Source organism: Streptomyces sp. NPDC026246 (assembly GCF_055567995.1).
On the sequence record NZ_JBVHPJ010000004.1, the window covers coordinates 55478 to 109765 of the forward strand.

Consider the following 54288-nt stretch of genomic DNA (forward strand, 5'->3'; position numbering starts at 1 on the left):
TGGCCCTCCGTGGACGTGCGGCACGAGATGTTCGAGGAGGCCGTGGAGATCATCCGCGCCCTCTTCCAGGGCGGTCACGTCAACCACCGCGGCACGCACTTCGACGTGGAGTCCGCGCGCCTGTGGGACCTGCCGGAGCAGGCGCCGCCCATCGGCATCGCCGTCTCGGGCGAGCGGTCGTGCGAACTCGCGGGCCGGCTCGGCGACCTGGTCATCGCCACCGAGCCCAAGGCGGGCCTGCTGGAGGCGTTCGACCGGCACGGTGGCGAGGGCAAGCCGCGCGTGGGCCAGCTGCCCGTCTGCTACGACCCGGACCGGGACGCGGCCGTCGAGCGCGCCCACTCCCAGTTCCGCTGGTTCGGCAGCGGCTGGAAGGTCAACGCGGAACTGCCCCACCCGGACTCCTTCGAGGCGGCGACCCAGTTCGTCACCCCGGACGACGTGGCCGAGTCCATCCCGTGCGGCGACGACCCGGAGGCGTTCGTCGAGGCCGTCCGGCCCTATGTGGAGGCCGGGTTCACCGAGGTCGCCCTGGTCCAGATCGGCGGCGAGTCGCAGCCCGCGTACCTGGACTGGTCGGAGAAGACCCTTCTGCCGGCGCTGCGCGACGCGTTCGCCTGAGGTCCCGCGCCGGCCTCCGCACGGCCTGTCCTCGGACGAGTCGAGCCCTCCGCTCCGGGGGGCTCTTCCTCGTGTGCGTTTCCATCCGCCGCGGCGGGTGCCGATAGGCTTCCGTCCCGCATTCTAGCGCCGCCCCCACCCAGGAGAGTCGTCCGTGACCGTCGCCCTCACCCCGCCCGACACCTCCTCCGCGACCTCCCCCGCGTCCCCCGGGCCCGTGTCCGACCTCGTCGCGCGCGACGCGCGCGAGTTCGGCGCGTACGCCCGGACCGGGGGGTGGGCCTTCGGGCTGAAGGTGGCGCAGTGTGCGGCCCGGCGGGCAGGCGGCGGGCGACACGCCGAAGGTGTCGGCGAAGGAGTTCGCCGAGCTGGCCGGGTGCTCCCCGGAGCGGGTCATGCGGTACTACAAGGCGTGGGACCGGGCGGCCGACGACGGACTGGTGCCGCACTTCGAGGCCCTGACGCCCGGCGAGGAGGTCGAGCTTCCCGACGCGGACGTGTGGCCGGACTACTACGTCTCCCGCAGCAACGCCGGTTCTCAGCGCGGCACCGCCATCACGGAGGCCGCCGCGGCCGAGGGCATCCGGCCCACGAAGGCCCTGGAGGTCGCGGAGAACCCCACCGCGCTGCGCGCCGCGATCCTCGCCGACCCCTCCACCGCCCGCGCGGCCCGCCAGGCCCTGCTGGACCGTGTCCGCGAGGACCCGGAACTGCAGTCGGAGCTGGCCCGTGACGTGGTGCGCACCGATGAGCTGAAGAAGGCCGTCGCCGGGGAGAGCAGGGCGGCCGACCGCATCGGCTACGTGCGCCAGATCGCCGAGTCGGGGCAGATCAAGACACCCGCCGGCCAGACGGTCCAGGCGCCCGCCGAGCTGCGCCAGGAGGCCGAGCGGCATCTGTCGCTCCTCGACGAGCTGGACGAGGGCGAGGACGCCGGCGAGTGGGCCGCGGAGGCCTACGGCACCATGAAGTCGCTGGTCGTCGAGGCCGTTGAGGCCGATCCCGGGCTGCGGGTGCAGGAGCGGCGCACCAGGTTCTACAGCAGTCTGGAGAAGGCGACCAAGGTGTTCGAGGAGCTCACCTTCGACGACGCCGGTGAGTTCTACGAGGACGACATGGTGCAGCGTCTGGAGGAGCTCCAGCGGGCCGTTGCCGTATGCATCGACTCGCTCCGCGGTGCTCGCGGGAATCACCCGTTGAGCTGAGCATCACTGCCGATTCGGGGGTACAAGAGGGCTCTACATCGGTATTCCGGAGGCCCTCTCGTGAACTCGTTCGTCCACAAGACCGTGGTGGTGCAGCTGCAGGCGGGTGACACGGACCGCTTCTCCGTGCTCGCCCACCTCGGCTACGACGCGGCGGACCCGTTCGCCGTCACCGTCGTCTTCAGCCACGACGGCCGGGTTCTGGCCCGGTGGCAGCTGGACCGGGAGATGCTCGGGGAGGCGCTGCGGCGCCCGGTGGGGATCGGTGACGTGCGGATGCGCCCCGAGTCGCGGGGCATGTGGCGGGAGCTGCGCATGGAGTTCCTCGGTGACGTCCGGTCCGACGGCGGCCGTCACCACGCGATCGTGTTCGCCTGGGCCCCGGCGTTGGCGGCGTTTCTGCGGGAGACGCACGAGGTGGTCCCGCCGGGCCAGGAGGAGGTCTGCATCGACGACTTCCTGGCGGACATCCTGGCGGGCAGCTGAGCGGCGGCCGGCTGGGCCGGGACCCCGGCCGACCCGGGTCGAACCACCGGTGCCGGGCTGAGTAGCCGTACTCATGGCACCGCGCACCCGGCGCCGGGACGATGGGCTGCCACGAGAGGAGCCCGCCATGTCCGCGCTGTCCGAGGTGCGTTCGCGTCCGCGCCCGTCCCTGCCCGCCGCGCTCGCCCTGGGCGTGGTCGCGGTGCTGGCGCTGTCCGCCTGGAATCCGCACGACCGCACGACCTGGTTCCTGGAGACGGTGTGGGTCCTCGTGGGCCTGCCGCTGCTGGTGCTGGTGTGGCGGCGCTTCCCGCTCACGCAGCTGCTGTGCTGCCTGCTCGCCGCGCACGCGGTGGTGCTGATGGTGGGCGGTCACTACACGTACGCCGAGGTCCCGCTCGGCGACTGGGCCCGGGACACCTTCGGCCTGGACCGCAACCCGTACGACCGGCTGGGCCATCTGATGCAGGGCTTCGTCCCGGCCGTGCTGGTGCGTGAGCTGCTGGTGCGCACCTCACCGCTGCGGGGCAGCCGCTGGCTGGCACCGCTCACGGTGTGCGCGTGCCTGGCCTTCAGCGCCGTCTTCGAGATGCTGGAATGGGCGGCCGCGGTGGCCGGCGGGCACGCGGCGGACGCCTTCCTGGCGACCCAGGGCGACGTGTGGGACACCCAATGGGACATGTTCTGCGCGCTGATCGGCGCGACCGTCTCCCTGCTGCTGCTCGGCCGGGTGCACGACCGGCAGCTCGCGGCGCGGTGGCCGTCACCGGGCGGTGTAGCGGTGGCGGGTCCACAGGGGCAGGACGAACCAGCACAGCAGGTACCAGCCGACCACCCCGGCGACCAGGTAGGGCACGAAGCCGTTGTGCGTCGCCACGCGCAGGATGAGCAGCAGTGAGGCGGTCGTCGTGGCGAGCAGCAGCAGCAGGCCGAGGAGGGTCAACCGGGAGGCCACCCGCACGGCCTGGGCCTTGATGCGCCGCCCGGCGACCAGGCGGTGCAGGGACACCGGCCCGATGAGCGCCCCGGTGGCGCAGGCGCCCAGGACGACCGTGACCAGGTAGATCGTCTGGTCGGTGGCGGACAGGTCGTCGTACTTGTCGGTGAAGACCACGGTGAGCAGGAAGCCGAACAGGATCTGCACGCCCATCTGCGCGACGCGGACCTCCTGGATGAGCTCCTGCCACATCCGGTCGGCGCGCTCCTCCTCGGTCTCGTTGCGCCCGCGGCGCGCGGCTCCGCCCTCGGACGTCTCCGGCACGGTTCCTCCCGGTGCTCGACGCGGCCTTCCCTCCCCGTGTGCCCCGTAACGCGCCGTCGTCCCCGGTCGGCGCCGGTTTGAACCACCGGTGGACGGTTACACGGACGGCTCGAACGCAGCACATCCCGAGGAGGTCGTGGACGCATGTCCGGTACGCAGCTCACCGTGACGCTCAGCGGCGGAGGCGCCGACGACGCGCGCACGGTCGTCCGGGCCCTGGAGGGCACCTTCGGGGCGCCCGACGAACGCCCGGCCGACGGCAACGCGACGGTGCACACCGCGACTTTCGACGGCGAGACGGACGCGGGTGCCGCCGACGGCGGCGGACAGGACGCGGGACGTCTGTCCGCGCCGGTCACCGTCACCGTGCAGGGCAGCCCCGAGGCCGTGCGCCGGGCGAGCGAGACGCTCACCCGGGTCTTCACGGCCCGCGACGAGGGTGCCGCCTCCGGCGACCAGGAGCAGGAGAGGGAGCTGCACCTGGAGCCGTGACCGCGGGCCCGGCGGCCGGGCAGCCAAGCTGCCCGGCCGCCCGGTCGGCGCTACCAGCGGTGTTCGACCTGGTCCTTGATGCGCCGGTCGTACAGGTCCCGGATGGCGTCCAGTGTCGCGGCGGGCAGCTCCGGCAGCCGGGCCGCGGCCGCGTTGGCACGGGCCTGCTCGGGTGAGCGGGCGCCGGGGATGACGCTGGTGACGCCGGGCTGCTCGATGATCCAGCGCAGGGCCAGCTGGGCCGGGGTGCAGCCCTCGGGAGCGAGCGCGGAGAACTCGGCGGCGGCCTGGACACCGCTGGTGTAGTCGACGCCGGAGAAGGTCTCGCCCACGTCGAAGGCCTCGCCGTGCCGGTTGTAGGCACGGTGGTCGTTCTCCGGGAAGACGGTCTCCTCGGTGTACTTGCCCGACAGCAGTCCGGAGGCCAGCGGGACGCGGGCGATGATGCCGACGCCCGCCGCACGGGCGGCGGGAAGCACCTCGCGCAGGGGCTTCATCCGGAACGGGTTGAGGATGATCTGCACACTGGCCACGTTCGGCCGCGCGATGGCGGTCAGCGCCTCGGCGCAGGTCTCCACGCTGACGCCGTAGGAGGCGATCCGCTCCTCCTCGACCAGGGTGTCGAGCGCGTCGAAGACCTCGTCCGTGGAGTACACGGGTGTCGGCGGGCAGTGCAGCTGCACCAGGTCGATCCGGTCGACGCCGAGGTTGCGGCGGGAACGGTCGTTCCAGGCGCGGAAGTTGTCGAGGACGTAGTTCTCGGGGATCTGCTCGACGCGGCGGCCCATCTTGGTGGCCACCATGACGTGCAGGTCCGGGCGTCCGCTGAGGAACGCGGCGATGGTCTGTTCGCTGCGGCCGTCGCCGTACACGTCGGCGGTGTCGAAGAAGGTCACCCCGGCCTCGGCCGCCGCCTCCAGCACGGCGAGGGCTTCCTTGTCGTCGACGTCTCCCCAGTCGGCACCCAGCTGCCATGTGCCGAGACCGATCACGGAGGCGTGCCGGCCCGACCTGTCGAATGTGCGCTCGTCCATGGGCGTCAGTCTGTCATCTGTCCCCGCCGGGCGCGGAGACGGAGTGCTCCGGTCCGCCCGCCCGGGCCTCCTCGTCCGGCCGGGTCCGGGGAGCGAGGCGTCAGTCGCGGGTGGTGAGCGTCCGGGCCTGTACCGTGCGGGCCACCTTGGGCCCCAGCCAGCGTTTGAAGCGCCGCAGCGACTCCAGTTGCCCGGCCGCCCGGTCGAGCCGGTAGTAGACCTGCGGGGGGATGTGCGGCAGCAGGGGCGAATGGCGCTGGCCCAGCAGGGCGAACATGCGCTCCGGCGGCAGGTGGATGTAGCGCGGGAGGTTCTCGTACCACTGGGCGCTGTAGCGTGCGGCGCTCTGCACGGGGAGCAGGGCCGCCTTGCGTTCGGCTTCGTAGCGGGCCAGCGCCTGGGGCAGGGCGCTGTGCTCGCGCAGCGCGGTGGCCAGGGCGATCGCGTCCTCCAGGGCGAGGGTGGTGCCGGCGCCGATCGAGTAGTGCGTGGTGTGGGCGGCGTCGCCGAGCAGGACGAGGTTGCCGTGGTGCCAGGTGCGGTTGGTCAGGGTGCGGAAGGTCTGCCACGGGCTGCCGCCGGGCCGGCCGAGCAGGGGGTGGCCGTCCAGGACGGTGGCGAAGAGCCTCTCCAGCAGGGCCCGTCCGTCGGCCTCGCTCGCCCGGTCCAGGCCGAGGCCGGTCCAGGTCTCGGGGGCGCACTCGATGACGCAGGTGCTGCGGTCGGCGCCGTATCCGTACCCGTAGCACCAGATCCAGCCGTGCCCGGTGTCGACGAAGGCGAAGGTGAAGGCGTCGAAGACCTTGGTGGTGCCGAGCCAGACGTAGTGGTTGCGCCCGGCCGTGAGCCGGGTGCCGAAGTGCGCGGCGTGCCGTTCGCGCAGAGTGCTGCGGACACCGTCGGCCGCCACGACCAGGTCGGCGTCGGCGGGCAGGTCGGCGGCCGTGACCTCGCGGGCGTACTCCAGCCGGACGCCGAGTGCGCGGGCGCGGGCGGCGAGGACCTCCAGCAGGCGGTGGCGGCCGATGCCGTGGCCCTCGTCGCCGCGGTGCCGGGTCGTCAGGTCGCCGACGTGGGCGACGCCGTCGCGCCAGCGGACGGAGCCGGCGTCCAGGGCCCGGGCCGACTCGGGGTCCTCCTTGTGGAGGCGGTCGAGCAGTCCGCGCCAGTAGGTCACACCCCAGCCGTAGGTGGAGCCCTCCGGGTCGCGTTCGTGGACGGTGATGTCGTGGGACGGGTCCTGCCGCTTGAGCAGGATCGAGAGATACAGACCGGCGGGCCCGCCGCCGACGCAGGCGACCTTCACGCACACCCCTGGGATCACTGAGAGCTGTCGATTGCGGACGCAGAGTAGCAGCAGGGGGCAGTGGTGACCGGGCGGCCGGATCGCGCCAGGTTGACGGCGTGACGCGCACCACGGGCCGCGCGGGACGTGGGGAGAAACCTTCGGCACGGCACCCGTCGCGGGTGGAATTTCCTCTTCCGCACGCCGGGCCACCCACCTCCGCAGCAAGATCATCTTCGTTCAACCTTGCAGGACATAAGGGGAATTGCCCGGATCGCAGCCAACCGGCTCGTGGGGATTTCTCCCGCTCGCGCACGGCCCGGTAGGCATGCGGGGTCACCAGCCGAACCGATCAAGGAGATCCGCATGCCGGAACTCAGCCGTCGCCGCGCGCTCACCGCCGCGGCCGCTCTCGCCACCGTCACGGCGGCGGCGACCCTGCCGGCCGCCGGGCCGGCGCAGGCCGCCGGGCACCACGCCGACCCCGGCGCCTTCGACGAGGTCTACAAGGGCCGCCGGATACAGGGCCGTCCGGGCGGCGGGTCCGGGCACCACCATCACGGCGCCGGCTACGCGGTGTTCGTGGACGGCGTCGAGCTGCACGTGATGCGCAACGCCGACGGCAGCTGGATCAGCGTCGTCAGCCACTACGCCCCGGTGCCGACGCCGCGCGCCGCCGCCCGGGCCGCGGTGGACGAACTGCAGGGCGCACCGCTGCTGCCCTTCCCCGCCAACTGACCCACCCCCGCACGGCACCTGGAGCACCCGCACATGGCAGTCCGCAAGAACCAGTCCGCCCTGACCCCCGACGAGAAGCGGCGTTTCGTCGCCGCGCTGATCCAGCTCAAGCGCAGCGGCCGCTACGACGAGTTCGTCACGACGCACAACGCGTTCATCGTGTCCGACACCGACAACGGCGAGCGGACGGGGCACCGTTCACCGTCGTTCCTGCCCTGGCACCGAAGATTCCTGCTGGAGTTCGAGCGGGCCCTGCAGGCGGTGGACGCGTCGGTGTCCCTGCCCTACTGGGACTGGACCGTCGACCGCACTCCGCGCGCCTCGCTGTGGGCGCCGGACTTCCTCGGAGGCACCGGCCGGGAACGGGACGGCCGGGTGACGGACGGGCCGTTCTCCGCGTCGGGCGGCGACTGGCCGATCAACGTGCGCGTCGACGGCCGCACGTTCCTGCGGCGCACGCTCGGCGCCGGGGTGCGCGAGCTGCCGACCCGTGCCGAGGTCGAGTCGGTGCTGGCGATGCCCACCTACGACATGGCGCCCTGGAACAGCGGCTCGGACGGCTTCCGCAACCACCTCGAAGGGTGGCGCGGGGTCAACCTGCACAACCGGGTCCACGTGTGGGTGGGCGGCCACATGGCCACCGGGGCCTCCCCCAACGACCCGGTGTTCTGGCTGCACCACGCGTACATAGACAAGCTGTGGGCCGACTGGCAGCGCCGGCACCCCGGCTCCGGGTACCTGCCGGTCTCGGGGACGCCGAACGTCGTCGACCTGAACGAGACGATGCGGCCGTGGCACGACATGAGCCCGGCGGACCTGCTGGACCACACGCGGCACTACACCTTCGACGTCTGATCAGACGCCGGCGCCCGCCCGGCACTCCGGGTGGCCCCAGCCACTGTCGTTCTTGGCGATCTGCTCCCCGGCCGCGTACGTGCGCCCGCACTGGCAGCGGCCGGGGAACTTGGCCTTGAGGGTGCGCGAGGAACCGCTCTTCGCGGTGGAGCCCTTCCCCGCGGAGGACCTGCCCTGGCGGGACGAGCCGCCCCGGGGGCGCGGCGTCTTGACCGGGGTGTCCGGGGAGGGCGGCGGCTCGGGCGAGCCGAGGCCGCTGCCCGCCGGCTCCTGGACGGTGGCGGCCTGGCTGGCGGCGCGGTCGGCGAAGTCGTTGAGCCGGTCGCCGTCGACCTGGTGGGCCGGGACGTAGCGGAACTCGACCGAGCGGCCGTCGAGGAGCTCGTCGATGCGGACGACGAGTTCCTGGTTGGCGACGGGCTTGCCGGCGGCGGTCTTCCAGCCGTTGCGCTTCCAGCCGGGCAGCCACGTGGTCACGGCCTTCATGGCGTACTGCGAGTCCATGCGGATCTCCAGCGGCACGGCCGGGTCGGTCGCCGCCAGGAGGCGTTCGAGCGCCGTGAGTTCGGCGACGTTGTTGGTCGCCCTGCCGAGGGGCCCCGCCTCCCACCGCTGCGGCGCCTCGGACGCGTCGGCGACGACCCAGGCCCAGCCGGCGGGTCCGGGGTTTCCCTTCGAAGCGCCGTCGCACGCGGCCACCACACGTTCACGCATGGCCCGATCATGCCATGGCCGCGCGGGCCGTCCGGCCGGGAGGGCCCGGCTTCAGGACACGTCGGTCAGCGCGGGCATCTCGCCCTCGACCGTGCCGGTGTCGATCACGGAGAAGGTCGCGCCCTGAGGGTCACCGATCGCCGCGAACCGGCCGAACGGTGTGGTCATCGGGCCGAAGCGCACCACGCCGCCGAGCTTCACGGCCCGCGCCACGGCCTCGTCGCAGTCCCGCACTCCGAAGTACACGTTGATGTACGGCCGGACCTCGGGCGGGAACTCCTTCCCCATCTCCATCCGGCCCAGCACGGTCTGCTCGCCGAGGTCGTAGATCCGGAAGTTCCCCCCTTCGTCCTCCATGTCCCGCTGCCGGTAGGAGAAGACGGAGGAGAAGAACGCGTCCGACCCGGCGGGGTCGCGGGTGAAGACCTCCGCCCAGGTGTACGCGCCCGGCTCGGCCATGGTCTGGAAGCCTTCGTGGGTGCCGGACTGCCAGACGCCGAAGACGACCCCACCGGGATCGCGCGCCAGGCACATGCTGCCGAAGTCGCCGACCCGCATGGGTCCCATCAGGATCTCGCCGCCGTGGGCGCGGATCCGCTCGGCGGTGGCGGCGGCGTCCTCGGCCGCGAAGTACAGGCACCACTGCGACTGCCCTTCCTGCCCCGGCATGGGCGGGACGACGGCGGCGACCGCACGTCCGTCGACGTAGGCCTCCGTGTAGTCGCCGAACTCGCTCGACGCCTGGGCGAAGGTCCAGCCGAGGACCTCGCCGTAGAAGCGCTTGGCCCCCTCGAGGTCGCCGAACATCGCGTCGGCCCAGCAAGGGGCTCCCTCAGGTTGCACGGCCATGGCTGCGGCCCTCTCCGGCAGGACGGATCCTCCGCTTTCCCACGCTAGCCACCCGGGGACGGTCTCGCGCGCCGGACGGCGGCCCGGGCCCTCCCCCCTCCGGCCTGCGGGCCCGGACGTTTCGGAGTTCGCCCTACTCCAGCGACCGGGCTGTGCTTGCCTGAGGGCCGTCGGGGAAGCCGGGGGCGGGAGTCGCCGCCTGCGGATCGCCCGGGCGATCACGGAAACCGTTCGACAGGACGCGACCCGGCCGCTGCAATAGAGCGCCATGGGCGCCTTACGCATGCACGTGGACGAACGGGACATCGACACCGCGCTCGTCGGCCGGCTGATCGCCCGGCGGTTCCCGCGGTGGGCCGGTCTGCCGCTGAGGCGCCTGTCGTCCTCCGGCACGGAGAACGCGATGTTCCGCCTCGGCACGGACAAGGTCGTACGGCTCCCCCGGCATCCGCGGGCCGTCGACGCGATCACGCACGAACGGCGCTGGCTGCCACGGCTGGGCCCCGGACTGCCCGCCGCCTCGCCCGAACCCCTGGGCGAGGGGGAGCCGGACGAGGACTTCCCGTGGCCCTGGTCGGTCTACGGCTGGCTGGAGGGCCGCAACCCCGAGCCGGGCCGGCTGGAGGACCCGGAGCTGCTCGCGGAGGACCTCGCGGCCTACGTCACGGCCCTGCGCGGCGTCGACGCCTCGGGCGGTCCGCCCGGCCGGGGTGTCCCGCTGGCGGCCCGTGACGCCGACGTCCGCGAGGCGCTCGCCCGGCTGACCGGCCGGGTCGACACCGGGGCGGTCACGGCCCGGTGGGAGGAGGCACTGGGCGCCCCGCCGCACGCCGGGCCGCCGGTCTGGGCCCACGGCGACCTGATGGCCGGGAACCTCCTGGTCAGGGACGGACGGCTGAGCGCCGTGATCGACTTCGGCACGGTCGGGGTGGGTGATCCGGCCGTGGACCTGATCGGCGCCTGGTGCGTGCTCCCCGCCCGGGCCCGCGGCGTCTTCCGCGAGGCGGTGGGCGCCGGCGCAGGCGAGTGGGCGCGGGGCAGGGGCTGGGCCCTGTCGATCGCGGTGATCGCGCTGCCCTACTACTGGGACACCAACCCGCCGGTCGCCGAGAACTCCCGGCACGTGATCCGGGAGATCCTGGCCGAGCCGGCGTAGCGGCGCGGTGGAGGCTCCCCGTGGGGAGCCGGTCCCGCCCCGGGCGCCGCGTCACTCGCCGGCGTACGCCCGGTCCAGCGCGGCGAGGTCGAACTTGCTCATCGCCATGAACGCCTGGGTCACCCGGGCCGCCTTCGCCGGGTCCGGGTCGGTGATCATCGACTGGAGGCGGTCCGGGACGACCTGCCACGACACCCCGAAGCGGTCCTTGAGCCAGCCGCAGGGGCCGGGCTCGCCGCCGTCGGCGGTGAGCCGGGTCCAGTAGTGGTCGATCTCCTCCTGGTTCTCGCAGAAGATCATGAAGGAGACCGCCTCGCTGAAGGTGAACTGCGGTCCGCCATTGAGCGCGAGGAACCGCTGGCCGTTGGCCGTGAACTCGACGGTCATGACGCCGCCGGCCGGCTGCGGCGCCCCCTCGGGGTAGCGGGCCACCTGGCCGATGGCGGAATTCTTGAAGACCGACACGTAGAAGTGCGCGGCCTCCTCGGCGCGGCCGTCGAACCAGAGACACGTGGTGAAGCCGTCGGATGCCATGGGGTCCTCCCGGGAGCGTTCGTCGCTGTCACCCATGTCGACCGGTCCCGGCCGCGAAACTCATCGCCGGTCCCGGCCGGATCCACCGGCAGCGGATCTGCCGGCAGCGGATCTGCCCAGGGCAGAGAAGCGGTCTGCGAGCGGTCCGCGGGGCCGACAGTGGACCCGACGGCACGTCCGCGGCAGGCCCGCGGCCCTCTCGCCACGACGAGGAGAACCGATGACTCCACGCACGACCCTCGCCCCGCGGGCGGAGGAGGGGGACACCCCTCCCACCCGCTTCGACGACCATCTGGCCGCCCAGCTGCTCACCCAGCGCATCGTGCTGCTCGGCACCCAGGTCGACGAGGTCTCCGCCAACCGGGTCTGCGCCCAGCTGCTGATCCTGTCCGCCGAGGACCCGCGCACCGACATCAGCCTGTACATCAACAGCCCCGGCGGCTCGGTGCACGCGGGGCTCGCCATCTACGACACGATGCGGCTCATCCCGAACGACGTCGCCACCCTCGCGATGGGCTTCGCCGCCAGCATGGGCCAGTTCCTGCTGAGCGTCGGCACGCCGGGCAAGCGCTACGCCCTGCCCCACGCGCGGATCATGATGCACCAGCCCTCCGCGGGCATCGGGGGCACCACCGCCGACATCGAGATCCAGGCGGAGAACCTGGAGTTCACCAAGCGCACCATCGAGCGGATCACCGCCGAGCACACCGGCCAGAGCCCGGAGACCATCTCCCGGGACGGCGACCGGGACCGCTGGTTCACGGCCGAGGAGGCCAGGGAGTACGGCATGGTGGACCGGGTCGTCCAGTCCCTCGCCGACGTCCGCCCGGCCACGACGCGACGCAGGATGGGGCTGCAGTGATGGGGAGCTACACGATTCCGAACGTCGTCGAGCGGACCCCGCAGGGCGAGCGGTCCTTCGACGTCTTCAGCCGGCTGCTCAACGAGCGGATCATCTTCCTGGGGACCGAGATCGACGACGGCGTGGCCAACGTCGTCATCGCCCAGCTCCTGCACCTGGAGTCGTCGGCGCCGGAGAGCGAGATCTCGGTGTACATCAACTCCCCCGGCGGCTCGTTCACCTCGCTGATGGCCATCTACGACACGATGTCCTACGTGCGGGCGCCGATCTCCACGTGCTGCGTCGGGCAGGCGGCTTCCACCGCCGCCGTGCTGCTCGCCGGCGGCGACCCGGGCCGGCGGTTCGTCCTGGAGCACGCGCGCGTGCTGCTCGGCCAGCCGGCCTCGGGCGGGCAGCGCGGCATGGTCTCCGATCTGGCGCTGCAGGCCAAGGAGATGGTACGGATCCGCAGCCAGGTGGAGGAGGTGCTGGCGCGCCACACCCACCACGACGTCACCACGCTGCGGGCGGACATGGACCGCGACAAGGTGTTCACCGCCGCGGAGGCGGTGGCGTACGGGCTGGCCGACGAGGTGCTGAGCCGGCGCCTCGTGACGGTGTGAGGCGCCGGCCGGCCCGGCTCAGGCGGCCAGGCACATCCCGTCGTACGAGGCCGGCTGCGCCCCGCGGCGTCCGCCGCCCGCGTAGCGGGAGGTGACGCGCACCAGTTCGCCGTGGGCCCGGGCGAGCAGGTCCCCCAGGCCCATGCCGAGGGCCTGGGCGGCGGCCGCGAGGACCTCCGAGGAGGCCTCCTTGCGGCCGCGCTCCACCTCCGACAGGTACGGCATGGAGATGCGCGCCGCGTCGGCGACGTCCTTCAGCGTGCGCTCCTGCGCGAGCCGTTCCCGGCGCAGGACGTCCCCCACCAGGTCACGCCAGAGCGGCTCCTTCGCGGCGGGGGCCGGGGGCCCCTGGCGCGGCGGGGCCGCGGGACGGCCGGCGGGCGGGCGCAGCGGGACGACACGGGTGTTGTTCGGCAGTCGGTGGCTCACCGTCCCAGCCTAGGAATCCCGGCCGCCCGGGCAAGGCTGCGGCGTTCCGCCCTGAGGGGAATGAGCGGGAAGCGGGATTCCGGAAAATCAGGGGGCATGGTGCACGCCTTAGCGGGTACCCGCAACCCGGGACTTCCCACGCACAGCACAGCCGCGACGTTCGGGAGAAGGTAATGGAGACCGCCGTGATCCGGTCGAAGGCAGAGGTCGTCGCAGAGAGCGCCGAGGTCGGCACGGGTGACGGGGCACTGCCGGGGCTCGCGGACCCGCGGTCGGTCGCCCCGCGGGACGCCCGCGCGCTGTCCCGCCAGTTCTTCCGGCGTCTGACGGAGCTCGAAGAGGGCACGCACGAGTACCAGTACGCGCGCAACACCCTCATCGAGATGAACATGTCGCTCGTGCGGTTCGCGGCGGGCCGGTTCCGGGGCCGGGGCGACGACATGGAGGACATCGTCCAGACCGGCATGATCGGTCTGATCAAGGCGATCGACCGCTTCGAGCTGTCGCGCGAGGTCGAGTTCACCTCCTTTGCGCTGCCGTACATCGTCGGCGAGATCAAGCGCTTCTTCCGGGACACGACGTGGGCCGTGCACGTCCCGCGGCGGCTGCAGGAGCTGCGCGTGGAGCTGGCCAAGGCGCGTGAGGAGCTGGCCAGCCGCCTGGACCGCGAGCCCACGGTCGCCGAGCTGGCCACCCTGATGAACATCTCCGAGAAGGAGGTCGTCGAGGGCCAGATCGCGGCGAACGGGTACAACTCGTCCTCGCTGGACGCCGCGCTCACCGGGGACGGCACGGAGAGCGGCGAGGCCGTCCTGGCCGACTTCATCGGCGTCGAGGAGGAGGGCCTGCGCCTCGTCGAGGACTTCCACTCGCTCGCCCCGCTGATGGCGGAGCTCAGCGAGCGCGACCGGCAGATCATCCACATGCGGTTCGTGGAGGAGGCCACCCAGGCGGAGATCGGTGAGCGGCTCGGCTGCTCCCAGATGCACGTCTCCCGGCTGATCAAGCGCATCATCACCCGGCTGCGCGAGGGCATGCTGGGCGAGCTGGGCTGCGCCTGACGCGATGACCTGACCTGCGGGTGCCGTCCCCCGAGCGGGAGTGGGGCGGCACCCGTCACCATGTCCGCGCGCTCCGGCCGCACGGCCCCCGGCAGCCGGCTTCTCGCGGAGGGCCCGCGAACGACTGAGAGCCGCCCGGTGTCAGGGCGGCTCCGATGCCTTTCTACGTTCGTAGTGTGTCGGGCCCTTGTGGTGTGCCGGGCCTGTGCAGTGGCTCGGTAACGCCCCCTCGGGGCCGCCCGCCGTCGGTGAACCCGCGTCCCTGCGGCGGTTCACGCGCCGGTCAGCGGCAGCACGGCACGCACCCGCTTGCCCACCGGCACCCGCTCCACGGTGACCTGGTCCGCGAGAGCGTGGACGATCTCCAGGCCGTGCCGGCCGATGCGCTCGGGGTTGCGGGGGAAAATGCGCGGCAGGGCGGAGCTGCTGTCGTAGACCGACACCGTCACCGCGCTGTCCGTGCCCGTGAGCTCCAGGATGTAGGGGCCGTTGCTGTGCCGGTCGGCGTTGGTGACCAGCTCGCTCACGACCAGCAGCACCGCGCCGTCGATCCGCTCGTCGACGCGTGCGCACCACTCGGTCCGCAGCTGCTCGAGGAAGAGCGCGGCGAAGGACCGCGCCTCGGCGATGCAGCCCTGCTCGCCTGTGTAGTGTGCAGCCCGCCTCAGCGGCTCCACGGGCACGTCGAAACCAGTCGGTATCACTGCCCCGTCCAGGTGATCGATCATACTTTTCTTTCTGGGAAGCCGGACTGGCCGGACGCTCTGCAGAGTGCTCGTACCCCGAGTCGGTCTTCACAGTCCTCACGATTTCCGGCCCTTGTGAGGCCCCGGGCATTGTCCCCCTTCGACGGGGCACCCGGAGGACACCGGGGCCGGTCGAGGGGCGACCGGACCGGATCACCGGAGGTGCGCGGTGGCCTGGTGGACATGGCTGATCGTGGTGATCGCGGCGCTCGCCGCCCTCGCCGTGGTGACGCTCGCGGTGCAGGCGGGCAGGCGGTCGGGCACGGTCATCGCGGTGCGCCGCAGGCCGGGCGGAAAGGGCGTGCGATGAACGAGCTGCTGGCCGCGCGGAGCCTGACGACCCTGCCCGTGGTCACCCTGGGCGGGGACGCGGTGGCCCAGGTCAAGGACACCGTGTTCGACGCCGCGGCCGGCCGCGTCACCGGCTTCACCCTGAGCGGACGCGGGCTGCTGTCGGGCCCGCTGAAGCAGAGCCTGCCCTGGTCGGCGGTGCACGCACTGGGCCCGCACGCGGTCATGGTCCGCGACGCGCACGCCCTGCAGGACACGTCCGTCGTGGTGGCACGGCGCGAGGCCCAGCAGGGGCGGGTGCTGCACGCGAAGGTGCTGACCGACGAGGGAGCGGAGGTCGGCACGGTGCTCGACGTGGTGGTCGAGGGCGGCGGCAGCGGCCGCGTGGTGGGCTTCCGGATCGCCGCGGACAAGGCGCTGGTGCCCGGGTCGCGGCGCAAGAGGCAGCGGGTGTACGTGCCGCGCGGTGAGACGCTCGCCGTGTCCGGCCGGGCCCTGGTCATACCGGCGGACGCCACCCGGTACGTCGCCGACGACCTCGCTGCCTTCACCGCCCGGGTCGGCGCCTTCCGGCAGGAGCACCGGGGGGCACCGTCATGATGCTGTTCTCGCAGGCCCGGGGACTGCCCGTGCTGACACTGGACGACGCCGAGGAGATCGGCGTCCTGAAGTCGCTCACGGTCGACGCCGCGTCCGGCGTGGTGACGCACGTCCGGGTGGGCGGCAAGCACTCCCGCAAGGAGACCGCACTGCCCTGGGGCGCCCTGCACGCCGTCGGCCCGGACGCCGTCCTGGTCCGCACGACCGCCGCCCCGGCCGCCGCGCCGCCCCACCACGAACTCCAGGGCCTTCGGATCCTCACCGACGCGGGCGACGCCCTCGGCACGGTGCAGGACGTCGCCTTCGAGCCGGAGACGGGCCGGGTGGAGTCGGTGGTCACCGCCCGGGGCGAGCTGCCGGCGGACCGCCTGCTCGGACTCGGCGACTACGCCCTGGTGGTCCGGGCCGGCTGAGCCCCTTCCTCAGGGCCCGGTGGCCCGGGCCCCTTCCGTGCGCCGTCAGGAGGCGGGGGGCTGCTCGGTCGCGCCGCCGCCGCTGTCCGAGCCGGATCCCGGGTCCGAGCCCGAGCCGCCGCTGTCGCTGTCCGGCGGGGGCGGCTGCTCCGACGACGGGGGTGCTGGTCCGTCGCTGCTGGGCGGCTCCGAGGAGGACCCGCTGTCCGAACTCGGCGGTTCGCCGGTCGACGGTCCCTCGGACGTCGTGTCCCCGGGTGACGAGGGGGTCGTCACGCTGGTCGACGGGGTGGGCTCGTCCGGCTTCTCGGTCTTGTGGTCCTTCTTGCCCGTGTCGCCCTGGTGCCGCTCGAACCACTGGCCGTCGGGTTCGCACATCACGAAGACGTCGACCGGCTTCGGCGCGGGCTTGATCACCACGAGCTTGGAGGGCGAGTAGCCCGGCCACGCCTCACCGGTGGTCTTGGCGTTCTTCTGGGCGACCGGCGGATCCAGCGGGTTGCCGCAGGCGCAGCGCACCCGGGGCACTCCGCGGTCGTCGACGAGGACGGCGGTGCCGGCCTGCAGCACCGCCTGGTAGGTGGTGGGGGTGCCGCCGTTGTAGCCGTGGTTGGTGACGCGGGTGTCCATCCGCAGTTGCACGGGGGTGAGCGAGCGCAGGTAGGCGGGCACGTCGGACGGCTCCTTGTGCACGACCGAGGCGAACGCCCGCTCCTTGTCCGGGTCCTGCTCGAAGAAGGTGATCTGCTTCTCCACGTTGCAGGCGGCGACGTTGCGGGTACCGCCGTACAGCCCCGGTGCGTCGCCCTTCACCCCCTGGAGGGTGTTCTGCCCCGCCGACTCGCTGGCCCGGGTGGGCGGCACGGGCGAGGCCGAGCTCTTCTCGTCCGCCGTGGAGTCGGTGAAGGGGTCCGGGCCGGTGTCCGCCGCGGGTTCGAGGAAGACCTCGCCGCTGGACGTGCTCGTACCGGCGTCGGAGGCGCCCGTGCTGCCGCCGTCGGGCCGGGACAGCACGACGGCCAGGATCACGGCGGCCACGACGGCCGTGGCGACGATCGCGACACGGGGTACGGAGCCCCACCACGGCCGGCGGGGCTGCGGCGGCTCGCCGCCCCCGCGCCCGGTGGGCGGTTCGGACGGCGGCCCGCCGCCCGGCGGAGGCTGGGAAGGACCCGACAGCGGGCCGGAGGGAGGACCTGTGGGACGGCCGGACGACGGCGGATCGACGCTCACGATCTCTTCTTCCGCGTGATTGCCTGCGGCCTTCGCGCACTCGGGGCACTCGGCCCGGCATGTGCTGGTGTGCCGCCTTCTGCACTCTTCTTTCATTGTGTGCTCCGGCCCCACCCGTCCCGCAAGCCGACGCGGACGGACCTCCCCGGCGGGCGTCCGGGCCGGGCGCTGCTTAGCGTGACAGCGTGACTTCGCGCTCCCCCTCCGACCGGGCCGAGCCCTCCGTCGGCCGGGCAACCGCCCCCCACGGCTGGGTACATGCCCTCGTCACGGTCCTCGCCGGGCTGCTGGCGATGGCGGTGGTGGCCGCGCTCGGCCTGTGGGCCGCCGGGGCCACGGATCTCCCGGACGGTGCGTTCGCGCCGGTCGTCGCGGCGACGATGGTCACCGCCGTGGGCGGCACGGTGGAGCTCTCCGGCAGTGCCGGGGACCTCGCCGAGACGCAGGCCGGTTTGACCGTGATCCCCCTGTCGGTCACGCTCACCGGGGCGCTCGTCGTCGCCTGGGGCTTCCTGCGGCCTTTGCGGCACCGCGCGGTCGCGGGCAGTGCCGAACTGGCCGGCTGGGCGGGGCGGGTGGCCGCCCTGTGGCTGCTCGCCCTGATCGGGCTGACGCTCGCCGCCCGCCACACCTTCGACATCTCCCTCGGCGACGAGCTCGGCGAACTCGGGGATCTGTTCGGCGCCTCACCCGAGGTCGGCTTCACCACGGACGTCCCCCTGTCGGTGTTCGTCGGCGTGGTGTGGCTGGCCGGTGTGCTGGTGCTGTCCCTGCTGGTCGCGCGCGGAGCCCCGCTGCCCGGTGGGCTGCTCCGCTTCCAGGCGTCGGTGCGTCCGGCCGCGTACGCGATGGTCGCCATGCTGCTGGCCTGGGTGGTCGTCGGTGTGGTGATCGCGTTGGTGGTCGCGGCCACGCGGGGTCACGCGGCCGAGACGTTCGCCGTGATCCTGCTCGGCATGCCGAACCTGATGTGGCTGGGGCTGACCATCGGCCTCGGTGCCACCTGGGACGGGCGGGTGGAGGGGCCGTTCGGGCTGCCCATGCCGCACGTGCTGGACGAGGTGCTGCGCACCCCGGACGTCGCGGAGCTGAATCTGCGCACGCTCTCCGAGCACGACGGCCGGGTGTGGTGGCTGCTGGTCGCCGACGTCGTGCTGCTGCTGGCGGCCGCGTTCGTGATGGCGGCGCGGTCACCGGCGCGGGTCCGGGCCTGGCAGCACGCCGTGCACATGGCGGTCGCGCTCGCGCTGACGGTGTTGACGATTTGCCTCGTCGGGCGGATCTCGGCGCACTTCGGCCTGTCGGTCCTCGGCATCGGCGACCTCGGCGGCGGCCTGTCGGGACGGCTGTTCTTGAGGCCCCGGATGTGGGGGGCGGTGGGTCTGGCCGTGCTGTGGGGGCTGGTGGCCGGGTTCGCCGGGGCGCTGCTGGCGCGGCGCGTGCGGCGGCGGGGCGAGGCACGGCCCGCGACCGAGGGCTGACGCGCCCGCGCTACAGCCCGCGCGTGCGCTCCACGAACACCGGCTCGGCCCAGCGCGGTGGCGGCTTGGGCAGTTCCTCCCCCGCACCCGGCACGTGCCGCTCCGCGCGGGGCGACACCCCTGCGGCTCCCACCGCGCCGCCGGTGGTGGCGGCGCGCAGCGCGGTCACGAAGGCCAGACAGGACGGGTAGCGGTCGTCCGGGCTCTTGGCGAGGGCCTTGGCCAGGACCGGGTCGGCGCCGGCGGCGAGGTCCGGCCGTGCCTCGGTCAGCGGCGGTGGCTCGTCGTACTGGTGCGCCCACAGCAGCGCCATGTCGTCGTCGCGCAGGAAGGGCGGGTGGCCGGTGAGGATCTCGTAGACCACGCAGGCGAAGCCGTACACGTCGCAGCGCGCGTCGACGGGTTTGCCGGAGATCTGCTCGGGGGCGACGTAGTCGAGGGTGCCGACGAACTGGCCGACCGTGGTGAAACCGGTCAGGGACAGCGACTTCTTGGTCAGGCCGAAGTCGGTGAGGTAGACGTGCTCGGGGTGGTCGCTGTCGGTGCCGCGGGAGACGAGGATGTTGCCGGGCTTGACGTCGCGGTGCACCAGGCCGTGCTCGTGGGCGGCGTCCAGCGCGGAGGCGACCTGGGTGGCGACGCGGACGGCGGTGGCGGGCGGCATCGGGCCCTCGCGGTCCAGGAGGTGCCGCAGGTCGCTGCCGGCGACGTACCGCATGGCGATGTAGAGCACACCGTCGGTCTCGCCCGCTTCGAAGACCGGGACGATGTGCGGGTGGTCGATCGCGGCCGCGGCCCGGGACTCGTGCGTGAACCGGCGGCGGAAGGTGTCGTTGCGGGCGAGTTCCGGGGCGAGCAGTTTCAGGGCGACCGTGCGTTCCAGGCGCAGGTCGCGGGCCCGGTAGACGACGGCCATGCCGCCGCGTCCGATCTCCTGCTCGATCCGGTAGCCCGCGATCTGCTGTCCGAGCAGTTCGGAGGGCCGTCCCGAGAAGAGGCTGGTCTCGCGGTTCACCGCCTGTCACCTTCGGGCGGGACGACACGGGTGGGCGCGGGCCCGACGGCCCGGGTGGGGGGCGCCGCGGCCGGCGGCTCCGCCTCCTTCGCCTCGTCGGTCTTCCGGCGGTGCCCGCCCGGCGCCGCGGCCTCGTCGGCCTCCTCGGGGCCCACGACGCGTGTGGGCTCGGGCGGACCGGCCGCGAGCCGTGTGGGCTCGGGGGCATCGGGGGACGCGGGGCGTTCCGGCCGCGCCGCCTCGGACCCGGTGGCCGGTTCGGGCGCGGGGTCCCGGGCGGTGACGACCCGGGTGGGGACCGGGGCCTCCGGCGGCACCACCTCCGGCGCGCCCGGTGCGACGACACGGGTCGGTTCGGCAGCCTCCGGCGGCGGGGCGTTCCCGCGCGGAGACGGCCCGGCCGGGCTCCGGGCCTCCTGCGGCGCCGCGGGCGGCTCGGAGGCGACCACCCGGGTCGGCTCGGGAGCCTCCGGCGGCAGGGCGTTCCCGCGCGGAGACGGCCCGGCCGTGTTCCGGGGCTCCTGCGGCGCGGCAGGTGGCTCGGGGGCGACCACCCGGGTCGGTTCGGGAGCCCCCCGTGGCGGGGCGTTCCCCCGCCGGGATGCCCCGGCCGGGCTCCGGGGCTCCTGCGGCGCCGCGGGCGGGTCGGGGGCGACCAGCCGGGTCGGTGGGTGGGCGGACGCCGCCTGCGGCGGGGACGGGTTGGGGCCGCCCGGGGCCGGGGAGTCGGCCCGGGGCGTGTCGTCCGTGGCGTAGGTGGTCAGCCGCGTGCCGTCGGCGTACACCCAGCGTCCGTGCGCGGAGTCGTACAGCCAGACGGACTCGCCGTCGACGACGACGCCGATCCGGGTGCCGCGCGTACGGGTGCGGAAGGACTCCAGGTCGAGCCCGCCCGCGAGGTCCTCGACCGCCGACCGGTAGCGCGCGAGGGCCTCCTGCGCGCGGCCCAGCAGCGGACGCGGGTCGGCGGTGCGGGTCAGTGGCCCGTCGGTGGTGGGCGGATCCTGCGGCACGCCGACCAGGCGGCGCCCGTCGACCCAGGCCGACCAGCCGTTGGAGCACAGCACGTGCCCCCAGTCGCCCTGGCGTTCCAGCAGCTGCACCGGCAGCAGGGGGTCGAGGTCGACGGTGGGCCGGGACGGGTCGGGGGCCTCCCAGGCCGGCATCCCGTGCTGCGGGACGACGTGCGTGGGCCGGAATCCGGGGGTCGTCACGGGCGGTGCCTACTTCCGCATCACGACGGGTTCGTGGCGGCGCAGCAGCCGGGACACCAGGAACCCGAAGACCACCGACAGCACGACGAGCATGCCCACGTCGAGCAGCCAGGTGCCGGCCGCGTGCTCGAACAGGGGGTCCTCGGTCAGATCACCGGGCACGATCCGGGCCAGCCCCACCGTCCCGGCCATCGCGGCCAGGGCCCAGCGCGCGGGCACCAGCCAGCCCAGTTGCTCCAGCCCCGGGGTGCCGGCCAGTTGCAGCAGGGCCCCGCAGAAGACGACCTGGACGATGGCGATGAGCACGAGCAGCGGCATCGTCACCTCTTCCTTGCGCACCAGCGCGGAGACGAGCAGGCCGAGCATCATCGCCGTGAAGGCCAGCAGGGCGACGGCGACGGTGATCTCCACCAGGGGCGGCATGAGCACCCCCTCGCCGCCGGGTGCGTTGATGTCCACGCCGAGCAGGGCGACCAGGGTGAGCACCACCGCCTGGAGCACGGTGATGACGCCCAGGACGACGACCTTGGACATCAGGTAGGCCGATCTGGACAGGCCCACCGCCCGTTCCCGCTGGTAGATCACCCGTTCCTTGACGAGTTCGCGCACGGCGTTGGCGGCTCCGGTGAGGACCGCCCCGACGCAGAGGATGAGCAGCGCGTTCATCGCCGTGTCGAGGGTCAGTCTGCCGCCGGCCAGGGCGCGTGCCATGGCGCCCATCACGAACGGCAGGGCGATCATGATGATCAGGAAGGTGCGGTCGGCCGCGAGCGCGGCGGCGTACCGGCGGACGAGGGTACCGAGTTGGGCGCCGCGGCTGCGGGGCCGGGGCGGCGGGGCGATGACGACCGGGCCGGAGCGGTCCTGCCGCGGCTGTGCGGAGGCGTCGGTGACGTACCGTCCGTGCAACGGCGATGCCAGGTACTCCCCCGCCCAGTCGCGTTCCCTGTCCCGCTCGAAGTGCTCGAAGGCCTCCGGCCAGTGCTCGAAGCCGAAGAACGGCAGGGCGTCCTCGGGCGGCCCGTAGTAGGCGATCTTCCCGCCGGGCGCGAGCACCAGGAGGCGGTCGCACACGTCGAGGCTGAGCACGCTGTGCGTGACGACGATGACGGTCCGGCCGTCGTCGGCGAGGCCGCGCAGCATGTGCATCACCGAGCGGTCCATGCCGGGGTCGAGGCCGGAGGTCGGCTCGTCGAGGAAGAGCAGGGACGGTTTCGTCAGCAGTTCCAGGGCCACGCTGACGCGCTTGCGCTGGCCGCCGGAGAGGCTGTGCACGGGCTGGTCGGCGCGCTGCTCCAGACCCAGTTCGCGGATCACCTCGTCGACCCGGGCGCGCCGCTCGGCCTTGGCGGTGTCCTGCGGGAAGCGCAGCTCCGCGGCGTAGGACAGGGCCTTCCGGACCGTCAGTTGCGCGTGCAGGATGTCGTCCTGCGGGACGAGGCCGATGCGCTGGCGCAGTTCGGCGTAGTCGCGGTAGAGGTCGCGGCCGTCGTAGAGGACGGTGCCGTGGCCGGCGGGCCGCTGCCCGGTGAGGGCGTTGAGCAGGGTGGACTTGCCCGCGCCGCTCGGGCCCACGACGGCGAGCAGGCACTTCTCGCCGACGGGGAAGGAGACGTGGTCCAGCAGTGTCTTGCGGCCGCGGTCGACGGTGACGGCGATGTCCTGCACGTCGAGGGAGACCTCGCCGGTGTCGACGTACTCCTGCAGTTCGTCGCCGACGAGGCAGAACGCCGAGTGGCCGATGCCGACGATGTCGCCCTGGCCGACCGGCGCCGTGGTGACGGGGCTGCCGTTGAGGTACGTGCCGTTGTGGCTGCCGAGGTCGGTGATCTCGTAGGTGCCGTCGGGCAGGGCGCGCAGCTCGGCGTGGCGGCGGGAGACCACGAGGTCGTCGATGACGAGGTCGTTGTCACCGGCACGGCCGATGCGGACGGTGCGGGACGGCAGGGGCCGCACGGTGGTGGGCGCCCGGTAGGTGCCGGTCATGGCCGGCATGGAGACCGCCGAGGGGCGTTCGGGGGCGGGTGCGGGGCGGCCGGTCAGCACGACGCGCGGTCCGTCGGCGGGGTTGCCGAAGCGGATGACGCTGCCGGGGCCGACGTCCCACGCGTGGACGCGGCGGCCTTCGGCGTAGGTGCCGTTGGTGCTGTCCTCGTCCTCGATGGTCCAGTGGCCGTCCTCGGGCTTGAGCACCGCGTGGTGCCAGGAGACCCGGTCGTCGTCGATGACGATGTCGCTGAGCGGATCGCGTCCCACGTGATAGTCGCGGCCCGGGATCATCACGGTGGAGCCCGTCTCCGTCCGCAGGACGAGTTCTGGTGCTACCGATGGCTGCGCCATGGTCAGATTCTACCGATGCGCCCTGGTATGCGCCTGGGCGGGCGGAGGGCGGTGATCAGGCCACGGGCACTCCCAGCAGGGGTGCGGCGCGCTGCATCCGCAGGGCGTCGACGGACTCGGCGAGCAGTTCGTACTCGGTGGTGTCGTCGCTGGTGGCGATGCGCACCAGCCGTCCGGCCGCCAGTTCCTCGGCGACCCGCTCCTGCTGGGCGGGGTCGGCGCACCAGGCGCGCAGCAGCATGGGCACGTCGGGCACGGTGTCGGCGACCGGCACGAGCGCACCCGGCGGTAAGTGCTCGGCCTCCGGCAGGGGGTCCAGGCGCTGCGCGATCCAGGAGGCGCGGTCGCGCAGCCACCACAGGGCGAGGGCGAGGGTGGGCGCCCGGTAGGTGCCCAGCGGCACGCCGATGCGGCGGCCGTCGCACACCCCGTACGCGGTGACATGGCACAGGAACTCGTCGTGCACGTGACCCTCCCCCGTTGCCCGGCCCCTCGGCCGGGCCTCGCGTGTCGTGTGGCTCGCGTGCGGTGCGTGAGGGCGCGGTCGCTCGATGTGAAAGCGCTCTCGCGTGTCAGTATGTTCACCGCTGAAACACTGTCACCATGACTTTTTGGCCACTCTCCTGGCATATTCACCGCCCGAGTTGGCCGAAATCCGGCGAGGCCGCCTCGGAGGGCATGACCCCGGAGGCAATCGACCCCTCGTCAGGCGGCGGGCAGGGTGGTGCGTACCGGGTCCACCGCGAGACACGGCGCGCTTCTCGTGGGAACTGGCCGTCGAGGCCGGGGGTACCGCTGCCGGGGAAGGCCCGGCGCCGGTGGCCGGGTCGGATGTGATCACCCTGGACGCGCAGGGCCGGATCCGGACCATGCCGGGGTTCCTGGACCGGGTGCCCGCCGGCACCTGTACGGCCCGCGATGAGTTCCCGGGTGGACGGCGGTCTGCACGACGAGAGAGACCGCCGTCCACCGGAGGAACCGATGGCCACCACCGCAGCGCTGCACGCGGAGTTCACCGCCGTCCTGCGCAAGAGCCCCGCCCGAGGCGGCTGGACCTACCTGGTCTGGCCCCGGTCCGTCGAGTACTTCGGCACCCGGGGCCTGGTCAAGGTCCGCGGCACGATCGACGGGCACCCGTTCCGCAGCGCCTTCATGGCGCTGGGCGACGGCACCCACAAGCTGCCCGTGCGGGCCGACCTCCGCCGGGCCCTCGGCAAGAAGGAGGGCGACACGGTGACCGTGCGCCTGGAGGAGCGCCTCGGCTGACACCCGCGCGCCGCACCGGCGCCCGGCGCGGGCGCGCGTGTGTCCCGGAGGCGGGGAGACCGCCTCCGGGACACACGGGCACCGCTACTGCTTGACGATCGCGTCGATGCGGGCCAGTTCGTCGGCGTCGAACTCCAGGCCGGCGATGGCGCCGACGCTGTCCTCGAGCTGCTGCGGGCTGCTCGCCCCGACCAGCGCCGAGGTGACCCGGCCGCCCCGCAGCACCCAGGCCAGCGCCATCTGGGCCAGGGTCTGGCCCCGGGACTCGGCGATGCCGTTCAGCTCGCGCAGCCGGCCGACCAGGTCCTCGGTGAGCGCGTCGGAGTTCAGGAACGGGCTGTCGCTCGCCGCCCGGGAGCCCTCCGGGATGCCGTCCAGGTAGCGGCCGGTGAGCAGGCCCTGCTCCAGAGGGGAGTAGACGATCGAGCCGGTCTGCAGTTCGTCGAGGGCGTCCAGCAACCCCTCGTCCTCCGGGCGGCGGTCGAGCATGGAGTAGCGCGGCTGGTGGATCAGCAGCGGCGTGCCCAGCTCGGCCAGGATGCGAGCGGCCTCGCGGGTCTGCTCCGCGGAGTAGTTGGAGACGCCGACGTAGAGCGCCTTGCCCTGCTGCACGGCCGAGTGCAGCGCGCCCATCGTCTCCTCGAGCGGGGTGTCGGGGTCGGGGCGGTGCGAGTAGAAGATGTCGACGTAGTCCAGGCCCAACCGCTGCAGGCTCTGGTCCAGCGAGGACAGCACGTACTTGCGCGAACCCCACTCGCCGTACGGGCCGGGCCACATCAGGTAGCCGGCCTTGGTGGAGATCACCAGCTCGTCGCGGTAGCGCCCGAAGTCCGACTTGAGGAAGGCGCCGAGCGCGGACTCGGCGGCACCGGGCGGCGGGCCGTAGTTGTTGGCGAGGTCGAAGTGGGTGATGCCGAGGTCGAAGGCGCGGCGCAGGATGGCGCGCTGGGTCTCGGCGGGGCGGTCCGGGCCGAAGTTGTGCCACAGGCCGAGCGAGAGCGCGGGGAGCTTCAGGCCGCTGCGTCCGGTGCGCCGGTAGGGCATGTCCGCGTAGCGGTCGGGGTGTGCGGTGTACAACGCGACTCCAGAGGGGTTGGCTCGGTCGGGGTGAAACCGGTGTCCACTCTGGCGTGACCTGCGCCCATGCGTCCAACAGAAGAATCCGATGGAATTCAGCGGTTACGCTTCTCAGTCATGGAACTGCGCCACTTGCAGCACTTCGTCGCGGTCGCCGAGGACCAGCACTTCACCCGGGCGGCCGAGCGCCTCCTGGTCTCCCAGTCGGGGCTGTCGGCCTCCATCCGGGCCCTGGAGCGGGAGCTGCAGACGCCGCTGTTCGTGCGCACGACCCGCCGGGTGACGCTGACCCCGGCCGGGCGGGCGCTGCTCGGCGAGGCGGAGCGGATCCTGGCGCAGGTGCGCTCGGCGCACGAGGCGGTCGCGGCAGTCCAGGGCGTACTGCGCGGGATGCTCGCCCTGGGCACGGAGCAGTGCGTCGCCGGGGTGAACGTGGCGGGGCTCCTGGCCGGCTTCCGGCGGCGTCACCCGGACGTGGAGATCTGCCTGCGGCAGGCCGGCTCGGGCGCGCTCGCGGAGGAGGTCGCGGCCGGACGGCTGGACCTGGCGTTCGCCGTGCGCACCGCCCGGGAGGAGACCGACCAGCTGCGGGCGGTGCCGCTGTCGAGCGAGCCGATGACCGTGCTGTGCCATCCGAGCCACCGGCTCGCGGCGGCCGGGGCGGCGGTGAGCCCGGAGGATCTCGGCGGGGAGGTGTTCGTCGACTTCCACCCGGACTGGGGACCCCGCCGCACCACGGACGCGGCCTTCGCCGCCGCGGGGGTCCGGCGCAGCGTCGCCCTGGAGGTCAACGACGTGCACAGCCTGCTGGACCTCGTGGACGAGGACCTCGGCATCGCCGTCGTGCCGCGCCACTTCCGGCACAAGCGCGCCTCGCTGACCGCCCTGCCGGTGCGGGACTTCGGGGACGCCGGCTACGAGACGGTCGCGCTCCTGCCGCCCGCCCAGGCGACCAGCCCGGCCGCCCGGGCCCTGATGGCCCTGCTCGAGACAGGGGGCCTGACACCGCCCCAGGAGGCTGTCCAGCCCTCCTGACCCGGCGCGCGCCCCCGCCGAACCGCTCGCGTACGTCCACGACCCACACAGCGGAGCGTCGGCCCCGCCGGTCGCGGCGGCCCAGGACTTCACCGGGGAAGCCGTGGCGCGGCCGGCTGCCCGGACGGGTGCCGCCCGGGTTCCGGGGAAGCCGGATTCCCGGCGCGTGATCCCCGGCGATGGGCGAAGGTGGACGTATGCATGCCAAGGACATCCTCATCGAGGGCTACAGCCGCATCCGGGAAGAAGTCCACGCCACGCTCGACGGGCTCGGGCCCGAGGAACTGACCGCCCGGCCCGCCCCGGGCACCAACTCCGTCGCCTGGCTCGTCTGGCACCTCACCCGCGTCCAGGACGACCACGTCGCCGACGCGTTCGGCCTGGAGCAGGTGTGGCTGTCCCAGAAGTGGGACGAGCGCTTCGGGCTGCGCCTGCCGCGCCACGACACGGGCTACGGCCACGGCCCCGACCAGGTCGCCGCGGTGACGGTCGACTCGGCCGACCTGCTGACCGGGTACCACGACGCCGTGCACGACCAGAGCCTGGAGGCCCTGCGCGGCCTGACCGCCAAGGACCTGGAGCGCGTCGTCGACGAGCGCTGGGACCCGCCGGTCACCCTGGGCGTCCGGCTGGTCAGCGTCCTGTCCGACGACCTCCAGCACATCGGACAGGCCGCCTACCTGCGGGGACTGCTTCAGAGCGCGGCGTCGTAGCCGGGCAGCACGACGTCGCGCAGGAGGGCGGTGCGCTCGTCGAACGGCAGGAAGGCGCTCTTGACGGCGTTGACGGTGACCGTCCGCAGGTCCTCGACGGTCCAGCCCGCCTGCTCGACCAGCAGGGACATCTCACGGGTCATGGTCGTGCCCGACACCAGGCGGTTGTCGGTGTTGAGGGTGACACGGAAGCCGAGGTCCTTCAGCGCGGTGATCGGGTGCTCCGCGATCGACGTGGCGGCGCCGGTCTGCAGGTTGGAGGTGGGGCACATCTCCAGGGCGATGCGCCGGTCGCGCACCCAGCCCGCGAGGCGGCCGAGTTTGCCGGACGCGAGGTCGGGGATGTCGTCGGTGATGCGCACGCCGTGCCCGATGCGCTGGGCGCCGCACACCTGGAGGGCCTGGTGGATGCTGGGCAGCCCGTGCGCCTCGCCGGCGTGGATGGTGAAGGGGACGCTCTCGCGGCGCAGGTGCTCGAACGCCGCGAGGTGGTCGGCGGGCGGGAAGCCGTCCTCGGCGCCGGCGATGTCGAAGCCGACCACGCCCGCGTCGCGGAACGCCACGGCAAGGTCGGCGGCCTCGCGCACCCGGTCGAACATCCGCATGCCGCACAGCAGGGTGCCGACCCGCACGGGCGTGCCCGCGGCGGCGGCCTTGGCCATGCCCGCGGCCAGGCCCTCCTGGACGGTCTCCACGACCTCGGCCATGGTCAGCCCGCCCCGGGTGTTCAGCTCGGGCGCGTAGCGCACCTCGCCGTAGACCACGCCGTCGGCGGCGAGGTCCAGGACGTACTCCTCGGCGGTGCGCAGCAGGCCCTCGCGGGTCTGCATCACGGCGAGGGTGTGCTCGAAGGTGGCTATGTAGCGCACGAGGTCGCCCGAGTTGGCGGCCTCGTAGTACCAGGCGGCGAGCTCGTCCGGGTCGGTGGTGGGCAGCGTGTGGCCGACGGCGTCCGCGAGCTCCACGACGGTGGCCGGGCGCAGACCGCCGTCGAGGTGGTCGTGCAGCACGGCCTTGGGGAGACGGCGGATCACATCGGCGTCTACGCGCGTAGCAGTCATGGTGGGGTCTGTCCTTGATCGGGCGGTACGAGCGGTTCGAGGGAGGGGGAACGAGGGTCAGGCGGCGGGCTGGAGAAGGTCCCAGCGGTTGCCGTACAGGTCCTGGAAGACGGCGACCGTGCCGTACGGCTCGTGCCGGGGCTCCTCCAGGAAGGTCACGCCGGCGGCGGTCATCCGGGCGTGGTCGCGGGCGAAGTCGTCGGTGTGCAGGAAGAACCCGACCCGCCCTCCGGTCTGGTCCCCGACCCGGGCGGCCTGGGCCTGCCCCTTGGGCCGGGCCAGCAGCAGCCCGGTGCCGGTTGCCGCTCCGCCGGGTTCGACGACGACCCACCGCGACCCGTCGGGCCGGGCCTCGTCCTCGGCGAGCCGGAAGCCGAGGGCGTCTGTGTAGAAGCGGATCGCCTCGTCGTAGTCGTCGACGACGAGGGTGACCAGGGCGATACGGCGCATCGGGACCTCTCGGAACATGGGGTTGACCGGAGAGGTTATACGTAAAACTCCCTCCGCGCCAACATTGCCGCGACGGACCGGCCGCACGGGCACGGGCAGCCGCCCGAGCGCGCCTGAGGGGGAGGCACACCGCCCCCTGCACGGTCACGCCTCCCGCGCAATGTGAGGGAGATCCGGTGACTACATGGCGCACTTTTGGGTGGGTTGCACTGCCGACGCGGATGCGGGACGGTTGCGGTCTGCTTGTTTTCCAGTACAGGAAGGTGGTGGGGTGCGCACCATGCGTGCCTCCGCTTGTGACCGCTTCCCCCAGTTCCACCGCCCGCTCACGCAGCGCCGACACCAGGGTCGGCAGCGCGTGGGGTGACGCCCCCTTTCCCGTCCTGGTCGTCGACCGGCACGGCACGGTCGTCCAGCTGAACCAGGCCGCGCGGCTCCTCCTGCCGGACGCGGCGAGCGGTGACGAGCTGCACGAGGCGGCGCCGTCCTGGCTCTTCGAGGCCCACCTGCGCCTCTCCCACGAACCGTCCGCCCCCGGCGCCGCCCCCCTGAGCGGCCCGGTCAACGACCGGATCGTCCAGGCCCACCCGACCGCCGCCGTCGACGGGGACGTGGTGTGGTGGCTGGTCGACGACACCGACCGCCACCTCGCGGAACAGACCGCGCGCAACGCGCAGGTCCGCTCGGAGATCCTCTCCGAGGTCTCCTCGACCCTGCTGTCGACGCTGAACGTGCCGCGCTGCATGGAGGTGGCCGCGTCGATGGCCGCGGAACATCTCGCCGAGGCGGCCGTGCTCGTCGCCCCCGCACAGGGCCGCCGTCATCCGCTGACGTACGCGCCGCAGGGCGGGCCCGTGGTGCAGGTGACGCGGCAGATCGACACGCAGAGCGTGCCGGGTCTGCCCGAGGCGCTGCAGGGGTTCCCGCCGGTGCCCGCGCGGTGGATCGACCCGTCGGTCCTCCCCGACTGGGTGATTCCCGACACCTTCACCGGCCCGGTCGGCTCGGTGATAGTCACTCCCCTGCCCGGGCACGGGGTGCCCGCCGGTGCCCTGATCCTGCTGCGCTCCAGCACCGAGCAGGCGTTCACGGAGGGCGAGGAGGTCTTCGCCCGGCTGTTCGCAGCCCGGGCCGGTGCCGCGCTCTCGGCGGCGCGGCTGTACACCGAGCAGGCCACCATCACCGCGACCCTGATGCACGAACTGCTGCCGCCCACGCTCCAGCGGGTGCACGGCGTGCAGTACGCCGGCAGCTACCGGGCCGCCAAGGACCACGAGCGGGTCGGCGGGGACTTCTACGACGTCCACCCCGGCGCCGACCCCTCGCAGGAGACCCTGGTCGTGCTGGGTGACGTGGCGGGCAAGGGACTGGACGCGGCGGTGCTGACCGGCAAGATCCGCAACACCCTGCACGCCCTGCTTCCGCTGGCCGGCGACCACCAGCGGGTGCTGGACCTGCTCAACGGGGCGCTGCTCAGTTCCCGGCACACCCGCTTCGCGACGATGGTGCTCGCCTCGGTGCGCCGCCGCGCGGGCCGGGCGCAGCTCCGGCTGACCAGCGCCGGCCATCTGCCTCCCCTCGTCGTGCGCGCCGACGGCCGCGTGACGGAGGTGGCCTCGCGGGGCACGCTGATCGGCGCTTTGCCGACGGTGGCCGCGCACACGGTCGAGACGGTGCTGGAGCAGGGGGACGCCTGTCTGCTGTACACCGACGGCATCACCGAGGCGCGCGGCGGGCCGCTCGGCGACAAGCTGTTCGGCGAGGCCCGGCTGAAGCGCGTCCTGGGCGAATGTGCCGGGCTGCCGGCCGAGGCCCTGGTGGAGCGGGTGCAGATGCTGGCCGCCGAGTGGATCGGTGACGGACGGCACGACGACATGGCCGTCGTCGCGATCGGCGTCCCCAGGACCGGCGGGCTGTCGATCGTCAACGGCCGCCGGGGTGACGGGAAGGCCGGGTGAACACTCCCGCGATGTCCGTGACTCTGCAGAAACGGTTGTGGAGGGCCGTGGCCGAGGGCGACGAGTACCGCTCCGTCGACGTGCTGTCCGGCGCCCTGGCCGACGGGCTGGACGAGGAGGCCCTGCTGCTGGACGTGATCGCGCCGGTGCAGGAGAAGGTCGGAGCCGAGTGGGCCGCCGACCGCATCACCGTCGCCCAGGAGCACGCCGCCACCGCCATCAACGAACGGGCGGTGGCCGCGCTGGCCCACCGCGGCCAGGACGCGGTCGGGCGCCCGCCGCACCGGGGCCGGGTGACCGTCGCCTGCATCGACGGGGAGTGGCACGCCTTCCCGGCCCGCCTCGTCTCCGAGACGCTGCGTCTGCGCGGCTGGCAGGTCGACTACCTCGGTGCACAGACGCCGACCCCGCACCTGATCGCGCACCTGCACCGAACCAACCCGGACGCGGTGCTGCTGTCCAGTTCGATCCCCACGCACCTGCCGGCCGCGCACGGCGCGATCACGGCGTGCCAGGCCGTCGGCGTCCCCGTCATGGCCGGCGGCCTCGCCTTCGGCCCCAAGGGGCGCTGGGCGTGGGCCCTGGGAGCGGACGAATGGGCGGCCGACGCGCGCGGCGCCGCCGGCGCCCTGGCCGCCGGACTCGCCCGGCCCCGGCCCGCGGCGCTCCGCCAGGCCGTCGACGACCTCCCCCACCTGGCCGACCAGGAGTACACGATGGTCGTCCAGAACCGGGCCCGGCTGGTCCGGGGCACCCTGTCCGACCTGGAGGGGCGCTTCCCGGCGATGCGGTCCTACACGGACGAGCAGCGCGAGCGCACCGCGGAGGACGTCGCCCACATCGTGCACTTCCTCGCGACGGCCCTGTACGTGGACGACGCCGAGCTCTTCACGTCGTTCCTGAGCTGGAGCGCCGGCATCCTCGAAGCCCGGAACGTGCCCGCCCGGTCGCTGCTCGCCGGTCTGGACATCCTCGCCGGGCAGTTGCACGACTTTCCCCGGGCCCTGGCCCTGATCCGCGACGGCACCGGCGTGCTCGCCGACCGCCCCGCCCGTCCTGTCCCCGGCTCCGAGACTCCCGCATGACGAATCTGCCATCCGTTCCGTTCACCGTGGTCCCCGACCGCGTCGCCGACACGCTCACCGTGCGTGTGAGGGGCGAACTCGACTACGACACCAGCGGCGATCTCCTGGACGCCGTCGTCCCCCTGCTGTTCGAGGGGGCGGGGCTGCGCGACGTCCGCCTGGACTTCGGCGGCCTGACGTGGATCGACTCCTCCGGGCTGTCCGCCCTGCTGATGGTGCACCGGCACGCCGGCGAGGCCCGGGCGGTCCTGCACCTCGACCACCGGCCCGACTTCCTGGAGCGCATGCTCCACCTCACCAACGTCCTGGACTTCCTGACGGAGCCCTCGACCCCGGCGGGTGCGCTCGAGGACGGCCGGAGCGACGAGGTGACGGAGGCCGGGGCCACCTGACCCGGCGGGCGGGCGGGTCCACTGCCGACCGCCCCGAGACCGCTGGCCCACCACGGGCGCTGCGCCCCGGACGGGGGCCCGCCGAAGGGCCCCCGTCCTGCGCCCGCTACGGGTACGTGTACGAGTTCAGGGTGTCGACGGCCGCGGCGGGGTTGCCGCGGTCGTAGTGGTCCACGGCCAGGAAGTTGGGCTTCTTGCGGGCCGCCGGGCGGCAGAACCGCTGGGCACGGTCGGCGAGTTTGCCGTTGTCCGTGGCCGCGGTGCCGGTGAGCGGCACGTCGCGGAAGTGGTTCATGACGAACAGCGGGCGGAACGGCGGCTCGGTGCGGGTCAGCGGGATGTTGACGTCGGCGCCGTACCAGCGGCTGTAGCAGGACCAGTCGGAGGAGCCGACGCCCGGTCCCATGGACCAGTAGTTCTCGACGGTCCACTCCTGCTGGTACATCACCCCGAAGCTGTCCCGGAACAGGCCGCCGGCCTGGTCGGCGGAGCGTGTGCGGTCGCTGAAGATGAGCAGCCGGTCGTTCGCTGCCGCCAGTTGGGCCATGGTGGGCCACCCGTTCTGCCGGACGCCGGTGAGGTCGGGCCGGTACAGCACGTCGGACAGGCCGCGGACGCGGGCGAGTTCGGCGCGCAGCACACCCGGGTCGACGCGGTCCTCCAGGAAGACGGTCACGAACTGGTCGGGATGCGCCTGGAGGAAGTCGACCATGCGCTGGAGGTCGACCCACAGGGCGACCGGCCGGCTGACGAGGGTGCAGCTGTTGTGGCACAGGATGGCGCCGTCGCGGGTCTGGTGGATGTCCAGCATGAAGCCGCGCACCCCGTCGGCCAGTTGCCGTTCGATGCCCCGCGTCTGGTTGGGCACGAGGTTGACGAAGGGCGGGGCGAAGCCGCCGTCGACCCCGTTGGCGTAGGCGTTGTGCGTGGTGAGGAACGTGACCTGGTCCAGGGTGCGCCGGTCCTGCGGCGGCATGGGAGAGGTGGCGGGATCGACCGGGGTCAGGTACCAGTCGGCGAGTTCGCCCGCGCCGCCGAGGGCGAGACGGGCGGGATGGACGGAACCGGCGGGCTTGGCGGCGACGGTGAGATGGCGTGCGGTGCCGGGCGCCCTGAGGGTGTACCGGTCGGCGCCCGAGGGAGTGATGTCCCAGGCCGCGTCGCCGCTCGCGCAGGCGACGGTGGCGGCGAGGTCGCCGCTGCGGCCGAGACAGCTGCCCGCCGCGTCGGTGTTCTCCAGCAGGTAGGAGGATCCGTTCGGCGTCAGCCGCCACTGCTGGCGGTCCTCGTTGCCCCGGGGTCTGTGCTGCTCGACGGTCCCGTTGCTGTCCGCCGCGTTGAGGCCGGTCGTGGCGCTCTGGACGTAGTAGGTGCCCGGGGCGGGGACGGCGGCGGCAGCGGGCTGCGGGGCCACGACCGCGGTCGCGAGCGCCGCGGTCGTGGCCAGCAGGAGGTGGGGGGTGCGTGGGCGCATGCGGGGATGCCCTTCGTCCGATGGACTGGTCAGGAGCATGACACCCCGCATGACACCACGTCCGCGGGCCCGCCGTCAGCAGTAGAGGTTGCCTCCGGGGGTGGTCCCGAGGATCTGCGTGAAGCGCTGGTAGTTGTTCACGCGGCTCTGGACCTGCGCCGGGTTCTTGCCGTCGCACTCCAGGGAGCCGTTGATGCTGCGGATCGTCTGGCCGAAACCGGCGCCGTTCACCATGGCGTTGTGCGGGGTCATGCTGCCGGGCCCGGTCTGGGTGTTCCAGTACCACAGGGCCGTCTTCCAGGCGACGGCCGAGTCGTTCTGCACCAGCCAGGGGTTGTTGAGGAGGTCGATGCCGAGCGCGTCGCCCGCCGCCTTGTAGTTGAAGTTCCAGCTGAGCTGGATCGGGCCGCGCCCGTAGTAGGCGGCCTGGCCGGCCGGACAGCCGTAGGGCTGCCCCCAGTCGCAGTAGTGCGGGTAGTTGGCGGTGTTCTGCTCCACCACGTGCACCAGACCGCCGGTCTCGTGGCTGACGTTGGCGAGGAAGGCCGCGGCCTCCTGCTTCTTCACCGTGTCGCTGCCGGTGTTGGCGAAGCCGGGGTAGGCGCTCAGGGCCGCGGTCAGGCCGCTGTAGCTGTAGAACGAGTTCCGGTTCGGGAACATCTGGTTGAACTGCGCCTCCGTCACGACGAAACGCGCGTTGGGCGTGCCGGTCCCGCCGTCGCAGGCGTACGGCTCCCAGTACCAGGTGCTGATGACCGGGTCGTAACCCGGGTTGGCGTGCTCGGCGACGTACGCCTTGCCGTCGGTGTAGCGGACGATGTCACCGGCGTTGTACGCCTTGCCCGCCACCCAGTTGGGGTAGCTGGAGCAGGAGGCGGCTGCGGCGTTCGTGGCCGGGAGCAGGACCGGGGCGGTGCCGGCGAGGGCGAGGGCGGCCAGGACGGCGGAGACACGGCGTCTCGACACGGGATCAACTCCTTAGCGGGGCACGGCCGCACCCCGGTGGGGCAGGACGCAGCGTCGCCCGCACCGCACGCACCGGCGAACCGGACACGGCGTGGGGGCGGCCGTGGTGGGGGGCTGTGGGGCACACTCAACCGCGTTGGTCTGTACCAGTCAAGGGTCTGGACCAGTCAGGTATAGACCAGTTGGGGGTCCGCTGGTCAGAGCGGGACGATGCCGTCCCTGCGTCCCTGGAGGAAGGCCCGCTGCGCGGGGTTCTCGACGCGTGCGATCGCCCGGTCGTAGGCCACGACGGCCTCGGCGGCCCGCCCCAGGCGGCGCAGCAGATCGGCCCGGACGGCGTGGAAGACGGGGTAGCCGTCGAGTTCGAGCGCGTCCACGAGCGCGAGGGCGGCGCCCGGGCCGTCCGTCTCGGCCACGGCGACGGCCCGGTTCAGCGCCACGACCGGCCCGGGCGCGACGGCCATGAGCTGGTCGTACAGCCGCCGGATCTGGTCCCAGTCGGTGGCTCCGGCGCTCGGCGTGTCGCTGTGGACCGCCTGGACGGCGGCCTGGATCTTGTAGGGCCCCGGGCGGTTGCGGCGCAGGCAGCGGCGGACGAGGTCCTGGCCCTCGCGGACGAGGTCCCGGTCCCAGCGGGCGCGGTCCTGCGCGGGCAGCGGCACCAGGGCGCCACGGGCGTCCAGGCGTGCGGCGCGGCGGGACTCCACGAGCAGCATCAGCGCCAGCAGCCCGGTCACCTCCGGCTCGTCGGGCATCAGCTCCGCGAGCAGCCTGCCGAGCCGGACGGCCTCCTGGCACAGCCCGGGCGAGGTGTCGTACCCCTGGTTGAAGATCAGGTAGACGACCGCCAGGACACCGCCGAGCCGGCCGGGCAGATCGGCGTCGCGCGGGATCCGGTAGGGGATGCCGGCGTCGCGGATCTTCGCCTTGGCGCGGACCAGGCGCTGGGCCATCGTCGGCTCCGGAACGAGGAACGCTCGCGCGATCTGGGCGGTGGTGAGGCCGCCCAGCAGCCGCAGGGTCAGCGCGACGCGGGCGTGCGGCGCCAGGGCGGGGTGGCAGCAGGTGAAGATCAGGCGGAGCCGGTCGTCGCGCACGGGGCTCTCCTCGGGCGGTGCGCCGGGGCTGTGCAACAGCGCTGCCTCGGCCTGCCGGGCCGGCCGGGTGGACTCCCGGCGCAGGCGGTCGACGGCGCTGTTCCGCGCGGTGGTGATGATCCACCCGGCCGGGCTGGGCGGGACGCCGGTCTCCGGCCAGCGCCGGACGGCGGTCGTGAAGGCGTCCTGGACCGCCTCCTCCGCGAGGTCGATGTCGCCGAGGAGGCGGACGAGGACGGCGACCGCGCGCCCGTACTCCGCGCGGAACACCGCCTCGACGTCCCCGCCCATCAGCCGGTCTCGCCCATGAACGGGCGCACCTCGATCGGCAGGGTCGTGGCGAGGGCGGCCTTGCGCCCCCACTCCAGGGCGGCGTCCAGGTCGGGGGCCCGGACGAGACAGATGCCGCCGAGCATCTCCTTGCCCTCGGCGTACGGTCCGTCGGTGATCAGGACCTCGCCGCCCGCGGGGCGCAGCACGGTGGCGGACTCGGGGCCGTGGAGCCCGCCGGCGAAGACCCACGCCCCCGCCGCACGCAGTTCCCGGTGGAAGGCGTCCAGGTGCGCGCCGATCTCCTCCAGCACCTCGGGCGCGGGTGGCGGGCCGACCGGCTGCATCACACTGAGCAGGTAGTACGTCATGACGGCCTCCTTGGCGTCCGGATCCGGGTCCCCTCGCACCTCCTACACGAACGGCACGCCCCCGGATCGACACTCCGCGCCGCACGGGCACCACAATTTCCCGCATGACCACCACGCCGCACCCCCTCGTCACCGCCGCAGAGCGACTCGCCCGCGACCTCCTGGTCCCGCAGGCCGAGCGGGTCGATCAGGAGGGTGTGCCCCCGAGCCACCTCGAGGCGGTCAGGCGTGCGGGGCTGCTGGGGGTGGTCGCACCGGCGGAGTACGGCGGGGCGCAGGCGCCCACCGCCGTGGCGCGCCGGACCGCGGAGGTCCTGGCCGGGGCGTGCTGCTCCACCTGGTTCGTGCAGACCCAGCACCACACGCCCGTGAAGCTGCTCGCCGGCCACGACGGCCCGGCCCGGGAGAGGCTGCTGCGTCCGCTGGCCACCGGCGAACTGATGGCCGGTATCGCCTATGCCCATGTGCGCGCCTTCCCGCGGGTGCCGGTGCGGGCCACCCCCGAGCGGGGCGGCTGGCGCTTCGACGGCAGGGTCCCCTGGTACACGGGATGGGGGCTCAACGACGTGATGCTGCTGGCCGGGGTGACGGACTCGGCGGAGCTGGTGTTCGCCTTCGCCGACGCCCGGGAGCAACCGGGTCTGGCCGCGTCCGCGCCGATGCGGCTCGCGGCGCTGACGGCCGCCCGTACGGTGTCCCTGGACCTGGACGGCCTGTGGGTGCCGCAGGAGTCCGTCGTCCGGCGGGTGCCGCAGGCGGAGTTCGCCGAGGAGGACCTGCCGCGGGCCGCGAACGCGGGCCCCGCCGTGTTCGGCGTGGCGGAGGCGGCGCTGGAGGTGGTGGCGCGGGGCGCGGACGGCGAGGGGCCGGCCCGGACCCTGCGCGCCCGGCTCGACGAGGTCCGGCGGGAGGCGTACGCCCTGGCCGACCAGCCCGTCTCCCGCGAGTGCGTCGCCCGGCGGCTGGCCGTGCGGACGCGGGCGTACGACCTGATGCGCGCGGCCACGACCGCGGCCGTCGTGGCCGGCGGTGGGCGGGCCATGGCCCTGGACAACCGCGCGCAGCGCCTGGCCCGCGAGGGGATGTTCCTGCTGGTCCAGGGACAGACGGCCGACGCACGCCGGGCCCATCTGGGCTCCCTGGCCACCGGCCGGGGGGAGCCTGGCGTCCCGCCGGCAGGAGCCTGACCTCCGGCCGGCGGGGAGCGTGGGGCGACGGTCGTCGCCTCACGCTCCCCGCACCGGGTCCTTATCGGTCCTGAGTCAGTCCTCGTCCGGGACGACCACGAGGAAGGCGTCGGACTCCAGGTCCATCACGACCGTGGCGGCCTCGCCCTCGGCGCGGCGCCGCGCCGCGTACTCCTCCGCCGGCCACGAACCACGGGGGGATCCCGCCGGGAACCGTTCCAACACCTTCGCACTGATGGCCGCAGTCACGTCCGCTGCCCTCCCCAGTCCCGCGCCGCCCGTCCGGGCCGCGCCGTTCGGTCGCTGTCGTACACATCCGGTTGCCCCCGATCCGCCCGCACATGTACGGGCGTTCGAGCTTCGCACCACGCCCCAGCTCTACACATAAAGGATGGATAAGAGCAGAATGACCCTTATATGGCGCTTATCGCAGTCCTCACCGGACGCGGGCGCCCTGCACAGAAGGGAGACGCGTCATGGCCAATGTCTCGCGCACCCGAGGGGACATCACCAGCCACCCCGACGCCTCCGAGATGCGGGACCGGTACGCCCGGGTCCTCGGCGGCCGCGACGTGGCCCTCGTGGACGGACCGGTGTTCCTGCTCGGTCTGTACTGCGCCGCGTCGCCGTGGATCGTCCACTACTCGACGAGCCAGCCGTCCGTCGCCACCCACAACCTGATCATGGGGATCGCCATCGGCCTGCTGGCGCTCGGCTTCACCCGCGCTCCCGAGCGCATGTACGGCCTGAGCTGGGCCATGTGCGCCCTCGGGGTCTGGATGATCGTCTCGCCCTGGATCGTCGGCAGCAGTCCGGACGCCGGTGTCGTGTGGAACAACATCGTCGTCGGCGCTCTGGCCGTGGTCCTGGGCATGGTGTGCGCCGGCACGGCGGCGAAGGCCTCGCCGAGGCCGTGACCGGCCTGGGAGACGACCGCGGGCGCGGCCGGGTGTCCCCCAGGGACGCTCAGTCGCGCCCTGTGTACAGGTACGGCGTCGTCGTGGTCAGCGGGACGAAGCCCAGGCGCTCCAGGATCGGCCGGCTCCGGTCGGAGGCGTCCACCTGCAGATGGCGGTAGCCGCGGGCCGCGGCGACACGGGCGCGATGGGCCACCAGGGCCCGGTACACGCCCCGGCCGCGCCAGCCCTCGACCGTCCCACCGCCCCACAGACCGGCGAAGTTCGTGCCGGGCACGCACTCCAGGCGGGCGGCGCTCACCGCCTCGTCACCCGCCATCGCCACGACGGCGACGACGCTGCCGGGGTCCGCCGTGAGGCGGGCGAGCAACTGCCGGCGCAGCCGGGAGCCGTCCGAACCGAACGCCCTCTCGTGGACCTCCGCCATGAGGCCGACACCCGCGGCGTCGGTGACCGGCACGATGCGCACGCCCTCGGGCGGCTCGGCGACGGAGGCGGGGCCGTCACTCCCGCCGATCATCAGCGTCTCCGCCGGGCCGGGCTCGAACCCGGCCGCGCACAGCCGCTCCCCCAGGTCGGCGGGGCCGTCGTGCCCGTACAGCTTCCACTCGAAGTCGGCGTCCGGGCCGCCGAAACGGTCGATCTGCCCGGCGATCGCCGCGTCCGCCGCGTCCGCGTCCAGGGCGGACCACACGACCCCGTTCCAGCTGTGCGCACCGCCGACATGGCGGACGACGTTCCCGGCCCGCTCGACGCGGGCGCCGGGGCCGTCCGGCCGCGCCCCGAGCCGCACGTCCCGGTCGAACTCGGCGAGCAGCGCCGCCCGGTGTCGATGATCCATGGCCCGAACTCCAGCAGTGGCGGGCCGCCTCCCGCAACGTCTTTTCCCGCCCGGCGCCGCCCTTGTGCCGTACGGCCCCGCCGCGTCGTCGTTTCCCCCGGCGGGGCCCGCACCGTAGGGTCCTTGCCGATCGCACCCGCACGTGAGAGGGCCGCACCCATGGTCGTGAAGGACACGGAACTGCCGTACCTGCGCCGCTGCGTGGAGCTCGCGGCCGAGGCGCTCGAAGCCGGGGACGAGCCCTTCGGTTCGGTGCTGGCCGGTGCGGACGGCACCGTGCTGGCGGAGGACCGCAACCGCGTGGCGGACGGCGACCGCACGCGCCACCCCGAGTTCGCGCTGGCGCGCTGGTCGGCGGTGCACATGACCCCCGGGGAACGGGCCGCGGCCACCGTCTACACGTCCGGTGAGCACTGCCCGATGTGCGCGGCCGCGCACGCCTGGGTCGGCCTGGGCCGGATCGTCTACGTCGCCTCGTCCGAACAACTCGCCTCGTGGCTGACGGAGTTGAACGTCCCCGCGCCACCGGTGCGAACACTCCCCGTCCACGACGTCGCACCGGGCGTAGTCGTCGACGGCCCGGTGCCGGAACTGGCTCGCGAGGTGCGGGAGTTGCACGTCCGGCTGCATCGCGGGCGCATCTGAGCCAGGGGCCGGTCCGGCGGACGGTGGCCGCTCGAGATGCAGGGCCACCGGGGCGAATCTACGATCGGATTCATCGAGATCAGGTCCACGCCCGGTCTCCCCGACGGGGGGAGGCGCATGTCCTCGCTGCCGGCACACCGGCTGATGGCCGTCTGCATCGGCCTGGTCACAGCCGCGACCGTCCTCTACATGACCCTGCCGGTGGCGGCTCCGGCGCTGTGGGCCGTCATCGGGCTCACGGGCGTCGCCGCCGTCGTGACCGGCACGCGCCTGCACCGTCCGGCCCATCCATGGCCCTGGTGGGTGCTGGCCGGCGGGCTGCTGACGTTCATCGCGGGCGACACCTACTACAACGTGATGGAGGGGTACTTCGACGCCTCCAACCCGTTCCCCTCCCCCTCCGACGCCCTCTACCTCCTCACCTACGTGCTCTTCGCGATCGGCCTGTCGGGGCTGGTGCGCCACCGGTGGGCCGACCGCGACCTGCCGAGCGTGCTGGACGCGCTGATCATCACCGCCGGTCTCGCGCTGCCCGTGTGGGTGTATCTGGTGCAGCCCCTGACCGTCGCGGAGGGGATGACCTGGCAGCAGCGGGCCATCAGCATCGCCTACCCCCTCGGTGACGTGCTGGTGCTGGCCCTGCTGGCGCGCCTGCTGGCTCCGAGCCCGGTGAGCGGCCCCAATCGGGCCGTGCAACTGCTGGTCGTCGGCACGGGGACGCTCCTGGTCTTCGACATCGCCTACGGCATCCTGCAGCTGAAGGACGTCTGGGAGACCGGCACCCTGCTGGACCTCGGCTGGATCGCCTTCTACACCGCCTGGGGCCTGGCCGCGCTGCACCCCTCCATGGTCGAACTGACCGCTTCGATGCCGCAGCGCGAGTCCCTGCTGCCGCCACCGCGCCGGCTGGTCATGCTCGCCGTGGCGACCCTCATCCCACCGGGGATCCTGCTGCACGAGGGGTTGTCCGGCGAGACGCGGGACGCCGCCGTGATCGCGGCGTTCTCCGGTGTGCTCTTCCTGCTGGTGATCCTCAGGCTGGCGGGGATGGTGGTGGCCCACCGCAGATCCGTGAGCCGGGAACTCGCGCTGCGTTCGGCCGCCGCGTCGCTGGTCTCCGCGTTCCGGCCGGAGGAGGTCGACCGGACGTGCCGGACGACCGTCGACCGGCTGATGGGTCCGGACGTGGCGCACCGGACGATGCTGCTGACCACCGAGCGGGCCCGGGACCTGGGCGGCCGCGGCTCCCGGCTGGTGAGCCCGGCCGCGCTCGACCCGCGGATCGCCGCCGGACTGGACGGCCTGCCCTCGGTCCTGGTGTGCCCCATGATCCAGCCGGACCGGCCGGGCGCGACCGTGCCCGGTGTGCTGCTGGTGGCCGCGCCGGAGCGGCAGCTCAACGAGACGTGGGGCTCGCTGGAGATCCTCGCCTCGCACGCCGGCCTGGCCCTGGAGCGCGTCACCCTGCGCCAGGAGGTCGTGCGGCGGGAGAACGAGGCGTACTTCCGCACCCTCGTGCGCAACGCCTCGGACGTCATCCTGATCGTCGAGGACGACGACGCCATCCGGTACGCCAGCCCGTCGGCGCGCTCGGTGTTCGGCACCGAGGAGCTGGTCGGGGTGTCGCTGCCGGGCCTCGTGGATCCGGGCGACCGGCGGCGGGCCCGGCGGGAGCTGGCAGCGCTGCGTGAGCACGGTTCGCGGGCGGGGCACGACCACTGGTGGGTGCGCCGCGGGGACGAGCGCGTCGAGGTGGAGGTCCGCTTCAGCGACTTCCGCGCCGAGCGGACCGTGTCCGGCCTGGTGGTGACCCTGCGGGACGTCACCGAGCAGCGGCGGCTGGAGCAGGAGCTGACCGAGCGGGCGTTCCACGACTCGCTGACAGGCCTGCCCAACCGGACCCTGCTGATGGAGCGGATCGAGCGCGCCCTGCTGCGCGGCCGCCGTGAGGCGTCTTTGACCTGCCTGCTCTTCATCGACCTGGACGACTTCAAGTTGGTCAACGACACGATGGGGCACCGGGCGGGCGACCAGCTGCTGATCTCGGTGGGCAACCGGCTGTCCCGGACGCTGCGGCGCACCGACACCGCGGCCCGGCTCGGCGGGGACGAGTTCGCGGTGCTCATGGAGGACGCCAAGCAGCCGCTGGACGCGGAACTGCTGGCGGCCCAGGTCATCCAGACACTCGGCCGGCCGTTCGATCTGGCCGACGAGTCGGTGACGGTGTCGGCCAGCGTGGGCGTGGCCACCGCGCGCGACAGCACGGACGCGGAGGAACTGCTGGGCCACGCCGACCTCGCGCTGTACGCGGCCAAGGCGGCGGGCAAACGGCAGTGGCGCCGCTTCCGGCCGCTGCTGCGCAGCCGCATGATCGAGCGGCACGATCTGCAGAACCAGCTGGCCCGGGCAGTGGAGGACAAGACCTTTCGCCTGCGCTATCAGCCGGTCGTCGACATCACCGAGGGCGAGGTCGTCGGGTTCGAGGCACTGGTGCGCTGGCCGTACGCGCAGCGGCCCCAGGTCGGCCCGGAGCAGTTCGTCGCCCTGGCCGAGGAGACCGGGCACATCGCGCCGCTCGGCTCCTGGGTGCTGGAGAACGCCGTCAACGACATCGTCGGCCTGCAGCAGCTGCCCGGCCCCGCCCGCCCGCCGTACGTGAGCGTGAACGTCTCCGCCCGGCAGTTCCGCGACGCCGGCTTCATCGAGCAGGTCGGCCAGGCACTGAGCACGCCGGGACTGGAGCCGGGGTCACTGCAGCTGGAGCTGACGGAGACGGTGCTGCTCCAGCGCGACGACCGGCTCCAGACGGTGCTGAACACGCTGAAGGAACTCGGTGTGCACATCGCCGTCGACGACTTCGGCACCGGCTTCTCCTCCCTGCGCTACCTGCGCGACTTCCCCATCGACGTACTGAAGATCGACAAGTCGTTCATCGACGACATCGCCCGCGACGCCCAGCAGGTCGCCCTGGTCGAGGGGATCGTGCGGATCGCCGACACGCTGGGGCTGCAGGTCATCGCGGAGGGCATCGAGGACGCCTCGCAGCGGGACCTGCTGGCGGGCATGGGGTGCCGTTTCGGGCAGGGGTTCCTGTTCGCCAGGCCCATGACGGTGGAGCAGAGCGCACACGTGCTGCGCGAGCCGAGCGCCCGTCCCTTCGCACCGCCCCGGCCGCGGCGACCGCGGATGGACGCCACCCGGGGACGCCGGGAGGCGCGCTGGGCGGACCTGGAGCACCTGCGGCGCACCAGCCCGATGAGCGACGCGGTCCTCGACGAGGTGCGCGGCCGGCACATCCGCAGCGGCGATCACTGGCTGATCGACTTCGCCTCCTGCAACTACCTGGGCTTCGACTGGGACCCGGAGGTCATGGACTCCGTGGATCCCGCGGTGCGGCGCTGGGGCACCCATCCCAGCTGGTCGCGGCTGCTCGGCAGTCCGCGCCTGTACCCGGACATCGAGGAGCGGCTCGCCGCGCTGCTGGGCGCGCCGGACACCCTGCTGCTGCCGACGCTGACGCTGGTGCACTCCTCGGTCATCCCCGCGCTCGCCGAGGACGGGCACGTCTTCGTCGAGGCGACGGCGCACCGGACCGTTTACGACGGCTGCGTGGTGGCCCGGGCGCAAGGCGCCACCCTGCACCGTTTCCACGCCGAGCGGCTGGACGAACTGCGCGTCCTGCTGGCCGGGGTGCCGCCGGGCACGCCGAGGCTGGTGTGCCTGGACGGCGTCAACAGCATGAGCGGCAACGTCCCCGACCTGCCGGCGCTGGCCGCGGTGTGCCGCGCCGAGGGGGCGACGCTGTACGTCGACGACGCGCACGGCTTCGGCGTCATCGGGGAACGCGGCCCGGAAGAGCTGTGCCCGTACGGCATGCGGGGCAACTGCGTGGTGCGTCACACCGGGGAGTCGTACGACGGGATCGTGCTGGTCGGCGGGTTCTCCAAGGCGTACTCTTCGCTGCTGGCGTTCCTCGCGCTGCCGTCCGGGCTGAAGAACCGGCTGAAGACCGCGGCGGCGCCCTACCTGTACTCCGGGCCCTCCCCCACCGCTTCCCTGGCCACGGCCCTGGCGGGCCTGGACGTCAACGAGCGTCGCGGGGACGTGATCCGCGCCGACCTGTACCGCAAGACCGTGCGGCTGCTGGACCACCTGGACGGCATGGGCGTGAGCACGCTGAACGCGGACCGGCTGCCCATCGTGGAGGTCCCGCTGGCCAATCCGGCGGACCTGGACGCGGTCGCGGCGTTCCTGTGGGAGGAGGGGGTCTACGTGACGCTGGCCTCCTACCCGCTGGTCCCGCGGGACCGGGTGGGGTTCCGCGTCCAGCTCACGGCGCTCAACTCGGACGAGGACATCGACCATCTGAACGGGACCCTGACCCGGTTGGCGCGGCGTTTCCCGCTGCGGATGAAGGGCTGAACGGCCATGACGACGCACAACGACGACGTGGACTGGGACCGCTGGCCGGTCGCCGACTACCTGGCGGAGAACTACCGCGAGGTGCACCCGTCGGACGCGGCGGTGATCGCCCACCACAGCGCCTTCTACCGCCGGTTCGCCCCTGGTGCGATCGGACGTTCGGTGGAGTTCGGGGCGGGCCCCAACCTCTACCCGCTGATGCTGGCGTCGGCGGCGAGCCGGCGGATCGACGCGGTGGAGGCGGGGGCGGGCAACGTCGGCTACCTGACCAACCAGATCTGCCACCGCCCGGACGCCAGCTGGCTGCCCTTCCACGCGCTGTGCCGGGAGCTCAACCCGGACGTCCCGGCGACCCTGGCGGGGGCGCTCGCACCGGTGAACGTCGTCCACGCCGACGTCCGCACGCTGTCGCCGGGGACGTACGAGCTGGCCTCGATGCACTTCGTCGCCGAGGGCGCGACGGAGGACTTCGGCGAGTTCGCCGACTTCTGCCGCCTGTTCGTGCGGACCGTCCTGCCGGGTGGTCACCTCGTGGCCGCGTTCATGGAGAACATGCCGACGTACCGCATCGGCCCGGCCTCGCGCTGGCCGGGCTGCCCGGTGAACCCGGCCACCGTCACGGAGGTCTTCGCCCCGCTCACCCGCGACCTGGACGTGACCCGCATCGACGTGGACCCGACGCTGCCGGACTACGGCGACTCGGGCATGGTGCTGCTGACGGGGGTGGCGGACGCGGTGTGAGCGGGGACGCGGCCCGGCCCGGCGGAGCATCCGTGCCCGGCGGAGCGTCCGTGCCCGCCCGGCGGGGCCGGTGGCCGTACCGCTGGGCTCAGTGCTCCGAACCGGGGCGGAAGCGCCGGCGCAGCAGCACTCCGCCGGCGAGCAGTGCCGCGCTCGCCGCGACGGTCTGGAGGGTGTGGTCCGTGCCCGTGTGGGCCAGGGCGGCCCGGGTGTGGGGGGCGGCGTGCGGGACCGGGGCGGGGGCGGGCAGCGTCCGGGGCCGGGTGGGGGGCTCGGGCTTCGGCTCGGGCTTCGGCGCGCGGGGGCGGTCGGGCCGCGCGGGCGGGCCGTCCGGGGTGTTCACGGACGTGTTCCCGGCCGCGGGGTTGCCGACGCCCACCACGTTCACCGAGTTGCCCGTGACGTTGACCGGGAGGTCGACGGGCAGCTGCACCCCGTTGCCGGAGATCACGCCCGGGGAGTCCTTCGCGGTGCTGTCGGCGGCCGCGCCCTTCGGGCCGTGGTGCCCTTCGCCCACGTTGGCGCAGGCGTTGCCCGCGGCCGGGTTGAGCAGCCCCACCACGTTCACGGTGTTGCCGCACGCGTTCACCGGGACGTGCACCGGGAGCTGGACGGTGTTGCCGGAGACCAGCCCGGGCGATCCGGCGGCCGCGCCGTCCGCCCCGGCATCCGCGTACGCCGGTGCGGCCATGGCGATCGCGCCCGACGCGGCGGCGACGGCGATCATGCCGTTTCGGGTAACCCGTTTCATAGGGTGCCTGCCTTCCAGACATCGTCGTCGCGGGCACTCACCCGCACCGGGTAGAACGCCCGCCGCCCGGTCCGAGTTATGGCTGTTCGGTCTTTCACCCCATCGAGCGTCCTGCTTGTCGAACTAGCGGTAAAGCGCTTCGTATGCCGGTCGCCGGACGCCGGTCGGAGGCAGGGGGCCACTCGTGCGGAGGCGAGGGTTCCGGGGTGCGCCTATCGTGGGCGAGGGCGCCGTTTCCCGGTCCGCTGCGAAGTCCTGCGTCCCTGGAGGCACCCATGCTGCCCAAGCTGTCCCTGCGCCCCCCGATACGGCGCTGCGCGGTCACCGCGGTGGCCGGGCTCGCCCTGCTGGGCATCGCACTGCCGGCCGTCGACGCACCGTCGCCCGGCCTGGCGCGCTTCTACGACCAGAAGGTCTCCTGGTCGAGGTGCGAGGGCATGGAGATGCCGAAGGACCTGCAGTGCGGCAAGGTCACCGTGCCCCTGGACTACGCCCACCCCGGCAAGGGCACCCTCGACCTCGCCGTCGCCCGTTACCGTGCCACGGGTGATTCCCGCGGCTCGGTGCTGCTGAACTTCGGCGGCCCGGGCGGTCAGGGAGTGGCCCAACTGGCCATGGGCGGCAAGGACTTCATGGGGCTGACGGACGGCTACGACGTGGTCTCCTTCGACCCCCGCGGGGTCGGCCGCTCCTCACCGGTGAGCTGCGGGAACGCCCCCGACGCCCTGGCCGCGGCGGACGAGGCCGCCGACGGGGGCGACGCCCGGGCCGTGCTCGAGGAACTGCGCGCCGCCGCGGCCGCGTGCGCCGAGCACTCCGGCCCGGTCCTGCCCCACATCGGCACGGTGAACGCCGCCCGCGACCTCGACGTCATGCGCGCCGCCCTCGGCGACGGCAAGCTGAACTACCTCGGCTTCTCCTACGGCAGCCGGCTCGGGGCCGTGTACGCGGCGGAGTTCCCCGGCAAGGTCGGCAGGATCGTGCTGGACGGCGTCGACACCCTGACCGAGCCGCTGGCGGAGCAGGGCGTGGTGAGCGCACAGGGGCAGCAGACCGCCCTGGAGAACTTCCTCACCTGGTGCACCGAGGACATCGCCTGCCCCTTCGGCCGCAACCCCCGCGAGGCCCGGGAACGGGTCGTGCAGGTGGTGAAGGCGCTGGACAGGGACCCGGTGCCGACGGACTTCGGCGAGGCGTTCACCGGGCAGGACTTCGCCGGCGCCCTCGGCCAGGGCCTCTACAGCCGCGCGTTGTGGCCCTCGCTGCAGCGGGCCCTGTCGCAGTTGCTGGAGGAGGGGGACACGCGGGGCCTGGAGGCCTTCCTGTCCGGCGGCTTCGCCACCACCCCGGGGCGGACTCCGCACGCCGGACTGACCGACCCGCAGGACGTCCCCATGGACAACCTGCCGGCGGCGCTGATGGCGGTCAACTGCGCGGACGACCCCGACCGCCCCGCCGCCGCGCAGGTCACGCGCGACCTCGACCGGCTGCGCGCCCGCTACGAGCAGGCCTCGCCCGTCTTCGGCCGGTACCGGCTGACCCAGGTGCTGATGTGCTACGGCCGCCCCAAGGGCACCGACTACATCCGCGAGAAGGTCAAGGACGTCGACAGCCCGCGGATGCTGCTCGTCGGCACCCGGGGCGATCCGGCCACGCCCTACCGGTGGACGGTGGAGACGGCGAAGCGCCTGGGCTCCTCGGCCGTGGTGCTGGACAACCGGGGCGAGGGACACACCGGTTACGGCTCCTCCATGTGCGTGCAGCGCAAGGTCGACGCCTTCCTGCTCTACGGCACCCTGCCGCCGGACGGCAGTTCCTGCGGCTCCGACCACGACGCGGAGTGAAGGCGTCAGGGCGGCGTCGAGCCGTCGAACACAGGACCGTCGAACACCTGCAGCAGCACCGCGCGGGTGACCCGACGGGCCGTCAAACCCCCTGTGTACGCTACGACTTGGGGTATCCGGCGGCACCCGCGGCGCCTACCTCCGAGTAACTCGGTGAGACCGTGGCATATGCCGGAAGCACCACCGTATCGTGTGGTGCCAAATCCCTTACAGGGCGTCGCGGGCTGTGCAACAGTCGTAACGGTCCCTCCGTCCGCCTTGGTCCTGCCGTCCCCGCATCGGAGTGCGTCATGCCGTCCCACCTCTCCGCGGACCGTCCCGCCGCCCAGCCGCCCGGCCGCGGCTCGGTCGACGCGCTGATATCGCAGACGCGGCGGCTCAAGGGCGACGTGGACGCCGTGCGCCGGGACGCGGCGGGTGACGAGCCGGACCACCCCCGGGGCCGCTGGCAGCGCGCGCTGTACGACCTGGCCCTGCACCAGCTCGACGACCTCGACGAGCACCTGGCCCAGTTGCGCGACGGCCCGCCGCCCCCGACGGCGGCCACCGGGCCGGCGCCGCGGGGCTCGCTGCTCAGCCGGGTCGGCAGCGCGGAGTGGAACCTGCTGACGGACGAGGCCAGTTGGTCCGAGGAGCTCTACCGGATCCTGGGCCGCGACCCCGCCGCCGCCCCGCTCACCCTCGACGAACTGCCGTCGCTCGTGCTCGACGAGGACCGGCCGCGACTGACGGCGATGGTCACCAACTGCCTGGTCGACGCCCGGCCCATCGACGGCGAGTTCCGCATCGCCCGCCGGGACGGGGACGTGCGCACCGTGCACATGATGGGCGAACCGGTGCTCGACACCGACGGGAGCACCGCATCGATGTGGGCCGTGCTGCGCGACGTCAGTGAACTGCGCCGCAGCCAGCGGGCGGTGAGCGAGACCCGTGACTCGCTGCACCGCCGGCGGGAGGCCGCGCGCAGCGAGCAACGGCTCGCGGCCGAGCTGCAGGAGGCCGCGCTGCCGCCGTGGCGTGGCTCCCTGCGGCTGCCGCACCGCGTCCCCGGCGTGCTCGACCTCGCGGCCCGCCGCCTGCCGGCGTCCACCCAGACGCCGATCGGCGGCGACTGGTACGACGCGCTCGAACTGGCCGACGGAGACACCCTGCTGAGCGTCGGCGACCTCACCGGCCAGGGCGTCGCCGTCACGTCGAACATGACCATGCTGCTGGGCGCCGTGCGCGGCATGGCGATGGCCGGGGCCGGCCCCGCACAGGTGATGGCCTGGCTGAACCAGTTACTCGACGCCACCGTGCAGCCCGCCCTCGGCAGCGCCGTCTGCTGCCGCTTCCGGCCCGGCACGCGCACCCTGGTGTGGGCGCAGGCCGGGCACCCCGCCCCACTGCTTTTCCGCGGCGGGACGGGGCACGTGCTGGACGCCCCGGACGGTGTCCTGCTGGGCGCCACCTCCGGACCGGTCTACGGGCAGGCCGAGGAAACCCTGCAGACGGGTGACCTGCTGCTTCTGCACACCGACGGGCTGGTGCCCGGCCACACCGGCACGGCGGCCGCGAACCTCCTCCTCGGCCTGGCGCCACGCCTGACCGGCGACTGCACCGCGGAGGACTGCGTGCGCACGGTCGTCGAGGAGTTCGGCACGCACGAGCGGGAGGACAACGCCTGCCTGCTCGCCGTCAAACTGACGCCTGCGGCGGGCGCCTGACGACTCCTCAGGCCGGGGCGCGACCGGTTCCCCTGGTCTTGGTCCTGGGCAGGGCCAGCTTGATCTCCTCCCGCAGTTCCTGGACCTTCGGGGACCCCGAGTACTGTGCTGTGAGCCGGTACATCTCGCGCAACCGGTCCCACGTGCGGTGCGAGGAGTTGGACCCCATCGACACCAGTGCCAGCCGCGCGTAGCGGTCGGCCTGTTCGGGGTCGTCCGCGATGAAGCAGGCGGAGGCCATCGACAGGTAGTCGAAGATCTTCGACCGCTGACGGCCGTCGACCCGCAGGGCCAGCGCCTTCTCGGCGTAGTGCTGGGCGTGGACGGCCGCGCCGGGCTCGAACTCGGCCAGCGTCCGGTAGGCCAGGGCCTGCATGCCGTAGAGGTCCTCCTCCTTGAAGGTCTGCATCCAGTCCGGGGGCGGGACGTCGGCCCTGTCGGAGACGAACAGGTCCTCGGCACGGCCCAGGGTGCGGCGCATGGCCTGGCCCTTGCCCAGGGCGGCCTGTGCCCACGCCTCCACGGTGCAGAGCATGGCGCGGGTGCGCGGCAGCACCTCGTCGCCCGAGCCGGACGTGGCGAGCTTCATCAGGTGCAGGGCGTCGTCCGGCTTGCCCAGATGCACCATCTGGCGGGCCGCGCGGGACAGCGCCTCGCCGGCCCGGGGCCGGTCCCCGCCCTCCCGGGCGGCGTGCGCGGCGATGACGAAGTACTTCTGCGCCGTGGGCTCCAGGCCCACGTCGTGGGACATCCAGCCGGCGAGGACGGCGAGGTTGGCGGCGACGCCCCACAGGCGCCGCTGCAGATGGGGCGGATGACGGTAGGCGAGCATGCCGCCCACCTCGTTGAGCTGGCCCACCACCGCCTTGCGCTGGAGCCCGCCGCCACGGGCGGCGTCCCAGGCGCGGAACACCTCGACGGAGCGCTCCAGTTCCTCGATCTCCTGCGACCCGATGGGGGCGGCCTCGTAGCGGTCGAACCCAGCGGGGTCGGCGTGCAGGGAGTGGTCGAGTCGGGGGGCGTCGGCCGTCAGGGCAGGGTCGGTGTGCAGCCAGTCGTGCATGGCACTGCTGAGTGCGGATCCCGCGGCGAGCGCGGCGCCCGCGCCCACCAAGCCGCGTCGGTTGAGCATGAGGTCCATTCCCGTGAATTCGGTGAGGACCGCGGCGGTCCGCTCGGGCGCCCACGGCACACCGTCGGGAGAGTCCGTACTCCCGCCGCCCTGCCGCTTCCCCGCGCGCCCGTGCCTGACCAGACCGAGGTCCTCGATGGTCACGACACGGCCGAGACGCTCGGTGAACAGAGCCGCCAGCACCCGCGGCACCGGATCGCGCGGGATCTCTCCCGTGTCGATCCACCGCCGCACCCGGGAGGTGTCGGTCGCCAGCTGCGGGTGGCCCATGGCCGCCGCCTGCCGGTTGACCAGCCTCGCGAGTTCGCCCTTGGACCAGCCGGCCAGGCCGAACAGGTCCGCGAGCCGGGTGTTGGGTTGTCCGCTCACGTCAAGCCCCCAGGTTCTCGGCTGAGTTGACAGTAGCCCGGCCGGAGTTGCCGGGCGACTATTCGCCAGGGTTCGCCAGGGTGCGCCAGATGGTGTGCCACGGGCCATCCGGTGTCAGGTAGGAACGCGCCACCCCGACCCGGTCGCCCCAGGCACTCCCCAGGGTGATCCCGGGCTCCGGGCCGGGTGGTGCGCTGTCGTCGCAGGCACACGAAGGGATCTGTTTCGCCCATGTACACAGCATCGTCCTCCGTGTCCGCACCGCCCCGGTCGCTCCACCCGCATCCCGCGGACAGCGGCCCCTACCTCGCCCCCGCGCGGCCGGCGACCCCCGTGCTCGGCGCGGGCAGGGCCCGGCGCGGCGCGGTCCTCGGCACCCAACCGCTCAGCGGGAGACTCGACCTGTCCGGCCCCCAGGGGGCGCAGCTGCGCACGGCCATCGCGTCGGTGCACCGCATCTGCCCGGAGTTCAGCCCGGTGCAGGTGCTGCGCCGCAGCGGCCGGTCCGTGCTCCTGGTCGGCACGACCGGCCGCAGCTCCGCCGTCGCCAAGTGCTTACTGGACCACTCCCCCGCCTGGTCCGAGCGGATCCGCCACGAGATAGCGGCGTACCGCTCGTTCGTCCGGCACCGCCCTCCGGTGCGGGCGCCGAGGCTGGTCGCGGCGGACCCGGACAACTGCACCCTGGTGATCGAGCGGATGCCCGGGCGGGTGGCGGCCCTCCAGCGGCACCCGGCCGAGGCGCCGCCGCGTGCGGACATCAGAGCGGCTCTCGGCGCGATCTGCCGGCTGAACGCCTGGCGGCCGCCGGCGGGCACGTTCGACGCCCCGCTGGACTACGCGGCCCGGATCGCGCGCTACCACGAGCTGGGCCTGCTCACCGACCGCGACCTGGGCGATCTGCAGAAGCTGCTGCACGGCATCGCCCAGTCCGCCGGACGGCAGGGCATGGGCCAGTTCTGCCACGGCGACGCACTGCTGTCGAACATCCTCCTGTCACCGGCCGGTCCAGTGCTGGTGGACTGGGAGCACGCGGGCTGGTACCTGCCGGGCTACGACCTGGCGACGCTGTGGTCGGTGCTCGGGGACGCACCGGTCGCCCGTCGTCAGATCAGCCAGATCGCGCAGTCGGCGGGCCCGGCGTCCAGGGACGCCTTCCTGGTGAACCTGATGCTGGTGCTGACCCGCGAGATCCGCACCTGTGAGACGGCCGTGCAGCGTTCCCTGCACGAGACGGCCCCGGCGGCACCGGGTGCGGCCCACCAGGGTGCTGCGCCGTCCGGCGAGGAGCAGAGGCTGCTGCTGCGGCGGCTGCACGACGACTGCCAGCTGGCCCGCCGGGCCGTGCGCGCGGCGGTCGGCACTCGCTGACGGGGACGGAAGGGCCGCTGTGCGCCGGTCGGCGCGCAGCGGCCCTTACGTGTGTGCGGGGGCTTGGTCAGCCCTGCTGGAACAGCTCCGCCGGCAGGGGCTTGAGCAGGGCGTACAGGTCGTCCGTGATGGGGCGGTCCCAGGCGGCGATGGTCACCAGGACGTTGTCGCTGCGGTCGAACTGGACACAGGAGATCCGGCTCTCGGAGAGCTTCACACGCCGGACGATCAACAGGTTGTCGCCCTGCATCACCGGGACGTCCTCGGTGTCGACGACCGTGACCTCCTCGTCGTTCTCCAGCGCCAGCAGCAGCTGGGCCACCTCGAAGGGAACCTCGCCCTCGGGGACCTCGCGGGCCGGTGATCCCTCGGGCAGGTTGCCGATGATCATCGCGGGGCCGCGGCCGCCGAACAGGTCGTAGCGCAGGAAGACGCCCTGGCAGGTGCCGTCGGGCGCGGGGAGCAGTCCCGCACCCAGGTTTCCGGGCCAGTCGCCCGGGTCCATGGCCAGGACGTCGAAGTCGGGCCCGGCGGGCGTGGCGCTGCGGCGGCGGAGGAACGACATGTCGCCCATGGTACGTGTCCGGGCCTGCGATGCGCCGGGCGGGCGGCGGACGGGTGGGCCCGGCCACCCCCCGCTCGCGGTCGCGCCGTGCTCAGTCCTCGGCGGGGGCGGGCGGCACCACCGCGACGGGGCACGCCGCGTGCAGCAGGACGGCCTGGGTGACCGAGCCCGTCATGCGAGCCGGTGCCGTCAGCCGCCGCCGGTGCCGGCCCACGACCACGAGGTCGGCGTCCGCGGAGGCGTCGACCAGGTGACCGGCCGCGTCACCGGCCGCGGCGACCGTCTCGACCTCGACCTCGGGATGCCGCTCGCGGTACGGGGCGAGGAAGCCGTCGGCCAGGACGCGGGCCTCGTCCTCGATGACGTTCTGCTCGACGACCGGCGGGGGCAGCTCCCCGGGCATCATCCAGGGCTGCGCCGGCCACGGGTACGCGGCGACGGCGCGGAGGCGGGCCCCGCGCCGGGCGGCTTCCGTGAAGGCGAACTCCAGGGTGGCCTCGTCGGGACCGTCCACCTTCACGCCGACGACCACGGACGAGTGCGGACCGGACACCGCGTCGCCGGTCGCCTCGCGTCCGGGCCGGGGCACCACGACGACCGGGCATGCCGCGTCACGGGCGACGGCCATGCCGGTGGAACCGAGCAGCAGGCCGGCGAAGCCGCCGCGGCCCCGGGAGCCGAGCACCAGCAGCTGCGCCTCGGCGCCCAGTTCGGGCAGGACGACGCCGACGGCGCCCTCCAGGCCGGTGTACCGCGTGTCCGGCGGACCGGGGCGCCCCTCCAGACGGGCGCGGACGCGGTCGAGGACGGGGTCGTCCTGGGGCTCCGCCGGCCCCGCGGTGAGGGCGTCGGGCTGGGCCCAGTGCGCGTACTGGCGGACGTGGACCACGCGCAGGGGCGCGGCACGCCGGTGTGCGGCGTCGACGGCCCAGTCGAGGGCGCGCAGGCTGTCGTCCGAACCGTCGACCGCCGCGACGACCGGCAGGGTGCTCACGGGTTCCTCACCTCCGGGATACGACCGTTCCCTCCCGGTGCCGGCCCGACGTACGCGGCGGCTCCGGGAGG

Annotated in this window: 53 protein-coding genes and 3 pseudogenes (1 of these 56 running past the window's edge); 30 read left to right on the top strand and 26 right to left on the bottom strand. The window is 73.3% G+C overall.

Annotated elements, in window-relative coordinates:
- The 4 genes and pseudogenes from ACZ4M5_RS12135 to ACZ4M5_RS12150 form a co-directional block, all read left to right on the top strand.
- On the top strand, positions 1-621 hold the 3' portion of the coding sequence (locus tag ACZ4M5_RS12135) for an LLM class F420-dependent oxidoreductase (RefSeq protein ID WP_467735681.1). The gene continues 351 nt to the left of window position 1, outside the view; the window shows 621 of its 972 coding nt (coding positions 352-972); its start codon lies off the left edge, out of view; it ends in the stop codon at positions 619-621.
- 154 nt (positions 622-775) lie between these two features.
- Positions 776-1826: pseudogene (locus ACZ4M5_RS12140) on the top strand (hypothetical protein).
- A gap of 60 nt (positions 1827-1886) precedes the next feature.
- Entirely contained in the window at positions 1887-2312 is a 426-nt protein-coding gene (locus ACZ4M5_RS12145; RefSeq protein ID WP_467735683.1) for an SsgA family sporulation/cell division regulator, read from the top strand.
- Positions 2313-2439: 127 nt separating this feature from the next.
- Positions 2440-3060: pseudogene (locus tag ACZ4M5_RS12150) on the top strand (DUF2238 domain-containing protein); the annotation flags it as partial.
- A gap of 15 nt (positions 3061-3075) precedes the next feature.
- Here ACZ4M5_RS12150 and ACZ4M5_RS12155 read toward each other — a convergent pair.
- Positions 3076-3501, bottom strand: a complete 426-nt coding sequence (locus ACZ4M5_RS12155; RefSeq protein WP_398108704.1) for a DUF6328 family protein — start codon at positions 3499-3501, stop codon at positions 3076-3078.
- 216 nt (positions 3502-3717) lie between these two features.
- Here ACZ4M5_RS12155 and ACZ4M5_RS12160 point away from each other — a divergent pair, with 216 nt between their 5' ends.
- A complete protein-coding gene (locus ACZ4M5_RS12160; protein ID WP_467735685.1) occupies positions 3718-4065 on the top strand; it encodes a hypothetical protein in 348 nt (115 codons plus the stop codon).
- Between the two features lie 50 nt (positions 4066-4115).
- Here ACZ4M5_RS12160 and ACZ4M5_RS12165 read toward each other — a convergent pair whose 3' ends face one another.
- Positions 4116-5099 carry an aldo/keto reductase gene (locus ACZ4M5_RS12165; protein WP_467735687.1) on the bottom strand — a complete coding sequence of 328 codons (984 nt, stop codon included), beginning with the start codon at positions 5097-5099 and terminating at the stop codon, positions 4116-4118.
- Between the two features lie 100 nt (positions 5100-5199).
- Positions 5200-6405, bottom strand: a complete 1206-nt coding sequence (locus ACZ4M5_RS12170; RefSeq protein WP_467735689.1) for an FAD-dependent monooxygenase — start codon at positions 6403-6405, stop codon at positions 5200-5202.
- Between the two features lie 345 nt (positions 6406-6750).
- Between ACZ4M5_RS12170 and melC1 the strand changes: the two genes are divergently transcribed.
- A complete protein-coding gene (gene melC1 / locus ACZ4M5_RS12175; protein WP_398108279.1) occupies positions 6751-7122 on the top strand; it encodes an apotyrosinase chaperone MelC1 in 372 nt (123 codons plus the stop codon).
- A 33-nt stretch (positions 7123-7155) separates the two neighbouring features.
- Positions 7156-7977 (top strand): tyrosinase MelC2, encoded by an 822-nt coding sequence (melC2, locus tag ACZ4M5_RS12180; RefSeq protein ID WP_467735691.1) that lies wholly within the window; start codon positions 7156-7158, stop codon positions 7975-7977.
- On the opposite strand, the gene ACZ4M5_RS12185 is transcribed toward melC2, so the two are convergent.
- Together ACZ4M5_RS12185 and ACZ4M5_RS12190 are read right to left on the bottom strand one after the other, a co-directional pair.
- Positions 7978-8691: a ribonuclease H family protein gene (locus ACZ4M5_RS12185; protein WP_467735693.1), complete on the bottom strand. Its 714-nt coding sequence runs from the start codon at positions 8689-8691 to the stop codon at positions 7978-7980. It lies immediately after the preceding gene.
- A gap of 51 nt (positions 8692-8742) precedes the next feature.
- Positions 8743-9540: a VOC family protein gene (locus tag ACZ4M5_RS12190; protein ID WP_467735695.1), complete on the bottom strand. Its 798-nt coding sequence runs from the start codon at positions 9538-9540 to the stop codon at positions 8743-8745.
- 268 nt (positions 9541-9808) lie between these two features.
- Here ACZ4M5_RS12190 and ACZ4M5_RS12195 point away from each other — a divergent pair, with 268 nt between their 5' ends.
- On the top strand, positions 9809-10696 hold the full coding sequence (locus ACZ4M5_RS12195; protein WP_467735697.1) for an aminoglycoside phosphotransferase family protein: 888 nt from the start codon (positions 9809-9811) through the stop codon (positions 10694-10696).
- Positions 10697-10747: 51 nt separating this feature from the next.
- Here the strand turns inward: ACZ4M5_RS12195 and ACZ4M5_RS12200 are convergent, their stop codons facing one another.
- A complete protein-coding gene (locus tag ACZ4M5_RS12200) occupies positions 10748-11230 on the bottom strand; it encodes a VOC family protein (protein WP_467735699.1) in 483 nt (160 codons plus the stop codon).
- A 220-nt stretch (positions 11231-11450) separates the two neighbouring features.
- Here ACZ4M5_RS12200 and ACZ4M5_RS12205 point away from each other — a divergent pair, with 220 nt between their 5' ends.
- Positions 11451-12092, top strand: coding sequence for an ATP-dependent Clp protease proteolytic subunit (locus tag ACZ4M5_RS12205; RefSeq protein WP_467735701.1), 642 nt, complete (start codon positions 11451-11453; stop codon positions 12090-12092).
- Complete coding sequence (locus tag ACZ4M5_RS12210; protein WP_467735703.1) at positions 12092-12694, top strand: ClpP family protease; 603 nt, start codon at positions 12092-12094, stop codon at positions 12692-12694. Before ACZ4M5_RS12205 ends, ACZ4M5_RS12210 begins: the two co-directional genes overlap by 1 nt.
- 18 nt (positions 12695-12712) lie before the next feature.
- On the opposite strand, the gene ACZ4M5_RS12215 is transcribed toward ACZ4M5_RS12210, so the two are convergent.
- On the bottom strand, positions 12713-13123 hold the full coding sequence (locus tag ACZ4M5_RS12215; RefSeq protein ID WP_467735705.1) for a helix-turn-helix domain-containing protein: 411 nt from the start codon (positions 13121-13123) through the stop codon (positions 12713-12715).
- Between the two features lie 173 nt (positions 13124-13296).
- On the opposite strand from ACZ4M5_RS12215, the gene ACZ4M5_RS12220 reads away from it, so the two are divergent.
- A complete protein-coding gene (locus ACZ4M5_RS12220; RefSeq protein WP_467735707.1) occupies positions 13297-14184 on the top strand; it encodes an RNA polymerase sigma factor SigF in 888 nt (295 codons plus the stop codon).
- Between the two features lie 272 nt (positions 14185-14456).
- Here the strand turns inward: ACZ4M5_RS12220 and ACZ4M5_RS12225 are convergent, their stop codons facing one another.
- Positions 14457-14912: an ATP-binding protein gene (locus tag ACZ4M5_RS12225; protein WP_467735709.1), complete on the bottom strand. Its 456-nt coding sequence runs from the start codon at positions 14910-14912 to the stop codon at positions 14457-14459.
- A gap of 187 nt (positions 14913-15099) precedes the next feature.
- Between ACZ4M5_RS12225 and ACZ4M5_RS12230 the strand changes: the two genes are divergently transcribed.
- From ACZ4M5_RS12230 to ACZ4M5_RS12240, 3 genes are read left to right on the top strand one after another with little or no spacing between them, the layout of a single operon-like run.
- A complete protein-coding gene (locus ACZ4M5_RS12230) occupies positions 15100-15240 on the top strand; it encodes a hypothetical protein (RefSeq protein ID WP_467735711.1) in 141 nt (46 codons plus the stop codon).
- Positions 15237-15821 (top strand): PRC-barrel domain-containing protein, encoded by a 585-nt coding sequence (locus tag ACZ4M5_RS12235; RefSeq protein ID WP_467735713.1) that lies wholly within the window; start codon positions 15237-15239, stop codon positions 15819-15821. Before ACZ4M5_RS12230 ends, ACZ4M5_RS12235 begins: the two co-directional genes overlap by 4 nt.
- Positions 15818-16234: a PRC-barrel domain-containing protein gene (locus ACZ4M5_RS12240; RefSeq protein ID WP_467735715.1), complete on the top strand. Its 417-nt coding sequence runs from the start codon at positions 15818-15820 to the stop codon at positions 16232-16234. The genes ACZ4M5_RS12235 and ACZ4M5_RS12240 overlap by 4 nt, the downstream gene beginning before the upstream one ends.
- A gap of 45 nt (positions 16235-16279) precedes the next feature.
- Here ACZ4M5_RS12240 and ACZ4M5_RS12245 read toward each other — a convergent pair whose 3' ends face one another.
- Entirely contained in the window at positions 16280-17467 is a 1188-nt protein-coding gene (locus ACZ4M5_RS12245) for a DUF6777 domain-containing protein (RefSeq protein ID WP_467735717.1), read from the bottom strand.
- Between the two features lie 185 nt (positions 17468-17652).
- Between ACZ4M5_RS12245 and ACZ4M5_RS12250 the strand changes: the two genes are divergently transcribed.
- On the top strand, positions 17653-18948 hold the full coding sequence (locus tag ACZ4M5_RS12250) for a streptophobe family protein (RefSeq protein WP_467735719.1): 1296 nt from the start codon (positions 17653-17655) through the stop codon (positions 18946-18948).
- Positions 18949-18958: 10 nt separating this feature from the next.
- Here the strand turns inward: ACZ4M5_RS12250 and ACZ4M5_RS12255 are convergent, their stop codons facing one another.
- From ACZ4M5_RS12255 to ACZ4M5_RS12270, 4 genes are read right to left on the bottom strand one after another with little or no spacing between them, the layout of a single operon-like run.
- Positions 18959-19963, bottom strand: coding sequence for a serine/threonine-protein kinase (locus ACZ4M5_RS12255; protein WP_467735721.1), 1005 nt, complete (start codon positions 19961-19963; stop codon positions 18959-18961).
- Entirely contained in the window at positions 19960-21177 is a 1218-nt protein-coding gene (locus ACZ4M5_RS12260) for a hypothetical protein (protein ID WP_467735723.1), read from the bottom strand. The genes ACZ4M5_RS12255 and ACZ4M5_RS12260 overlap by 4 nt, the downstream gene beginning before the upstream one ends.
- Positions 21178-21186: 9 nt before the next feature.
- A complete protein-coding gene (locus ACZ4M5_RS12265) occupies positions 21187-23517 on the bottom strand; it encodes an ABC transporter ATP-binding protein/permease (RefSeq protein ID WP_467735725.1) in 2331 nt (776 codons plus the stop codon).
- A gap of 55 nt (positions 23518-23572) precedes the next feature.
- The gene (locus ACZ4M5_RS12270; RefSeq protein ID WP_467735727.1) at positions 23573-23983 is read right to left on the bottom strand and encodes a hypothetical protein; all 411 of its coding nucleotides are present in this window, start codon (positions 23981-23983) and stop codon (positions 23573-23575) included.
- Between the two features lie 280 nt (positions 23984-24263).
- Between ACZ4M5_RS12270 and ACZ4M5_RS12275 the strand changes: the two are divergent.
- Together ACZ4M5_RS12275 and ACZ4M5_RS12280 are read left to right on the top strand one after the other, a co-directional pair.
- Positions 24264-24422 (top strand): annotated as a pseudogene (locus ACZ4M5_RS12275) (nuclear transport factor 2 family protein); the annotation flags it as partial.
- 76 nt (positions 24423-24498) lie between these two features.
- Positions 24499-24783 (top strand): DUF1905 domain-containing protein, encoded by a 285-nt coding sequence (locus ACZ4M5_RS12280; protein ID WP_467735729.1) that lies wholly within the window; start codon positions 24499-24501, stop codon positions 24781-24783.
- Between the two features lie 84 nt (positions 24784-24867).
- Here ACZ4M5_RS12280 and mgrA read toward each other — a convergent pair whose 3' ends face one another.
- Positions 24868-25860, bottom strand: coding sequence for an L-glyceraldehyde 3-phosphate reductase (gene mgrA, locus ACZ4M5_RS12285; RefSeq protein ID WP_467735731.1), 993 nt, complete (start codon positions 25858-25860; stop codon positions 24868-24870).
- 117 nt (positions 25861-25977) lie between these two features.
- On the opposite strand from mgrA, the gene ACZ4M5_RS12290 reads away from it, so the two are divergent.
- Positions 25978-26895 (top strand): LysR family transcriptional regulator, encoded by a 918-nt coding sequence (locus tag ACZ4M5_RS12290; RefSeq protein ID WP_467735733.1) that lies wholly within the window; start codon positions 25978-25980, stop codon positions 26893-26895.
- A gap of 197 nt (positions 26896-27092) precedes the next feature.
- Positions 27093-27608, top strand: coding sequence for a mycothiol transferase (locus ACZ4M5_RS12295; protein WP_467735735.1), 516 nt, complete (start codon positions 27093-27095; stop codon positions 27606-27608).
- Here the strand turns inward: ACZ4M5_RS12295 and ACZ4M5_RS12300 are convergent.
- Both ACZ4M5_RS12300 and ACZ4M5_RS12305 read right to left on the bottom strand, forming a co-directional pair.
- On the bottom strand, positions 27590-28669 hold the full coding sequence (locus ACZ4M5_RS12300; protein WP_467735737.1) for an adenosine deaminase: 1080 nt from the start codon (positions 28667-28669) through the stop codon (positions 27590-27592). The two genes, ACZ4M5_RS12295 and ACZ4M5_RS12300, sit on opposite strands and share 19 nt — an antisense overlap.
- A 57-nt stretch (positions 28670-28726) precedes the next feature.
- Positions 28727-29119 carry a VOC family protein gene (locus tag ACZ4M5_RS12305; RefSeq protein ID WP_451880076.1) on the bottom strand — a complete coding sequence of 131 codons (393 nt, stop codon included), beginning with the start codon at positions 29117-29119 and terminating at the stop codon, positions 28727-28729.
- Between the two features lie 296 nt (positions 29120-29415).
- Here ACZ4M5_RS12305 and ACZ4M5_RS12310 point away from each other — a divergent pair, with 296 nt between their 5' ends.
- From ACZ4M5_RS12310 to ACZ4M5_RS12320, 3 genes are read left to right on the top strand one after another with little or no spacing between them, the layout of a single operon-like run.
- A complete protein-coding gene (locus tag ACZ4M5_RS12310; protein ID WP_467735739.1) occupies positions 29416-31077 on the top strand; it encodes a PP2C family protein-serine/threonine phosphatase in 1662 nt (553 codons plus the stop codon).
- Positions 31078-31088: 11 nt separating this feature from the next.
- Positions 31089-32162, top strand: coding sequence for a cobalamin B12-binding domain-containing protein (locus ACZ4M5_RS12315; RefSeq protein ID WP_467735741.1), 1074 nt, complete (start codon positions 31089-31091; stop codon positions 32160-32162).
- On the top strand, positions 32159-32554 hold the full coding sequence (locus ACZ4M5_RS12320) for an STAS domain-containing protein (RefSeq protein WP_467735743.1): 396 nt from the start codon (positions 32159-32161) through the stop codon (positions 32552-32554). Before ACZ4M5_RS12315 ends, ACZ4M5_RS12320 begins: the two co-directional genes overlap by 4 nt.
- 106 nt (positions 32555-32660) lie before the next feature.
- Here ACZ4M5_RS12320 and ACZ4M5_RS12325 read toward each other — a convergent pair whose 3' ends face one another.
- The 4 genes from ACZ4M5_RS12325 to ACZ4M5_RS12340 form a co-directional block, all read right to left on the bottom strand.
- On the bottom strand, positions 32661-34067 hold the full coding sequence (locus ACZ4M5_RS12325) for a phospholipase (RefSeq protein ID WP_467735745.1): 1407 nt from the start codon (positions 34065-34067) through the stop codon (positions 32661-32663).
- A gap of 36 nt (positions 34068-34103) precedes the next feature.
- Entirely contained in the window at positions 34104-34994 is an 891-nt protein-coding gene (locus ACZ4M5_RS12330) for a glycoside hydrolase family 19 protein (protein ID WP_398108307.1), read from the bottom strand.
- Positions 34995-35191: 197 nt separating this feature from the next.
- Positions 35192-36382 (bottom strand): RNA polymerase sigma factor, encoded by a 1191-nt coding sequence (locus ACZ4M5_RS12335; protein WP_467735748.1) that lies wholly within the window; start codon positions 36380-36382, stop codon positions 35192-35194.
- Complete coding sequence (locus ACZ4M5_RS12340; protein ID WP_467735750.1) at positions 36382-36732, bottom strand: YciI family protein; 351 nt, start codon at positions 36730-36732, stop codon at positions 36382-36384. The genes ACZ4M5_RS12335 and ACZ4M5_RS12340 overlap by 1 nt, the downstream gene beginning before the upstream one ends.
- A gap of 104 nt (positions 36733-36836) precedes the next feature.
- Here ACZ4M5_RS12340 and ACZ4M5_RS12345 point away from each other — a divergent pair, with 104 nt between their 5' ends.
- The gene (locus tag ACZ4M5_RS12345) at positions 36837-37919 is read left to right on the top strand and encodes an acyl-CoA dehydrogenase family protein (protein ID WP_467735752.1); all 1083 of its coding nucleotides are present in this window, start codon (positions 36837-36839) and stop codon (positions 37917-37919) included.
- 75 nt (positions 37920-37994) lie between these two features.
- On the opposite strand, the gene ACZ4M5_RS12350 is transcribed toward ACZ4M5_RS12345, so the two are convergent.
- Entirely contained in the window at positions 37995-38168 is a 174-nt protein-coding gene (locus ACZ4M5_RS12350; protein WP_369194118.1) for a hypothetical protein, read from the bottom strand.
- 227 nt (positions 38169-38395) lie between these two features.
- Between ACZ4M5_RS12350 and ACZ4M5_RS12355 the strand changes: the two genes are divergently transcribed.
- Positions 38396-38836, top strand: coding sequence for an SPW repeat protein (locus ACZ4M5_RS12355; protein WP_467735754.1), 441 nt, complete (start codon positions 38396-38398; stop codon positions 38834-38836).
- 49 nt (positions 38837-38885) lie between these two features.
- On the opposite strand, the gene ACZ4M5_RS12360 is transcribed toward ACZ4M5_RS12355, so the two are convergent.
- Positions 38886-39677, bottom strand: a complete 792-nt coding sequence (locus ACZ4M5_RS12360) for a GNAT family N-acetyltransferase (protein ID WP_467735756.1) — start codon at positions 39675-39677, stop codon at positions 38886-38888.
- A 159-nt stretch (positions 39678-39836) separates the two neighbouring features.
- Between ACZ4M5_RS12360 and ACZ4M5_RS12365 the strand changes: the two genes are divergently transcribed.
- The 3 genes from ACZ4M5_RS12365 (at position 39837) to ACZ4M5_RS12375 (ending at position 45485) form a co-directional block, all read left to right on the top strand.
- Complete coding sequence (locus ACZ4M5_RS12365) at positions 39837-40322, top strand: nucleoside deaminase (protein ID WP_467736535.1); 486 nt, start codon at positions 39837-39839, stop codon at positions 40320-40322.
- Between the two features lie 144 nt (positions 40323-40466).
- Entirely contained in the window at positions 40467-44744 is a 4278-nt protein-coding gene (locus tag ACZ4M5_RS12370; RefSeq protein ID WP_467736537.1) for an aminotransferase class I/II-fold pyridoxal phosphate-dependent enzyme, read from the top strand.
- Between the two features lie 6 nt (positions 44745-44750).
- Positions 44751-45485 (top strand): class I SAM-dependent methyltransferase, encoded by a 735-nt coding sequence (locus ACZ4M5_RS12375; protein ID WP_467735758.1) that lies wholly within the window; start codon positions 44751-44753, stop codon positions 45483-45485.
- Positions 45486-45573: 88 nt separating this feature from the next.
- On the opposite strand, the gene ACZ4M5_RS12380 is transcribed toward ACZ4M5_RS12375, so the two are convergent.
- Positions 45574-46212: a chaplin gene (locus ACZ4M5_RS12380; RefSeq protein WP_467735760.1), complete on the bottom strand. Its 639-nt coding sequence runs from the start codon at positions 46210-46212 to the stop codon at positions 45574-45576.
- 299 nt (positions 46213-46511) lie between these two features.
- Between ACZ4M5_RS12380 and ACZ4M5_RS12385 the strand changes: the two genes are divergently transcribed.
- Positions 46512-48080, top strand: a complete 1569-nt coding sequence (locus ACZ4M5_RS12385; protein WP_467735762.1) for an alpha/beta hydrolase — start codon at positions 46512-46514, stop codon at positions 48078-48080.
- Positions 48081-48370: 290 nt separating this feature from the next.
- A complete protein-coding gene (locus ACZ4M5_RS12390) occupies positions 48371-49786 on the top strand; it encodes a PP2C family protein-serine/threonine phosphatase (RefSeq protein ID WP_467735764.1) in 1416 nt (471 codons plus the stop codon).
- Between the two features lie 7 nt (positions 49787-49793).
- Here ACZ4M5_RS12390 and ACZ4M5_RS12395 read toward each other — a convergent pair whose 3' ends face one another.
- On the bottom strand, positions 49794-51287 hold the full coding sequence (locus tag ACZ4M5_RS12395; protein ID WP_467735766.1) for a DNA-binding protein NsdB: 1494 nt from the start codon (positions 51285-51287) through the stop codon (positions 49794-49796).
- A 231-nt stretch (positions 51288-51518) separates the two neighbouring features.
- On the opposite strand from ACZ4M5_RS12395, the gene ACZ4M5_RS12400 reads away from it, so the two are divergent.
- Positions 51519-52658, top strand: coding sequence for an aminoglycoside phosphotransferase family protein (locus ACZ4M5_RS12400; protein ID WP_467735768.1), 1140 nt, complete (start codon positions 51519-51521; stop codon positions 52656-52658).
- A gap of 67 nt (positions 52659-52725) precedes the next feature.
- Here ACZ4M5_RS12400 and ACZ4M5_RS12405 read toward each other — a convergent pair whose 3' ends face one another.
- The gene (locus tag ACZ4M5_RS12405) at positions 52726-53223 is read right to left on the bottom strand and encodes a hypothetical protein (protein ID WP_333930152.1); all 498 of its coding nucleotides are present in this window, start codon (positions 53221-53223) and stop codon (positions 52726-52728) included.
- Positions 53224-53314: 91 nt separating this feature from the next.
- Positions 53315-54217, bottom strand: coding sequence for a universal stress protein (locus tag ACZ4M5_RS12410; RefSeq protein WP_467735770.1), 903 nt, complete (start codon positions 54215-54217; stop codon positions 53315-53317).
- Positions 54218-54288: the final 71 nt, after the last annotated feature.

What these genes read in the sequence shown, in the direction of transcription:
- ACZ4M5_RS12155 (WP_398108704.1), bottom strand. Translation starts at nt 3,501, where the DNA reads ATGTGGCAGGAGCTCATCCAGGAGGTCCGCGTCGCGCAGATGGGCGTG.
- ACZ4M5_RS12160 (WP_467735685.1), top strand. Translation starts at nt 3,718, where the DNA reads ATGTCCGGTACGCAGCTCACCGTGACGCTCAGCGGCGGAGGCGCCGAC.
- ACZ4M5_RS12165 (WP_467735687.1), bottom strand. Translation starts at nt 5,099, where the DNA reads ATGGACGAGCGCACATTCGACAGGTCGGGCCGGCACGCCTCCGTGATC.
- melC1 (WP_398108279.1), top strand. Translation starts at nt 6,751, where the DNA reads ATGCCGGAACTCAGCCGTCGCCGCGCGCTCACCGCCGCGGCCGCTCTC.
- melC2 (WP_467735691.1), top strand. Translation starts at nt 7,156, where the DNA reads ATGGCAGTCCGCAAGAACCAGTCCGCCCTGACCCCCGACGAGAAGCGG.
- ACZ4M5_RS12185 (WP_467735693.1), bottom strand. Translation starts at nt 8,691, where the DNA reads ATGCGTGAACGTGTGGTGGCCGCGTGCGACGGCGCTTCGAAGGGAAAC.
- ACZ4M5_RS12190 (WP_467735695.1), bottom strand. Translation starts at nt 9,540, where the DNA reads ATGGCCGTGCAACCTGAGGGAGCCCCTTGCTGGGCCGACGCGATGTTC.
- ACZ4M5_RS12195 (WP_467735697.1), top strand. Translation starts at nt 9,809, where the DNA reads ATGGGCGCCTTACGCATGCACGTGGACGAACGGGACATCGACACCGCG.
- ACZ4M5_RS12200 (WP_467735699.1), bottom strand. Translation starts at nt 11,230, where the DNA reads ATGGCATCCGACGGCTTCACCACGTGTCTCTGGTTCGACGGCCGCGCC.
- ACZ4M5_RS12205 (WP_467735701.1), top strand. Translation starts at nt 11,451, where the DNA reads ATGACTCCACGCACGACCCTCGCCCCGCGGGCGGAGGAGGGGGACACC.
- ACZ4M5_RS12210 (WP_467735703.1), top strand. Translation starts at nt 12,092, where the DNA reads ATGGGGAGCTACACGATTCCGAACGTCGTCGAGCGGACCCCGCAGGGC.
- ACZ4M5_RS12220 (WP_467735707.1), top strand. Translation starts at nt 13,297, where the DNA reads ATGGAGACCGCCGTGATCCGGTCGAAGGCAGAGGTCGTCGCAGAGAGC.
- ACZ4M5_RS12225 (WP_467735709.1), bottom strand. Translation starts at nt 14,912, where the DNA reads ATGATCGATCACCTGGACGGGGCAGTGATACCGACTGGTTTCGACGTG.
- ACZ4M5_RS12235 (WP_467735713.1), top strand. Translation starts at nt 15,237, where the DNA reads ATGAACGAGCTGCTGGCCGCGCGGAGCCTGACGACCCTGCCCGTGGTC.
- ACZ4M5_RS12240 (WP_467735715.1), top strand. Translation starts at nt 15,818, where the DNA reads ATGATGCTGTTCTCGCAGGCCCGGGGACTGCCCGTGCTGACACTGGAC.
- ACZ4M5_RS12265 (WP_467735725.1), bottom strand. Translation starts at nt 23,517, where the DNA reads ATGGCGCAGCCATCGGTAGCACCAGAACTCGTCCTGCGGACGGAGACG.
- ACZ4M5_RS12280 (WP_467735729.1), top strand. Translation starts at nt 24,499, where the DNA reads ATGGCCACCACCGCAGCGCTGCACGCGGAGTTCACCGCCGTCCTGCGC.
- ACZ4M5_RS12290 (WP_467735733.1), top strand. Translation starts at nt 25,978, where the DNA reads ATGGAACTGCGCCACTTGCAGCACTTCGTCGCGGTCGCCGAGGACCAG.
- ACZ4M5_RS12295 (WP_467735735.1), top strand. Translation starts at nt 27,093, where the DNA reads ATGCATGCCAAGGACATCCTCATCGAGGGCTACAGCCGCATCCGGGAA.
- ACZ4M5_RS12300 (WP_467735737.1), bottom strand. Translation starts at nt 28,669, where the DNA reads ATGACTGCTACGCGCGTAGACGCCGATGTGATCCGCCGTCTCCCCAAG.
- ACZ4M5_RS12305 (WP_451880076.1), bottom strand. Translation starts at nt 29,119, where the DNA reads ATGCGCCGTATCGCCCTGGTCACCCTCGTCGTCGACGACTACGACGAG.
- ACZ4M5_RS12315 (WP_467735741.1), top strand. Translation starts at nt 31,089, where the DNA reads ATGTCCGTGACTCTGCAGAAACGGTTGTGGAGGGCCGTGGCCGAGGGC.
- ACZ4M5_RS12320 (WP_467735743.1), top strand. Translation starts at nt 32,159, where the DNA reads ATGACGAATCTGCCATCCGTTCCGTTCACCGTGGTCCCCGACCGCGTC.
- ACZ4M5_RS12325 (WP_467735745.1), bottom strand. Translation starts at nt 34,067, where the DNA reads ATGCTCCTGACCAGTCCATCGGACGAAGGGCATCCCCGCATGCGCCCA.
- ACZ4M5_RS12335 (WP_467735748.1), bottom strand. Translation starts at nt 36,382, where the DNA reads ATGGGCGGGGACGTCGAGGCGGTGTTCCGCGCGGAGTACGGGCGCGCG.
- ACZ4M5_RS12340 (WP_467735750.1), bottom strand. Translation starts at nt 36,732, where the DNA reads ATGACGTACTACCTGCTCAGTGTGATGCAGCCGGTCGGCCCGCCACCC.
- ACZ4M5_RS12345 (WP_467735752.1), top strand. Translation starts at nt 36,837, where the DNA reads ATGACCACCACGCCGCACCCCCTCGTCACCGCCGCAGAGCGACTCGCC.
- ACZ4M5_RS12355 (WP_467735754.1), top strand. Translation starts at nt 38,396, where the DNA reads ATGGCCAATGTCTCGCGCACCCGAGGGGACATCACCAGCCACCCCGAC.
- ACZ4M5_RS12360 (WP_467735756.1), bottom strand. Translation starts at nt 39,677, where the DNA reads ATGGATCATCGACACCGGGCGGCGCTGCTCGCCGAGTTCGACCGGGAC.
- ACZ4M5_RS12365 (WP_467736535.1), top strand. Translation starts at nt 39,837, where the DNA reads ATGGTCGTGAAGGACACGGAACTGCCGTACCTGCGCCGCTGCGTGGAG.
- ACZ4M5_RS12370 (WP_467736537.1), top strand. Translation starts at nt 40,467, where the DNA reads ATGGCCGTCTGCATCGGCCTGGTCACAGCCGCGACCGTCCTCTACATG.
- ACZ4M5_RS12375 (WP_467735758.1), top strand. Translation starts at nt 44,751, where the DNA reads ATGACGACGCACAACGACGACGTGGACTGGGACCGCTGGCCGGTCGCC.
- ACZ4M5_RS12380 (WP_467735760.1), bottom strand. Translation starts at nt 46,212, where the DNA reads ATGATCGCCGTCGCCGCCGCGTCGGGCGCGATCGCCATGGCCGCACCG.
- ACZ4M5_RS12385 (WP_467735762.1), top strand. Translation starts at nt 46,512, where the DNA reads ATGCTGCCCAAGCTGTCCCTGCGCCCCCCGATACGGCGCTGCGCGGTC.
- ACZ4M5_RS12390 (WP_467735764.1), top strand. Translation starts at nt 48,371, where the DNA reads ATGCCGTCCCACCTCTCCGCGGACCGTCCCGCCGCCCAGCCGCCCGGC.
- ACZ4M5_RS12400 (WP_467735768.1), top strand. Translation starts at nt 51,519, where the DNA reads ATGTACACAGCATCGTCCTCCGTGTCCGCACCGCCCCGGTCGCTCCAC.
- ACZ4M5_RS12405 (WP_333930152.1), bottom strand. Translation starts at nt 53,223, where the DNA reads ATGTCGTTCCTCCGCCGCCGCAGCGCCACGCCCGCCGGGCCCGACTTC.